The organism is Marivita sp. S6314 (assembly GCF_023015985.1).
Lineage (GTDB): Bacteria > Pseudomonadota > Alphaproteobacteria > Rhodobacterales > Rhodobacteraceae > Marivita.
Window position 1 is genome coordinate 1 of sequence record NZ_JALKAO010000005.1, and the last position, 56,595, is coordinate 56,595.

A 56,595-nucleotide genomic window follows, 5' to 3' on the forward strand; every position below is an offset into this window, starting at 1 on the left:
CTGATCGCAACAACCGCCCTCGTTCTCACCGGCTTTGCCGCCTCGGCCGCCGTCGACACGTCCGAATTCGACACCTACGCCCCCGGCGTTGACGTCTCGACCCTCAGCGACGCCGAAGTGAACACCATCCTGTCGGTGATCCATTCCGGTGACAGCGAAGGCGAAAAACGCGCCGTGATCCAAGCGCTCGTCAAGTGAGCCACCGCCGGGCCATGACGCCCGCACACCACATCCCGCGACAGGCCAAACCCTAAAGACCTGTCGCGGACGATGATCAGGCCGCCCAAAAGGGCGGCCTTCAATGTGTCTAATGGGCGGTTTCGCCGGTCAATTCGACGGTGAAGAACCAGTCTTCATCGGTATCGCGGTCCAGCACCTCGTCCGGGACCACCTCTGGGCCAGACAGAAACACGTTGGACCCAAAGTGACTGTGCAGACGCGACAGCTTTTCCAGACGCGCGCCCGTCAGCTCTGCAAAGAAATTCGCGTATGTCTCGGTGGCGCGCAGCGCGTCGATCTTGGCCCGGTGCGCCGCAACCGCCGCATGGTGCGCCTGTGCAATCTCGGGGTCCGCCATCAGACGCGCCAGTTCTTCGCGCATCATCGGCAGCCGCGTCTGGATCGACAGCTCTTCTTCGGCGTTGTTGTTCATGCGGAACCAGTAGGCAAGCCCCTGATCCCGATCCACATGGTTCACCCGCCCGCGATCCCGCTTGACCAGGAAACTCTCGGCAGAGCGCACCGCGTAGTGGTTCAACTGCACCAGATCATAGCCGTACGTGTCCGTCGTCGACCGCCAGCCATTGCGATACATTTCGCGCGGAAGCGGCTGACCAGAGCCGTTGACCCAGTTGATCTCTTCCCACAATTGAGGGTTCAGGCCCTTGGGCCGGTGTACGCCCAGTTTTTTGAAAAGCCCAATGTTCTGAAACAGCGTCTTGAAGCCCCAGGCCTGATGCGGCTTGCGGGCAAATTCTGGGGCGCAGCGCAGGAATTGTTCTGTGATGGGCTGGTCGATGTAATCATGCACATCGCCATTTCCGAACAACCGCCAGGTCATCGCGATCATGTTGGCGTCCGGCACGGCGGCAAACAAAGCATCCAGCGTGCCATCGCCCACCTTGATGTTCACGAACTCGTCCACGTCGATACACGTCACCCAAGCGGCATCCTTGATCACGGGTTCGTCCTCTGACGCCTGCAACGCGGCGTGCTGCGGTTTCAGGCCAGTCTCGCGGAACGGGTTTTCGCGGTGCTGCACGATCCCCTTGCGTTCGAGCATCTGCAACATCGTATCCGTGCCATCGGTGCAATCGTTGGTATAGACGATGATGTCGTCAAACCCGATCGCGCGGTGATAGGCGAGCCATTCAAGGATGAACGGACCTTCGTTTTTCATCGTGGTGACAATCGCCCTGCGGCCTTTGCCCTTGGGCAGCGTATCAGGCTCCAACTCAGGCATTCTGACGGGTTTGTGGCCCCAATGCCCCTCGGCCATCTCTAACAATGGCGGATGTTCGATCAGCGACGTTTTCGGCACAATCTTTGAGATCGACGGCGTCGGATGGCGCAGCGCCATGTGGCGGTAGAACAGCTGCGTGCGCGTCCGGTCCGGGGCCGCATTGCCGATCCGGATCAGCCGCCAGATCGCCGCCTCGGGCGCTTTGGCAGGCGCAATGCACCACCGCTGGCGGCCGCCTTTGGCGTCGAACTGCACGCAGATATGGTCGGCAAACAGCGTCGGTTGGCCTTTGCGCACGCGCCACGGGTAGCAATGCCGCCCGATCAGGGCGATCACCCCACCGTCGGCCGCAACGGCACTGTCAAAGATGTTGGGGCTGTCCAGCGGCACAAGGTCATGCACATCAAGGTTCGCCACCGCGCGGGCATCGGACAAGAACCGCGTGCGCAGGATTTCATACAACGACATCGCACCAAGCGGGGCGTCCCATGGGGACGGCGCAGGGATCTCCATCCGGTCCTTGCCGGGGGCTTCGGGCACCGTGAAGGGGTGCGCCTCGGACGGGGTGTCGGGCTTGCCCAAGGGCAGGTCGCTCGACAGGATCACAACGGTCAGATCATCCGGCAGCGTGGCCATCGCCGTGTCGAGGTGATGCACAAACGCGGAATCGGTCTTGGGTTGCGCGCGGTCCAGTATGACGGCGCATTGCAGGGCCTGCGTTTCAACATGGTGGCGCAGCCATGTGGCAACGGTGTCGGCATCTTCGCCATTGCGCACCGCTGCAAGGGTGTTTTTACCCTCGAACACCGCAAGATCGGCTTGGGCCGGAACAATCTCAGTATCCCTGCCATCCACCGAAACGGTCACGTCGTCTTGCGCGGGCAGGTCATACGTGACGCACGCGGCGCCACCGACGCTGATCTGATGATGTGGCTCTGCCCCGCCCGACACGGAAAAATTCGTAAGATCACTGTCCGCATCAAAAAACAGGGTAACCCGTCGCTGCCCGTCACGCGTGGTTTCGACCGCGTCCAGAACTGTCACAGCACCAAGGCTGTGTCCCACCATGCGTCGTTCGATCAATCGAGCCATTCAGCATCCTGCTACACTAGCGAAACGTGGCACACGTGGTTGTTTTGTGAGGCCCGGCACAAGCGAAAAGCTACGGGAAACCGTGTTGTCTTGTCACCCGGTCACACGCCGGGCGATCCCAAAAATGGCAAATGAGTCACAGGCCCTTGGCCCGCCTGCGCCGAAACGGGAATAACATTTACCCGGTTCGCCACCTGTCATGTATCATCGCCAAAAGTGGCGCAAAGACGCCAAGCAGCAAGAGAGCAGGCCATGGCACTACCCGATACACTGGCGGCGCGGTTGATCGAAACCGTGAAGGAAAACGATCTGTCCGGCAAGATCGCGATGCTTGGGCGGCAACGTTGGGTCGGCAAACGTCGCAAGCGTTCGGCAGCTTTGTTCGAAAGCGTTCTGGCCGAACACCTGCCCGGCGTGACAGAAGACGAACTGGCCAATCCCGACGACGAGTATTCGGAAACCTTTTTCAAGAAGATCGGGTTTTCCTCAGTGGATTCGATCGACGTGTCCGATTTTGAAAACGCCAGCATTGTTCAGGATTTGGCCGGCAAGCTGCCTCGCAAACTCGAACGCAAGTTTGACGTGATCTATGACGGCGGCACCTGCGAACACATTTTCGATCTACCGACGGCCTATCGCAACATCCACAAGATGCTCAAACCCAGTGGGGTGCTGATCGGGCATTCCCCCTGCAACAACTGGATCAACCATTCGTTTTACCAGATCAATCAAGAGATGGTTTTCGGGTTCTGGGAAAAAACCATGGGGTACGAGGTGCTGCACTGTTCGCTGCAGCCGCTGATGCCGATGTACGCGCACAAGGTTGTCACCACGACCAACCCCAATGAAACCGGCAAACGCCCGCGTTTGTCCGGCGATCTGCCCGGTGGCGGGATCATCCTGAACTACGCTGTACGCAAACCCAAACGCGCAACGAAATCAGGCGACAAGGTGTATCAGACCGATTACCAAAACCGATGGGAAATCGCCGCGCAGTAAGAGATCACAGCGCGGCTTTTAATCCTTCCACCAGCTCGTCCATATCCGGGTCCATCTTGAGCGATGCCGCCTTGCGTTTGTGCCAGTCCACAGCGCGGGCGTGCAGGTCTTTCAACACCGGATCGGCCTTTAATTCGCGCGCGAGTTTGCTTGCCTTGGTTTTGTAGCGATCAATCGATGTGTCTTTCTCATCGTTGAGATTGAATCGCTCCCAATACTCCATCCCCAACACATGATGCGAATGGTTGGCCCGGCCGCGCGCGCGTTTGACAAGGAAGCTGTCCATTGACCGCAGCGCGTAATGGTTGACCTGCGCATGGGTAAACAAGGGTGGATTGTCGGTGCGCTGGCCGTTCACGATATACTCTGCACCACCCGGAAGCACGCGGAGCGTGTCACCAACATGATCTTCCAGCGAAACCGGCGCGTGCAGGCCCATGCGCTGGAACTTGTGTTGGTTGGTGTACAAAGACTTGACGAACTTTCCGGTGTCAGGACGGTCTTTCGCATCCCACTCAAGCTCGCCCATCTTGAATTGCTGGGTCACCGGTTTGTCGGCGAATTTCTCGATCCCGTCCGGTCCGAAGACGCGCCAGGGCACCGAGATGACATCGGCAGTGTCACCAGACCCTGCCACAAGATCCTGCACCGACCCGTCACCCATATGGATGTTCAGGTATTCATCCACGTCACAGACAAACACCCATTTGGCATCCATCACGATGTCATAACGGCGGCTGGCCTGGCGCAACGCGCTGCGGTGTATCCCGGCGCGACGCACGATGGTGTTGTGCTGTGTGACCAACCCCATCTCTTGCAGACGCAACAGGATATCCACCGTCGTGTCGGTGCAATCATTGGTGCAGACAAGGATGTGGTCGAACCCAAGGGTTTTGTAATGCGCGACCCAATCAAGGATATAGGGCCCCTCATTCTTCATGGTCGAGACAACCGTGTAGGTGTCTTTGCTCATTTGTGCCTCGAGTCAGCGGTTCATTGATCGACCGCCATTGTTTCTGCTGTGGAAAAAGTACCGCACAGCCCCGGCCTGGCGCAAGCGACATGGCCCTGCCGCCACGGATCGGGGAAAAACTGACGCAAAAGTCACGCAGGCTACCCAAACGGTATTTCATTTCGTAGGCTTTGGGTAATCGACGCAACCCACAAAGAAGTTGCGCGCAATTGAGGACATGCAGATGCCACGCACCCGCGAGGTTGGAACGCTTTGGATCGGGGGACCGCTGTCCTGGATGGAACAGCTGTGCCTGAAGTCCTTTGTGGACAAAGGCCAAAAGATCACCCTGTTCAGTTATGAAGACATCCCCAACGTGCCGGACGGTGTGATCCGGCGCGACGGGCGCGAGATCATAGATACCGACGATTTCATCAAGTACGAACAAAAGAACAGTTTTGCCCTGTTTGCCGACTGGTTCCGCCTGCACATGATCCATCAGAACCCCAGCATGATCTGGATCGATACCGACGTCTATTGTTTCCGTCCCATGGACTATGACAGCGACTACGTGTTCGGATACGAACTGCCCGGTGAACACCGTGTGAACAACGCGGTGCTGGGCCTGCCTGCGGACAGTCCTGCGCTAAAGCAGATGCTGGACTTCACGTCCGACCGGTTTTCCATCGCGCCGTTTTTGCCCAAGAAACGGAAAGAAGAGATGCGCAAGAAGGCGGAGCGCGGCAAGCCGGTGCATATCACCGAACAGCCGTGGGGCGTGTGGGGGCCGATGATGATCACCCATTACGTCCACGCGTTGGATCTGGAAGAGCATGTGCAACCGCTCAACGCCTTTTATCCGATCACTTTCCGCGAACGGTTCAAGTTCATGCGCCGGGCCGAACTGGCCGAAGGGCTGATCACCGACGAGACAACCGCGCTGCACCTTTGGGCATCGAACAAGCGGCAGTTGGGCAATCTGCACAACGGGTTGCCGCCCAAGGGGTCCTATCTGGAAAAGCTGGTGCAGCAACATGGCATCACCCCCGCGCTGGCTCCGATCAAGGGACGGGGCAAGCAAACCTTTGACGGCGCGCTGATTGATGAGCTTGATTTGAACGAGGTGTCGACCGTCGCTGACCTGACAGGCCAAGCGCGCAGCTTTGTTCTGGCGCTCTACCACAAGTTCGACTGCGACATTCACCTGGTGAACACCAACCGCCGCGCGAAGTTCAAAGACGAGGACATGCCGTGGCTTGCGGACTACATCACCTTCCTGACCGACAACGAGGTCGATCCTGATCGCATCAAGGTGATCCGTTCTGAAAAGGATCTGCGGCCTGTTGATGTGCTCTGCAATCTGAACGGCTTTGGCGATCAGTGGAAAACCCCTTTCCTAGAGATGTTTTTGCAGCGCTGCGTGCATTCCGACACCCGCGTGTTCATGGACGTGCGGCGCGGGTCAGGCGCGTTTCCGTTCCTCAAGGCGTATGGGTCAAACGTGCAGCTTTCGACGCACGAGGACGACGAAAAGCCTGTCACGCGCATTCGGGTCACACCCAATCCGCCCGAACCCGTTGCCGACGACACATGGGACGACATCGCAACACAGTTGGCAGGCAAAGACGGCTGGTATCGGCCCGGCACCAATGGCCATAGCTTCTTGTTTGTACCGCGTGATCCAGACACGCTGGTCGTGACGTTCGACAACCTCGACATCGCCATGACGAAACGCGAGGACCGCCGCCCGTGGGGGTATTCGTTCATCAAGGATCAGGGTTGGTCGATGCTGGGGGTGCTGGCGGGTGGCTGGACCTGGTATCGCGAAGAGTGGGTGTACGATCAGTTCGATGATCTCAAGACGTCAGGCTTCTTCGAACAGTTCAAACGCGTCGTCTTTTACGGTGCGTCGATGGGCGGCTATGCGGCCTGCGCGTTCTCTCCTGCCGCGCCGGGATGTGATGTGGTGGCGATCTCGCCCCAGTCTACGGTGGACAAGAAGGTCGTGCCTTGGGAAACGCGCTACAAGGTGGTCTGGGACCGTAAATTCACCGGCAAATACGGCGATGCGGCCAAGGTCAGCAAGGCGGCGAACCGGGTGTCGATCCTGTTTGATCCGTATGAGCCGCTGGACGCGCAACATGCTGCACGGTTCACCAACAAGAACGTGCAGCATCTGCGCGCGCCGCTCTTGGGGCATCGTCTGGGCAGTTCGCTGAACCAGATGGGCATCCTCAGCCCGATCATCCTTGGTGCACTGAACGGCACGCTGACCAGCGACGCGTATTACCAGATGCTTCGCCAACGCCGCAGCTTTCCGCGCTATCAGCGTGAGCTGTTCAAGCGCGCGGTGGATAAGGGCCACACCGATCTGGCCAAGTCTTTGGGCGCCTATATTCTGGAACAAAACCCCAACCGCGCGGTGCGTTTGGGGTTGAAAGAGCTGGGTTAAAGCCGCTTACCGCGCCTTGCGCAGACGCGTCCAACCCGGTGTCCTGTCCGGACCGTCGATTGCGAACCCGGCCTTTTGCAACACGCGGAACGACGCCGCGTTTCCGTCTTTGACCCGCGCGATCAAAGACGACAGGTTCGGATCATCCGCAAGACACCGCCGCGCGAAAGACGACACCACGGCGCTTGCGATGCCCTGTCCCCAATGGTCACGACCGATCCAGTAGCTGATTTCGGCCGTACGTGACTCGGTGTCGTCACCGTCGAAGGCCACCCTGATCTGACCAACGGGTACGCCCTGATTGAGCACCGCAAACACACGGTGATGGTTGCTGTTATTGGAAAGGTCGATCAGCGCTTCGGCCATATCAAGGGTCAGCGGATCGGGGTAGGGTTCGGGCAGCGCCTCCCACAGCTTTGGGTCATCCAAAAGCGCGACGTAGCGTGGGGCATCTGACAGCGCCCAGTTGCGTAAGCGCAGGTCAAGCGACCCGGGAACGCTGTCCGGCGAAGCAGGGGCGAGATCATCAATGACATCCAAGGGCACCCACCCGCCCTGCAGCGGATCAAAACCCTTCGGAATATCCTGTTCTTTGCAGAAACGCAGGCCTTGGTGACACAGTATCCCATCGGACCGTAAGCGGTTGGAAGCCACCATGGCATCGAGTGGCAGAGCATGCGTTGTGTGATCAAGCATTTGTGTCATGTCATCCCCATTATGTCGAAAAATGGGGTGGGGAATTTAAGATGCAATATGTATGTATCTTAAATTTTGAGAGACAAACTGTTTCTTGATTGCGAACAATGGCGCTTTTTCTTTCCGGACAATCACCCGATCAGGACGTGCAGGCCGGCGTTGCGATTTTGGCGATGGCAGAGGCATCAAACGTGGCGTCAACGCGCATCGCAGCCAGCGTTGCGGCGACGGTGCTACCGCTCATCTCTGATCCGTTCACGGTGATTTCCTGCGCGCCCATCGTGTCGTCCACATCAATGGTAAACGCGATCTCTGCACCCCCCGGCAGGTTTGCGATGTTCAGATCAAGCGTCTTCTGACCGTCTAGGACATCCGGCCTGCCGTTCAGAAAATCGGCCCCCTTGGTCACCTCAAGCGGTTGGAACACTTCGACACCCGCACCAGCGCTTGTCACGTCAAAGATCAACTGACCGGCACTCGGCGTCATGTCGATGGACAGGGTCATTGGCCCCGTCGCACATCCAGAGTTGTTCACAATGCGAAACGTGTCCTTTGGCGCGCCATCGCGGAACGACACGTGCAGGTCGGCAAGGCTGGCCGTGGCTGTGCCAAGTGTCAGCAGTGCGGCGGCGACACAGGTTCGTGTCATGGTGAATTCCTTTCAGGGTCACCACGCGACATAGCTTGCACACTCGGTCTGCCAAACGAAAAGGCCAGCCCTGCACGTGTCAGGACTGGCCATCGCCGCGTTTTCAGACGCGTGATCTTACGCGATTTTTTCCTGTGGCGGACGCTGGGCTTCCGCATCTTCTGCCACCGGGTCCGGTGAGGCATCCTGAACCGGGTCGGGATCAATGATCTCGACATTGTCGGCGACGGGCGGTTCATCGGACTTGTCCTCAATCGCGCCTACGATCAATGGCAGCATCTCGGCTCCGGCAGGCAGGACTGTGTCGCTTTGCGGCGGGGTGGTCCAGGACAGCGTGTCGAACGCTTCGCAATTGGAGCAGATCGGCGTCCATTCGCCGTGGATCGTTTTACACTTGTCGCACACCCATTGCGGGCCGCGCGGTGCGGTCAGGGCGCGGGCCAACCAGCCGCGCACGACCGCGTCGGACGCGCCTTCGCCCCGTTCGATCGCAGCCGCGATGGCAAGGACCCGTGTGTCCGGTTCGTTCTCGGCCAGATTGCCCAGCGACCGGCGCGCTTCGGGGAAATCTTCTGCGGCCAGGTTCAGTTCCGCCAGCAGCAGCTTGGTTTCACGATGATCCGGGTTGATAGCCGTGAGTTGCTTGAACCGCTTGAGACGCTCAACCGCGCTTTCGTTTGGTTCAATCTCGGCGAACGCCGCTGCCAGATCAGGATGCGGTTGCGCCTGCCAGGCTTTCTTGAGAATGCGGACCGCGTATTTCTTGCGGCCTTGCCCGATATGACTGCGCGCGGCCATGGCTGCGGCCGGGATCAGGTCGGGCGAAGATTTGTTGGCCGCAATCGCCGCTTCCTGAGCCTCAATCGTCTTGCCATCGTCCAGAACGTCCTTGGCTTCGGACAGCGCCAGAACCGCGTGCCGGCGTTTGTGGACGTCGCGGGGCAATGACCCGTGCTTGAGCTTGGCGTTCAGGGTCTTGCGGGCCCCGGTCCAGTCTGCGCATTGCGCCTGAAGACGCAGCAACGTGTCCTGGACCTCTTCGTGCTTGGGCTTGATCGCAAAGGCCCGTTCCGCCAGTTTAAGCGCGGTATTGGTGTCACCAGCGTTCAGCTTTTGCTTCATCAGACCACGCACCCCGACAAAGCGGGTCGCATCGTTCTGAACAAGGCGCTTGTACACCTCTTCGGCTTTTTTCTGATCGCCCGTCATTTCAGCCGCCTGCGCGGTGATCAGATCGGTCAATTCGGGTTTGTGCAGGTACTTTTCCGCCTTGGTCGCCTTGGCCATGGCCAGACGCCCCTCACCGGAGGCCAGCGCCATCAATCCTTCGCTGAGCGCCTGGAACCCTTTGCGTTCGCGGTTGCGGTCGAAATAGCGCGAAATCGCCGTTTCATCGCCATTGATAAACCTCAGCGTTGCGATAAGCAGCGCAAACAGCTTGAAGAACACCCAGACCGCGCACACCGCGACAAGCGCGGCAATGACCGACTGAAGCGGTCCCAGTGTGAATTCAACGCCACCGGCGGTGACCTGAATGCCACCACTGCTTTCCATCAGATAGCCCGCGCCCAAGGTCAGGGCCGCGACGATGACGACAAACAGAACGATCTTGAAAAGAGACCAAAGCATCAGACGCCCCCCTAGTTACTGAAGAAGCTGCTGGACAAGTGTATCCGCAGCCGTTTTCGCCTCAAGGCGTGTTTGTGCGCTGGACTGCCAATCGGCAATCGCGCTTTGAGCAGCTTCGGGCAGCGCCGAAACCTCGGTCAATGCGGTGGACAGATCACCCGCGCGCACTGCCGCTTCGGCACGCGACAGAACCGCATCCGGATCGTCGCCTTCCCGTGGCGCAACGGACCGTGCCCCAAGCTGGTTGGCAAAGAACGTGGCGACCCGGTTTGTCCCTTCAGCGCTTTCCGTTTCAACGCTGCGCGCCGCGGCCAAGGCAGCGCGGGCGGCCTCGGGGAATCCTTCGATCAGCCCGGATTGCGTGGCGATGCCTGTTTCGGCATTGGCACTCAACACCTCTGGCACCTCGACCCCGTTTGCGGACAACACGCCCAGCGCCTCGTTAAAGCCGGACCCCGTTTCCAGCGCTGTTGTCAGATCGGCCAAGGCGGCGCGTGACGCAGCGAGTTGTGCCTTTTCTTCGGCGTTGCCTTCGGCCTGCATAGCCTCTTCCGCCATCTGGGCCACTTCGGCGCGCTGCGCTTCGACCTCGGCCTGAAGGTCTGCAAGAGCCCGTTCATAGGCCGCGATGGCTTCGGGCGACACCGCCTGTTCCATCGGCTGACGCTCCAGCGCGTCCACGCGATCTGCCAAGCCGTCAAGCCGGGACGCGATATCGGTCGCGGTGGCTTGAACCGACGCGATCTGTTCTTCGACCGGGCCAAAATCGACCGTGGGGATCTCCACCGCTTCCAATGCGCCAACGCGGTCTGCGATGCCGGACAATGTTTCAGCCTGCGCCGCCTGCGCGTCGCGCATTTCGGTTTCAAACCCGTCATCTGCCGACTGGAAGGGCCAGACATTTTGGGACACGTAGGCCGCTACCCCGTAGCCCAGTGCGGCCGCAACCACACCGCCGACAAGCATGGACCCAAACCCGCCTTTGCGTTCAATGGTGGTCTCACGGATGACCTGAGGTGGCACCACCGCATCATCGGGCACGGTTGTCAGATCGGGGTCCTCGTGCACCGGATCGACCGTCTCTGCCTCCACGATCAGTTTTTCCGCCTCTTCCTCGGTCAGGTGATCGACGGCGATGTCGGTTTCGGCGGACACGCTGTCATCCGACAGATGTGTTTCGAGCGAAGTGTCATCCCCGTCTGCATTCAGCGTGTCATCCGCTGGCTCGGCGGATTCAATCGGATCGTCAGAGCTGACGGTGTCTTCGCCGGTGTCGGACGCCACGGTGTCCGCATCCGCGTCGGTGGAGGCCTCGGGCGGGTCGGTGACATCCTCTGCAGAGGCGTCAACCGGATCGGTTTCCGCTGTGTCCGACGAAGCCGCGTCTTCTGCGATGGCGTCTGTCACGTCCGAAGCGTCAACCTTGGACTCAGTCTCGTTCTTGGGGGATTTATCCGTACTTCTGCGTTTCGCCACCGCTTATTCCTTCGAATCTGTCTAGTTCACAAGACACGACTGTCAACTATACCTTACAACCGCTGCTTTGATCGCTCAAGCGTAACGGTTTCCGTGATCATTTGTTCCACCAAGCGCACCATGTCCTTGCGGCCCGGTGCGTCGGCTATCCGTGTTTGCCACTGCCCCCCTTGCGGCAACGCGTCTGCGACCGCTGGGCTGATTGCTGCAAACCACATCGCGCCCAATCCCTCCGATTCGCTTTTCAACTGGCGCGCTGTTCTGGGCGAGAATACCGGCGCAATGGTGGGTCTGTCTTGCGACAAAGCTTCCTTTGTCGTTAAGGAGAATTTTTCGAGTCTTTGTTCATATAGAACCGCCTCAAATGTTTTCACGCCCGCGTCGGTCAACCGCTGTGCCAGGGGGCTGATGGCAATTTCGCCGCGCAGATGCATCAGGGGTCCGTCGAACCTCTCTTCCACGATCAGCCCAAACACGCTGTCTGCCGTGCCTGCGGCCACCCGGACGGAAAATCCAAGCCCCCGCGCGGCCTTGGCGGTTTCCTCGCCGACGGCGATCACCGGAATGTCCAGGATCGGCCCTTTCAGCGATTCGTAGGCCAGAACCGCATTGGCAGAGGTGAAGATCAGGCCCGTCATACCCGCCAGATCGGGTAGTGGCCCGGTGACATGGATCGACAACAGCGGGTTGATCACCACGTCCACGGACGCTCGCGCACGCTCTGACAACGCATCCCGAAACGCCTGAGACGACGCCGTTGGGCGCGTCAGAAGTAAGAGAGGGCGCGTGTCAGCCATACCGTCCCGGTTGTTGTGAGCAGCACCCAAGGGTGGTAACTGCTCAACCCCATGGGTGCAACGAGAAGTCTGATGAACCAGAGCCTTACTGTTCTTGGACTGGAAAGCAGTTGTGACGACACGGCAGCCGCCGTCGTGCGCAACGGTTCCATCCTGTCTTCGATTGTTGCCGACCAAACCGCGCTGCACGCGGCGTTTGGCGGCGTGGTGCCGGAAATCGCGGCGCGGGCCCATGCTGAAAAGCTGGACCATTGCGTCGAACAGGCGCTGGACACCGCAGGCGTCACGCTGGCCGAAATCGACGCGATTGCTGTCACGGCAGGGCCCGGTCTGATTGGCGGTGTGCTGTCCGGGGTGATGATGGCCAAGGGGCTGAGTGCCGCCACAGGCAAACCCCTGATCGGCGTCAATCATCTGGCGGGGCATGCCCTGACACCCCGCCTGACCGATGGGTTGGCTTATCCCTACCTGATCCTTCTGGTGTCCGGCGGGCATTGTCAGTTCCTCAAGGTGGATGGGCCAACATCGTTCAAACGGCTGGGCAGCACGATTGACGACGCGCCGGGCGAAGCGTTTGACAAGACCGCGCGCCTGCTGGGGTTGCCGCAGCCGGGCGGGCCATCGGTTGAACAGCACGCAACAGACGGCGATGAGACGCGGTTTGCCTTTCCGCGCCCGCTTTTGGACCGGCCGGGATGCGATTTGTCTTTTTCCGGCCTGAAGACGGCGTTGCTGCGCCAGCGCGATGCCCTGATTGCGGATCAGGGCGGGCTGCATGCGCAAGACATCAACGACCTGTGCGCGGGCTTTCAGGCCGCTGTGCGCGATGTTCTGACCGAAAAATCCCGCCGCGCGCTGGATGCGGCACCGGACATCACCGGCTTTGCCGTTGCAGGTGGGGTGGCCGCGAATACGTCGCTACGACACGCGCTGGAAGCGCTGTCGCAGGCGCGCGATATCCCCTTTGTTGCGCCGCCGCTCGCCTTGTGTACGGACAATGCCGCGATGATCGCGCATGCCGGGGCCGAACGATTTGCCATGGACGGGGCGGATGACCTGTCCCTGTCGGCGCGCCCGCGCTGGCCGCTGGACCAAAGCGCACCCGCCGCGCTGGGCAGCGGAAAGAAAGGGGCAAAAGCATGATCGGCGTCATGGGAGCCGGGGCCTTTGGCACGGCATTGGCCATTGCGTTGGCCCAGAACGGCGTGCCCGTCAGGCTTTGGGCGCGATCCGAAGAGCACGCAACGGCCATGGCGCAGCACAGACGCAACAGTCGGTATTTGCCGGATGCCGCGTTTCCGACGCAGCTGACCGTAACCGCCGATTACAACGCGCTTTTGGACAGCGAGGCGCTTTTGATCGCCGTTCCGTTGCAGCATCTCAGACCTGCGATCGCGGACATGACATTGGCTGATGTGCCTCTGGTGGCCTGCTGTAAGGGAATTGAGCTGACCACCGGGCTTGGCCCGACAGGCGTTCTGTCTGAAACCGTGCCCAACGCCAAGACAGCGATCCTGACAGGACCCAGCTTTGCGGCAGACATTGCCATCGGGCGGCCCACCGCCCTGACGCTGGCCTGCGAAGACCGGTCCGTTGGCGCCGCATTGCAGGACCTTCTGACGACACCAACGCTGCGGCTTTACCGCACCACTGACACGGTTGGCGCGGAACTGGGCGGGGCGTTGAAGAACGTGATCGCCATTGCCTCGGGCGCGGTGATCGGCGCCGGGCTGGGTGACAGCGCGCGCGCCGCGACCCTGACACGGGGATTCGCCGAAATGCAACGCATCGGGGCGGCCTTCGGGGCACAGCCCGAAACGATGATGGGTCTGTCCGGACTAGGCGATCTGACGCTGACCTGTACGTCGGACCTGTCCCGCAATTACCGGCTGGGTCTGTCGCTGGGCAGTGGCGAACGGTTTGACCCCACGATCACCGTTGAAGGGGCCGCGACGGCGCGCGCGATGGTTGACCTTGCCCGCCAGCGCGGGCTGGAGGTGCCAATCACGGAAATGGTCACGCATCTTCTTGACGGATCGATCTCAATCGCTGACGCCATTCACACACTCATGACACGCCCATTGAAGGAAGAATAAATGCTCATTGCTCTGATTGCCCGCGACAAGGCTGGTGCGCTTGAGGTTCGCAAAGCAAACCGGGACGCGCATCTTGCCTATCTGGATGCCACCGGTGTTGTGGAACAAGCCGGACCGCTTTTGGATGAGGCTGACCAGATGATCGGCTCTCTGATCGTGCTGGATGTCAAAGACCTCGCTGCGGCACGGGATTGGGCCGACAACGACCCCTATGCCAAGGCGGAGCTGTTCCAGAGCGTTGACCTGATCCCGTGGAAACGGGTCATTCAGCGATGAAATACTGGCTGTTCAAATCCGAGCCCTCGACCTGGTCCTGGGATAGGCAGGTTGCTAAGGGCGACGCGGGTGAAGAATGGGATGGCGTGCGCAATTATCAGGCGCGCAATTTCATGCGCGAGATGTCCGTAGGCGACCGGGGCTTTTTCTATCATTCGCAGAAAGAGAAATCGGTGGTCGGCATTGTCGAGGTGATTGCCGAGGCGCATCCCGACAGCACAACCGATGATGAGCGCTGGGAGTGCGTTGATATCAAGGCGGTCGAGCCGGTGAAAACGCCCGTGTCATTGGACCAGATCAAGGCGGATGAGCGTTTGGCCGACATGGTGCTTGTGAACAATTCCCGCCTGTCCGTGCAGCCTGTCACAGAGGACGAGTGGCGGATTGTCTGTGATCTCGCTGGCTTGACGGGTTAGCGCCTTAGCCGTCAAGCTGTCCCTCAAGGTGGCGATGATACGGCCACCCGCCACCAGCGAGGGAACACTATGTCTGTCTTATCCGTAATTGTGGCCGGTCTGGCCGCCTGGGCGTTCGGCGCCGTCTGGTACAGCGTTTTCGCCAAACCGTGGGTCGCGGCGTCGGGGGTTGCGACCGATGACACCGGCAAACCGGCCAACCAGAAAGACCCGTTGCCCTATATCCTGAGCATCATTTCCGCGATTTTGGTTGCGGGTATGATGCGGCACACGTTCAACCTGTCTGGCATTGATACGCTGGGCAAAGGCCTGATCTCGGGTCTTGGCATCGGTGCGTTTCTTGCCGCGCCCTGGTTGCTGACCTGTTATGCGTTTGCCGGCCGGCCCCGGCAGTTGATGCTGATTGATGCAGGCTATGCAACCTTTGGCAGCGCCGTGATCGGTGCGGTTCTGATGCTGCTCTAAAAAAAATACGGAGGGCCCGGCCCGCGCCGAAACCCTCCGTCCCCGCGCTCCCAAGTCACCACGCGCGTCAACTGATATGGTTTCGGTCTTCCTGACCGGTGGTGATTAGCTACCTCAAAACACAGGTTTGGCCAAACACGAAGTGGCCTGCATTTTTCTCAAATCATCTGGACAGCAGGATGTCCGCTGATGGCCCCACGCAGGCGGACGGCCATAAAAAAGGCGCCCAGTCTGGACGCCCCTTCGACAGTTTTGGCAGGTCGGTTCAGCCGTAGACCGACTCTTTGCCGAAATGCTTGGTCAGCATGTAGTAGACGACGGCGCGGTACTTGTTGCGTTCGGATTTGCCATAGGTTTCGATCACCGAATTGATCGCGTCCATCAGTTCCGGGCCATCGGCCAGACCCAGCTTCTTGATCAGGAAATTGTTCTTAACCGTTTCCAGTTCGGACGGTTGCGAGCCCGCAACGGTCGAGGCGTCGGCGTTGTAGATCGCCGGACCGCAGCCAATTGTGACCTTGGTCAACAAATCCATGTCCGGCGACATCCCGCACTTGTTCTTCAGATCATCCGCATATTGCGCGATCAAGTCGTCTCTCTTACCCATCTCAGGCTCCCTATGAAAATCGTCGTATCCCGGAGGATCGGCCCCCCAATGCAGGGGGAAGGTGGCAAAAACACTTGGCTCGGGCAACGAAAAATCACGTTTTGCGTTCCGTCGGCGCGTTTTCCCCCTAGAGTGGGCGGGAAAGCCACGGGACAGTTGGCTTGGAATTGCAACACGGGAGAGACAGATGGGTCTTTGGAGTTTCATGAAATCAGCAGGTCGCAAACTGACGGGTCAGGACGATCTGCCAACAGCGGCCATACTTGAAAAAGAGGTCGCGGATCTGGGTCTCGACACCAAGGGAGCCGAGATCAAGGTCGAGGGCGACAAGGTGGTCGTGACCGGCGGCGACATGAGCCAGGAAGAGCGCGAGAAGGTTATTCTTGCGGTTGGCAATGTCGAAGGCGTGGCCGAGGTCGAGGCGGACACATCCGGCGACCCGGTGTTCCACACGGTCGAAAAAGGCGACACGCTTTGGGCGATTGCCGAAAAGACGCTGGGCAACGGATCAAAGTACACCGCGATCTTTGAAGCCAACCGCCCGATGCTGTCGGATCCCGACAAGATCTACCCGGGCCAGACCTTGCGGATTCCGCAAGAGGCGTAGGTCTGACATTTGGATACCCGGGCCGATGTCCGGGTATCTGCATATTGTTCAGGGCTTAGCCGGTAAACGCGTTGTCCAGAACACCGACAAGTTGCATCACGAACTCACCTGACTCTGGATCCATCGCGTCCATATAATGCTCGTTGATTGCAGCAACCACGGCGTTCATGCTGCTCTGTGAGCCGTCGAAAAGCGCCATGACGCTGGCGGCGTCTTGGACATCGGACAGGCCTTTGTGAACGGCGTAAAGCGCGCCGATATCGACCTTGGTCTCCAAGTACTGCTGGTCTGCCAATTGCTGCGCGGTGAACTCGTAGCCGAAATCCTGTTTCGGGCTTGCATGCACACCTTCGAGGACCTGCAGGATAAACTGGTCCCGCGACACGGCGTTGGTGTCGAGCGCATTGACCCAGAACTCCAGCCCCTCTTGATCCGGCGCGCGCCCCAGAACGTTGTTATAGATCGCGGTCGCAAACTCGATATTTGTGGTGTCCGCCTGATACATGTCCTGCGTTTCAACCTGATTAGCAAACAGCGACGCAACACTTTCAAAGGATGCGCCTTCTGCAACTGCGGACCCCCAGAAACCCAATCCGATCGCGTCCGGGGCCCGGTTGAAATAGGCGATGTACATCTCGATCAGGGATTCAAGCTCTGCGCGCTCCAGCTCGGTATGACCGGCGAACACATCCAGATTGACCGGGCCATCAAACGGCGCGACTTCGGTCCCAAAATCGATCAATTCGATCGTGTCGAGAATAATGGTGCCTAGCCCGTCTTCCCGTCGATCCGAAACAGATACGGAATCGGCACTAAGAATCAGCGAATAATTTGACTGATCGCCCTCAAAATGGACCGTATCGGTTTCACCGAACCCGCTGATGCTTCTCAGACCAACGGCGGCGGTAAATGTGTCATCGTCTGTTGTGCCAAGCAGCCTTGATGCATCACCTGCGTCTGTGTCCGGCAATACGATGGGATCAGGCAGTGCAGCTTCAACCGCTGGCTTGGGGTTGCTTGTCAGCGACTTGTCCGTGCCACGCAGGTCCGTATAGGCAAATACGACGCTGATCTTGGCCCCAAGGACATCTTCGGTAACGTCATAGACCTGACCGGTCGCTCCGACGATTTCCTCGCCATCGCGAAGCCACTGGAACGACACGGACGCGGGGTCGATCCCGTTTTCATCGGTCACGGCATTGGGTCGCGCGGTCAGGCTTTCACCCACCACGGCATCCCCAAGGATGACCAGGTCATTATAGGGTTGAACGTCATCCGGAACCGTGACGCCAACTGCGGCAACCGGATCTTCCGGGTAACTGGTGACGACTTCTTCGGTGCCCTGGAAATCCGTATACGTGAAACGCACGCTGATCTGCGCAGCGACATCGGCTTCGGACACCAGATATTCAGCTTGAACCGCACCGGGAATTTCGACGCCATCTCTCAACCACTGATATGTCGCGCTGGCGAAATCAATGCCGTCAGCATCACTGATGCTGTTCGGGCGCGCGATGAGGGTTTCCCCCACATAGGGTTCGCCCAGAATGGTCATGGGGCCTTTGGGCTTATTGTTGCTGACTTCGACAGATGTCATTTAGCGTCTTCTTACGGGATCAGGGTAGTTTTGAATGACCGGGGCTGTATCACGATCAACGTCTCCTGCAACTCATTCGACAGGGATTTCAGCAAGAAACAGCCGATAACCCGCGTAGGGTCATCGGCTGTGTCTGTACCGCATCATTTTGCGGAGACCCGCGCGTCGTATCGGTTAGTACCGGTAGTGTTCCGGCTTGAACGGACCTTCGGGTTTGACGCCGATGTAGGACGCCTGGTCCGGGGACAGTTCGGTCAGTTTCACACCGATCCGGCCAAGATGCAGACGGGCGACTTTTTCATCGAGGTGTTTGGGCAGGATGTAGACCTGATTGTCGTAGTTCTCGCCGTTCTTCCACAGTTCGATCTGGGCCAGCACCTGATTGGTGAAGGACGCGGACATCACGAAAGACGGGTGACCTGTGGCGTTGCCAAGGTTCAGGAGGCGACCTTCGGACAAGAGGATCAGACGATTGCCGTTTGGCATCTCGATCATGTCCACCTGTTCCTTGATGTTGGTCCATTTGTGGTTCTTGAGGCTGGCCACTTGGATTTCGTTGTCGAAGTGGCCGATATTGCCGACGATGGCCATGTCCTTCATCTCGCGCATGTGTTCGATGCGGATGACGTCCTTGTTGCCTGTCGTGGTGATGAAGATGTCGGCGGTGTCGACCACATCTTCGAGGAGGACAACTTCGAACCCGTCCATCGCGGCCTGCAGCGCACAGATGGGGTCGGCTTCGGTGACTTTCACGCGCGCGCCTGCGCCTGCGAGGGAGGCGGCAGAGCCTTTGCCCACGTCGCCATAGCCGCAGACGACAGCGACCTTGCCCGCCATCATCGTGTCGGTGGCGCGGCGGATGCCGTCGACCAGCGATTCCTTGCAGCCGTATTTGTTGTCGAACTTCGACTTGGTGACGGAGTCGTTCACGTTAATCGCCGGGAAGGGCAGTTGGCCGTCGCGCATCAGTTGGTAGAGGCGGTTCACGCCGGTGGTGGTTTCCTCGGACACGCCTTTGATCGCGTCGCGGGTTTTGGTGAACCAGCCGGGGGAGGCTGCCATGCGCTTTGCGATCTGTTTCTTGATCACCTCTTCTTCCTCGGATTGCGGGACGGGGATGATGTCTTCGCCCGCTTCGGCGCGTGCGCCCAAGAGCACGTAAAGGGTCGCATCGCCTCCATCGTCGAGGATCATGTTCGCGCCGTCTGGGAACATGAAGGATTTGTCGAGGTAGTCCCAATGCTCTTCCAGCGTTTGGCCTTTGATCGCAAAGACCGGCACGCCCGCTTCGGCAATCGCGGCCGCCGCGTGGTCTTGCGTTGAGAAGATGTTACAGGACGCCCAGCGCACATCGGCGCCCAAGGCTGTCAGCGTTTCGATCAGAACCGCTGTCTGGATCGTCATGTGCAGCGAGCCCACGATGCGCGCGCCGGTCAGTGGCTTGCTGTCGCCGTATTCATCGCGCAGCGCCATCAGGCCCGGCATTTCGGTTTCGGCAATGTCGAGTTCCTTGCGGCCAAACCCGGCCAGTGCGATGTCTTTGACGATGTAATCCTTGGCCATGTCCGGCGCTCCTGAATGTCGTGCTGTGTTGCGCGTGCAGGTAGCACGCGACCCGGCAACCGGCAATGCGTTGTGGTTTACAAGCATGGGACTGCGGACTACCCACGTCGAAAAGAGGCTCCATATGGCAAAACCCACCAGAGCATGGCAACGGATGCTGTCCGGTCGCAGGCTGGACCTGCTGGATCCAACCCCGGTCGATATCGAGATCGAAGACATCGCCCATGGGTTGGCCTTTGTCGCGCGCTGGAACGGGCAGACCTTTGGGGATTACCCGTATTCGGTGGCCGAGCATTCCTTGCTGGTTGAAACCCTGTTTTCGCGCCTGTGCCCCAATGCAACCGCCGCCGAAAAGCTGACCGCGCTGCTGCATGATGCGCCGGAATACGTGATTGGCGACATGATTTCCCCGGTGAAATCAGCCGTGGGCCCGGGATACGGCGCGTTGGATGATCGGTTGACAGCGGCCATTCATATCCGGTTTGGCCTGCCCGCGGTGACGCCGACGAAGTTGAAAAAGCAGATCAAAAAGGCTGACCGGATCAGCGCCTGGATGGAAGCCACGCAAATCGCCGGGTTCACTCGGGCCGAAGCGGACAAGTTTTTCGGCGCGCCCGATCTTGATCTGATTGCAGACTTGTCGATTGTTTTGCGCGCACCAGTGCAAGTGCGTCGGGACTACACGGCCAGACACGCCGATCTGCTGGAGCGCATGGTGTGATCACAATTCGACGCGCTGGCGATCTTGATGCACGGCAGATGGCAGACCTGCTGAATGCGATCATCGAAAAGGGCGGTACAACCGCACATACCAATCCGTTGACCGGGCGCACCATTCTGGACTGGATGCGGCGCGACCCGGATCGGTCCGCGTGGCACGTTGCCGAAGACGAAACAGGGCACATCCTAGGGTTTCAGTTTGTCGAACCCCATTGTGACTTGCCGCCGGAGGCCTGTGATATCGCCAGTTTCGTGCGACTGGGGCAGACGGGCCTTGGCGTCGGATCGAAACTTTTTGACGCCTCAAGGGCCGCCGCCAAAGACCTTGGCTATCTCTGGATCAACGCCACGATCCGGGCGGATAACTGTGGCGGGCTGGCCTATTACCAAAGCCGTGGCTTCGAGGACTACGCACATCATCCCAAGCAACGTTTGGGCAACGGGGAATTGGTCGACAAGGTCAGCAAACGGTATGATCTGAGGTAGCTATGTTGCCAGGAACACTAGTCAGCAAACAACTCGAGATAGCTTGAGTACGAGAAGACCCGATCTCGCTTACGACCAGTGATTTCAGTAAGAATATCAAGTGCACACATCCTATCAACGATCGTTGATGCGCCTTGAACGGTCGTCCCAGTGATCTTTGCCGCGCCCTCAACGTCGATAAAAGGCTTATTGAACAGATGTTCGTGAAGACGAAGAGCGTTACCAGCTCCTTTTGGCGCCGCATCAATCAGTGATTGCCGGTGGTTTTCACGCAAAGCCGAGACAGCGCGCAGTGTTTCGGTCGCCTCATTCGATACAGTGGCAACAGCCAGCAGGAAGAACTCCAACCATCCTTCCCAGTCGTCATCATCGCGCGTTGCTTGAAGACGGCGATAGTATTCATCACGGTTCTGTTTGAAGAAATGTGACAGATAAAGCACCGGCTTGGTTAGGATCTGGCGTTCGCACAACATGAAAGTAATCAGCAATCGGCCCAATCTTCCATTACCATCAAGAAATGGGTGCAAGGTCTCGAATTGCGCGTGCGCTATGCCCACCTTCATCAAGAAGGGAAGGTCATCTTCCGCGCGGATGTAGTCTTCAAGATTTCCAAGATAACGTGTTAACTCGTGTGATGGTGGCGGGACATAGGAAGCATTCTCCAGACTTACACCCGATGGGCCTATCCAATTTTGGGTGGTCCGGAATGCGCCCGGCGTTCGCTCCTGTCCCCGCACATCCCGCATGAGTATTTCATGCAGTTCACGTAGTAAGCGAAGCGATAAAGGCAGTGTTTCAAGCCGCTCCAGTCCGTGGTGAAAAGCACGCACGTAGTTTAGTGTTTCTCCAACATCATCCGGACGATCTGGGTTCTTGATGTCAGCTTCAGCTTGCAATACGTCGTTCAGAGACGCCTGTGTTCCTTCGATCTGCGACGACAGCGTCGCCTCTTTTCGCAGATACATCATGATAAACAGGTCAGCATTGAAGAGTGCGTCGATTGCCCCATCAAGCCTGCCTAATGCGCGATCTGCTTTGGATAGGGTATTATCTAAGCGGTTTGATCGGACGATACCCGCAAGAGGCAGGGTTTGCGGCATGTAAGCTTTGTAGCCTGTGGTCTGACGCACATAGCGACCTGGAACGCGTTTGTTTCCCATAATCAAACCAACTTAATCATGACTTCACTGCCTGCTGCGTTATTAAGCCAATCGTTTAATAATGCGGTAGGCGGCGCAAGGCTATCCTAGTTGTATTGATTAGCGAGGGGAGCGTTTCGCCAGAATGCGCTGCAATGTGCGGCGGTGCATGTTCAGGCGGCGCGCGGTTTCTGACACGTTGCGATCACAAAGCTCGTACACGCGCTGAATATGCTCCCAGCGGACGCGATCCGCGCTCATCGGGTTCTCTGGCGGCGGCGGGAGATCGTCGCCTTTGGCCAAAAGCGCATTTGTGATATCGGTCGCGTCCGCCGGTTTGGACAGGTAATCCGTGGCACCGATTTTCACAGCGGCGACGGCTGTTGCGATGGCGCCGTAGCCGGTCAGAACCACCACCCGGCTGTCCGGGCGTTTCTCGCGGATCACTTCGACCACGTCGAGCCCGTTGCCATCCTCCAGACGCAGATCAACAACGGCATATGCAGGCGGCCGGGCCGTGGCGATGGCAGAGCCTGCTGTCACGGATGGCGCGGTCTCGACTTCGAATCCCCGTTTCTCCATGGCTTTGGCCAGACGGCGCAGAAAGGGTTCGTCGTCATCAACGAGAAGGAGACTTTTATCTTCGCCCAAATCTTCCACTGTCCGCTCGCTCACCGTGGGATCCTCCCGTTCCGCTTGAATTAACGCCCACTATTACTGGCGAAAATGACAACATCAACGACCAAATGATGTGCGCTCAAGACAGGTTCAGGAAGCAGGAGGTCCGGTCAGCAACATCTTCGGGGCTCAAATCGCGGCGGAAGAACTCCACGAATCCGGCATCGGGCAGCACCAGATAGCTGAAGGTTGAGTGATCAACGAGATAGTATTCGTCATCGCCGGGCTGGCGCCGATAATAGGTGCGATAGGCCTGGCTGGCCGCCCTGACCTGCTCTTCCGACCCGGTGAGGCCGATCATGTCTTCATGCAGGTTGGCGGCGAAATCGCCGACGACTTCGGGCGTGTCCCGCGCAGGATCGACCGAGATAAACACCGGGGTTACATCGAACCCGCGCTCTTTGAGAACATCCACGGCTTCGGCATTGCGGGCGGTGTCCAGCGGACAGACATCGGGGCAGAACGTGTAGCCGAAATAGACAAGCGACGGCTTTGTGATCACGTCTTTGTCCGTCACGGTTTCCCCCGCCGCGTTTACCAGCGTAAACGGGCCACCGATCGTGTCGGACCCGCCCGCAACCTGCGTTGACCGGCAGGACGCGTATTTGTCACCATCCGTGGAGGCCGGTGTCGTCGCGTACCAGATCCCGCCAATCAGCGCAGAGATCACCACCACTGCCGAAACTGCTGCCAAACGTATCATGTTGCCGTCTCCGTCAGGTTGAAAACAAAAGCGCTTCTCATCAGAGGCACCATGCTTATGCTTCTGCCCAATCGAGGTAAGGATTTTCCGACCCGAGACAAGCGGCGAAAGGGCGCAGATGACGCAATCCGAATTCGGGATCTTCCAGGAACGCCAACGCGGAAGCTTCATTCGCCTCAGAACCATGATCTGGCTGCGATGGTTCGCGATTGTCGGGCAATTGACCGCCATCACGCTGGCGCAGCGCTTGTACAATCTGCAGCTGGAACTGGGTCTGTGTTACCTTGCCATCGGGGTGTCCATCGTCGGCAACCTGATCGCGATCTTTGTCTTTCCGGAAAACAAGCGCCTGAACGAAGCTGAAAACTTTCTCATGGTGCTGTTCGACCTCTTGCAGTTGTGTTTCCTGCTGTACCTGACAGGCGGGCTTCATAACCCGTTCACCATACTCATTCTTGGTCCGGTGATCGTGTCGGCCACGATCATGACATTGAGGTCGACGGTGATCATCGGGGCAACGGCCCTGATGCTGGTGTCATTGATGGTGTTTTTCCATCTGCCATTGCGCACCGAACAAGGGTTTATCCTGCGGATTGCCGACGTGTTTGTTTTTGGCCAATGGGTGGCGATCTCTATCGCTGTGATCTTCCTGTCGCTTTATGCACGCCAGACCACCGACGAAATGACGTCGATGGGCGATGCGGTGGTGGCCACGCAACTGGCGCTGAGCCGGACCGAGATGCTCAACAATATTGGGGGGGTGGTCGCGGCGGCGGCGCATGAGCTTGGAACACCTCTGGCGACGATCAAGCTGACCAGTGCGGAACTGATCGAGGATCTGGATGACCGGCCTGAACTGCAAGAGGACGCCCGGCTGATCCGCGAGCAGGCGGACCGCTGCCGCGATATCCTCAGGTCCATGGGGCGCGCAGGCAAAGAGGACCTGCATATCCGAACCGCCCCGTTGGTCGAAGTGATCCGGGAAGCCGCGGAACCACATCTGGACCGGGGCAAAGACGTTCTGATCGAAGGCGTCGCGGATCAGGACGGCGATGCCCAACCGCCCGCGGCTCTGCGACGGCCAGAGATCATTCACGGTCTCCGCAACCTGATCCAGAACGCCGTTGATTTTGCCCGGTCCACCGTTTGGGTCGAGGCCACATGGGACGACGACACGGTGTCGGTGCGGATCATGGATGACGGGCCGGGCTATCCAACGAACCTTCTGGGACGGATTGGTGATCCGTTTGTGCGCAACCGCCGCACCGAACGGGACCGCACAGCGCGGCCAGAATACGAAGGCATGGGGTTGGGGCTGTTTATCGCCAAGACGCTGCTGGAGCGATCGGGGGCGGAGCTAAGCTTTGCCAATGGCAACAACCGCACGCATAGCAAGCTAAAGCGCCGGGGCGCTGTTGTGGTGGTTGTCTGGCCGCGCGAGGCGATTTTCCCGCCATCCTTGCCTAAAGGCGAAGGGATCGGGGAAAACCAGCCCTTCGATTTGTGACCATCCATGCATTAACCTTAACGAAACGTTAAGCATCTCCCCGTTCAATGGGTCCGATAGATTCTGAACGGGCGTATTCATGGATATCTGTTATTTTGTGGGGGTTCTGTTTGGATTGGTCTGTGCCGGGAGTGTCGTGGTCCTCCTCGCCCGCAGGAAACCGGCCCCCGATACGGTGCCTGATCTGTCGCCCGAATACGAAATCGCATTGCTTTTCCGGGATGATCACCTGGTCGATGCCCATGACGTGATCTGGTCGATGCTGTCCGGTGAACCGGGTGCCCCGACCTGGGCGGATGTCCGTCAGGCGCTGCACAGCATTGTCCCGGCTTTTCCGGCCACCGCAACGTCGCCCCTTGGTGACCCCGGTCACTCCGGAATTGACGTGCGGGTCACGCATCTGGGCGCTGTGACACGGGTGTCGCTTGTGCCGCTTGTGCGTAAATCAGAAGACTGGTTTGCCGCGCGGCAGGATGATCTTGCGCTCGACTGCCTGCGCCCGGCGCTGGATCTTGCGCCCAGCGCGATCTGGGCGGTTGATGAACATGGCATGTTGCTTTGGGCAAATGCCATGTTTGACCGACTGGCAGAGGATCTGGGGGGCACACATGCGCTGGCAGAGACCGTTGCGACCCAGTGCAAATCACCCACGGCCTTGGGCACCAAGCGGATTACCTTGCGGCCCAAGACGGGACGCGACGAACACTGGTTTGATGTATCGACGCACGAGACCGACGCCGGCACTTTGTATTTCGCAACGGCCGTGGACGCCGTGGTGCAGGCCGAAGAGGCGCAGCGCAACTTTGTTCAGACGCTGTCCAAGACCTTTGCCAATCTCACCACGGGGCTGGCCATATTCAACCGGGATCGCCGGTTGGCCTTGTTCAACCCGGCTTTGATTGATTTGAGCGGCCTGTCTGCCGAGTTCCTGAGCGGTCGGCCCAACCTGTTCGAGTTTTTTGACAAGCTGCGTGAACACCAGATCATGCCGGAACCCAAGAATTATGACGATTGGCGCGAGCGCATGGCCAAGCTGGTGGCGGCGGCCAGTGACGACCGGTTTCGCGAAACCTGGAACCTGCCGGATGGTCAGACCTATGATGTCACGGGCCAACCTTATCCCGACGGGGCCATCGCTTTTTTGCTGAACGACATCACCGCAGAGGTTTCCCTGACCCGTGGATTCCGGAGCGAGCTGGAAACCATGCAATCCTTGATCGACGCGATGGATGACGCGGTCGCCGTATTCAACCAGCAGGGCATCCTGACGGTGTGCAATGCTGCCTACAAGACCGCGTGGAACGTTGATCCCGACACAAGTATTGCGGACGCCAACATTCTGGACGCCACGCAGGATTGGAAAACCGGGTTTCATCCGAACCCGGTCTGGCCGGAAATCCGGGATTTTGTCACACGCACGTCAGAGCGGGCCAGTTGGGACGCAGATCTGCGATCCCGGGATGGGCGCGACGTCACCTGTCGCATTGATCCCATTTGTTTCGGAGCAACGCTGATCCGCTTTTGTGTTGGCGCGAAATCTTCGGGTCACTCCGGCGACAGCGACCACCTTGAAATCGTTTCCGCCTGACGCGGCACTTCCAATCTTGCGACCAGCGGTGGGGCGCGTCATCATGCGCGCATGACAACCAACAGCGCGGCGTTTGCCTCACATTCTCCTGACGCCACTGCGCATCTGGCCGCCAAATTGGGGGCAGGTCTGTCGCCGGGGGATTGCCTACTTCTGTCCGGCGGCATCGGCGCTGGCAAAAGCCATTTTGCACGCGCGCTGATCCTGTCGCGTCTGGCCGAACCCGAAGATGTGCCGTCGCCAACGTTCACCATCGTCCAGACCTATGATTTGCCCGACTGCGAGCTGTGGCATGCCGATCTCTACCGCCTTGGCGACCCGGACCAGATCATCGAACTTGGCCTGCTGGACGCGGTGGACACTGCGATCACGCTGATCGAATGGCCCGACCGGTTGCAAGACCTGACGCCGCCCCATGCCCTTCATATTGCGATTGCCGATCCTGCACAGGACGACACCCGTGTGATCACGCTGTCATGGAGCGATGCAAAGTGGTCCGATGTTGTCGCAAGGGCTCTGTCATGACCGACATCAACCGTTTTTTGCGCGCCCACGGATGGGACGAGGCACACCAACAGCCTTTGGCCGGAGATGCATCTAGCCGACGGTATATTCGTCTCTGTTCCGGCGCAAAACGCGCGCTTTTGATGATTGACCCTCAAGACGACACCGCCCGATTTGCCGCGCCGTCGACGCATCTGGCATCTATCGGATTGTCGGCTCCGACGATCTACGCAAGGGAACCCGGTCTGATGCTGATCGAGGATTTCGGCGATGCGCAGTTTGCCAGAGTGATCACAGACGATCCGGGTCTGGAGCACGGCTTATACAAGGCGGCAACCGATGTTCTGTGCCATCTGGAACGCGCCGCGTTGCCTGCTGATATCCCGGTTGTGACACCCGACATCCTGGGCGACATGATCGAACCCGCCTTTACGCATTACCTGCCTGCACTGGGGCTGCCCGGTGATGGGGCATTTCCCAAGATCCGGGACTGTCTGACCGATCTTCTGGCCAAGCATTTACCCACGTCACAGGTCATGGTTTTGCGGGATCACCACGCCGAAAACATGATCTGGCTGCCAGAGCGGGACGGTGTCAGACGTGTGGGTCTCCTTGATTTTCAGGACGCGCTGATAGGTCCGCCGGTGTACGATCTTGTCTCGATGCTGCAGGACGCGCGGCGGGATGTGTCCGAGACCTGCCGCGACAATACACTTGCCTATTACCTGGACCAGACCGGTCAGAGCGCTGACCATGTCCTGCCCGCCTATCATCTGCTGGGCATCCAGCGAAACCTGCGCATCCTTGGGGTGTTCGCGCGCCTTGCAGCGGTGCGGGGAAAGCCCGGATATCTGGCGCTGATCCCCCGGGTGTGGGCCCATATCCAAACCAGTCTGGAGGCACCGGTGTCGGCACCGCTTCGCCCGCTTGTGCGGGACGTCTTCCCAGACCCGATACAAGACCGCCTGACGGCGATGAGGTCCACATGCCTGACGCCGTGATGCTGTTTGCCGCCGGGTTCGGCACCCGCATGAAAGCCCTGACGCAGGACCGACCAAAGCCTTTGATCGAGGTCGCGGGACAGCCGTTGATCGACCATGCGATGACCTTTGTTGACGCCATCGCGCCGCGTCGGATTGTGGTCAATGCGCATTACAGGGCGGCGCAGATCGTGGATCATTTCGCCAACAGCGCGGTGCATGTGGCGGTTGAAACACCCGATATTCTGGACACGGGCGGAGGGTTAAAGGCCGCCTTGCCGCTGTTGCAGTCAGACACGGTGTTCACCATGAACACGGACGCGGTGTGGGACGGCCCAAACCCGTTGCGCGTTTTGCAGGATGCATGGAATGACGACATGCAGGCCCTGCTGCTTTGTGTGCCAATGGCTCAGGTCACGGGGCGTATCGGCACCGGGGATATCGACATCCTTGAAACCGGTCAGGCGGTGTGGGGCACGGACACCGTCTATTCCGGGGTGCAGATAATTCGGACAGATAGCGTCTCTAACACACCGCAAGACGTGTTTTCGCTCAAGGCAATCTGGGAAGATCTTGTTCAGAAGAACGCCCTACACGCGGTCCGGTATCCGGGTAAATGGTGCGACGTGGGACATCCGGACGGGATCGCACTGGCCGAAGCCATGCTGGGGTATTCACGTGTTTGAACCAACCTCCTCTCCCCGTCTCTTTGCCCTGCCTCCGGGTGCGGATTTCGCCACGCAGCTGGTGCTTGGGTTAAAGCACCGGTTGCGCGAGGCCCCGCCCGAGGCGATGGCGCGGGTCGAACTGGTGCTGAACACGCGACGCATGCAGCGACGGGTGGAAGCGGTGTTCGACACGCTTGGTGCCGGGTTTCTGCCGCGCATTCGGCTGATCACCGATCTGGCCGATCCAATTGAGACCGCTCTATTGCCGAAACCCGTGCCCGCCCTGAGACGGCAGCTTGAACTGGCCGAACTGGTCAGCCGCCTGATTGACGCCGATCCCAGCCTAGCCCCGCGCGCCGCCATCTACGATCTGGCGCAAAGCCTTGGCGCGTTGCTTGACGAGATGCAGGCGGAAGGCGTGACCCCGGCGGATATTGCCGATCTGGATGTGACAGACCAGTCAGGCCATTGGGAACGCGCGCAGCGGTTTCTGGGTATCATCACGCAGTATTTCGACCCGAATTCCGACACGCCGGATGCGGCCACGATCAACCGCAGGGTTCTGGCCAACAAGCTGATGCGGTGGGCCGATGCGCCGCCCGATCACCCGGTGATTATCGCCGGATCCACCGGATCGCGCGGGTCGGCGTTTCAACTGATGTGTGCAGCGGCAACGCTTCCTCATGGCGCTGTGATCCTGCCGGGGTTTGATTTCGACACGCCCGTATCGGTGTGGTCCGTTCTGCGCGACAACGCCCGCAACACGGATGCGATGCAGGGCGAAGACCATCCGCAATTCCGCTTTGCACGGCTGATGGACCATCTTGGGGTCGCCGCAGATCAGGTGCAGGGCTGGACTGACGCGCCCGCACCGAACCCTGCGCGCAATGCGCTGGTGTCCCTGTCATTGCGACCGGCCCCTGTCACCGATCAATGGCTCATGGATGGGCCCGCCCTGCCCCCCTTGTCAGAGGCAATATCGTCTCTGACACTGCTTGAAGCGCCCTCTCCTAGGAACGAGGCACGCGCAATTGCGCTGCGTTTGAGACAAGCAGCAGAAGATGGAACAACCGCCGCGCTGATCACACCTGATCGCATGTTGACCCGCCGGGTCAGTGCCTTGCTGGACCGCTGGAACATCTTGCCGGATGACAGCGCGGGCACGCCTGCCCAACTGACCGCGCCGGGGCGGTTGCTTCGCCATATCGCACAATTGCGGGTCAAGGGACCAACCGCAGACGCATTGCTCACGTTGCTGAAACATCCCCTGTGCCATTCCGGTGCGGATCGAGGACAACACCTGTTATGGACCTCAGAGCTTGAACTGTTCATCCGCAAGACGGGCGTGCCCTATCCGGACTTGAAACAACTACAGGCGTGGAAGAAAGCGGATAAGGCCGCCGACTGGCTGGCCTGGATGGATGCCTGTCTGTTGCAGCCCGCCATCACAGCGACCCGGCCGCTGGGGGATCACATCACCGACCATATTGCACAGGCCGAACAGATCTGCGCCGGATCGACCAGCGACGACGCCTCCGAGCTTTGGGCCAAGGAGGCCGGCAAGGTCGCCCGGAAGGTTTTCGATGCGTTGATCGAAAATGCCGGGTTCGGCGGCATTCTGTCAGCGCGCGATTACGCCGATCTGATCGACGGGGTTCTGCGCGCCGAAGAGGTGCGCGACCGCGATGCGCCGCATCCGCATATCCTGATCTGGGGCACCATCGAAGCGCGGGTGATGGGAGCCGATCTGGTCATCCTGGGGGGGTTGAACGAACATTCCTGGCCGGATGCGCCCCCGGCCGATCCTTGGCTGAACCGGCGGATGCGACAGCAGGCCGGGCTTTTGTTGCCGGAGCGGCGGATCGGGTTGTCCGCACATGACTTCCAGCAAGCCATCGGCGCAAAGGAAGTCTGGCTCACCCGCGCGGAGCGGTCCGAGGACGCGGAAACTGTGCCGTCTCGCTGGCTGAACCGTCTGACCAATCTGATGCAGGGATTACCACAAACCGGTGGTCCAGAGGCGCTTAAAGAGATCCGGGCGCGCGGGAACCATTGGCTGCGATTGGGTCAGGCGCTTGAAACGCCAATCCTGTCGCAACCAGCGGTGCGCCCGTCCCCGGTGCCTCCGCTGATCGCGCGCCCCACCGAATTGTCGGTGACGAATATCGAAAAGCTGATCCGCGACCCGTATGCGATCTATGCGTCGAAAGTGCTGCGCCTGCGGCCATTGCATCCCATACAACACGCGCCAAACCCGATGCATCGCGGGACGATCCTTCACAAGGTGTTCGAGGATTTCGTCTCTGATACAGCGGAAAACGTCGATCTTGTCACAGAAAACCGGTTGATCCAGACCGCCACTGACATTCTTGAGGCCAACGTGCCTTGGCCGGCGGATCGCATTCAATGGCGTGTGCGGATTGAAAAGATCGCGCGGTGGTTTGTTGAAAACGAACGCGCACGGCGGGTCTTGGCCCGACCGGTGTTGTTCGAGAAAACAGGCGCGATCACGTTGGCCAAACCACCGTTCAAGATCACGGCCAAAGCCGACCGGATTGATCTGAATGACCGGGCCGAGGCGTTTGTCTATGACTACAAGACCGGCACCGCGCCAACCCGGGATCAGCAGATGGTGTTCGACGTGCAGCTTCTTGTGACCGCTGCGTTGATCTGTGAGGGCGGGTTCACCCAATTGTCCCCACGCAGCGTGGCGGACGCGCGGTACATTTCGCTTGGCGGAGAGGGCAAGGAAGTGCCTGCACCGTTGGACGAATGTCCACCCGACCGCACGCTGGCCATGCTGAACACTCTGATCGAGGCCTACCGCGACCCAGACACCGGGTACACGGCGCGCAACAAGATGCACAAGGATGTGTTCGGGTCGGATTATGACCAATTGTCCCGATACGGCGAATGGGATGCATCCAATCCCGCGCAGAAGGTGTTCCTGACATGATCCGCAACGACGCAACCGAGGCACAGGTCCGCGCGGCCGATCCCTCAGCCTCTACTTGGCTGGGCGCAAATGCCGGGTCAGGCAAAACGCGGGTTCTGACCGACCGTGTGGCGCGGTTGCTGCTGGGTGATGCGCGGCCTGAACACATTTTGTGTCTGACTTTCACCAACGCTGCGGCAAGCGAAATGCAGAACCGCCTGTTCAAGCGGCTGGGCGAATGGGCGATGCTGGATGACGTGTCTCTCACAAACCAGCTTTTAGAGCTGGGTGAGACGTCCGATCATCTGACACCCGACTTCCTGTCGCGCGCACGCACGTTGTTTGCCCGTGCGATTGAAACGCCCGGAGGCTTGCGCATTCAAACCATCCACGCGTTCTGTGCGTCGATCCTGCGACGGTTTCCCTTGGAGGCTGGTGTCAGCCCGCAATTCAAGGAAATTGACGACCGCGCGGCGCAGTTGTTGCGGGAACAGATTCTGGATGAGATGGCACAGGGGCCGGACGCAGACCTGATCGCCGACATCGCGCGGATTGCGTCGAACAATCCCTTGCAAGAGCTGGCAGATGCCATCGTCGGGCACCGCGACGGCTTTGCCCCCCCTTTGGAGCGGTCCGAGTTGGCAGAGCGCTACGGGCTTGCACCAGATGCGTCGGCGGATGCCGTGCTGAGCAGCGTTTTTCTGGGGGGTGAAATCGACCTTTTGGCAGAGTTTGTGCCACATTTGCTTGCCAGTGGCGTGATGGATCAAAAACTGGGACGTGCTTTCCAGAGCATCACCGCGCCTGATCTGCAGGCCCTGAAAACCCTTGAATCAGTCTTGTTGAAAGCCGATGGCGTTGCGAAAATCGGGTCTGTTCCGACGAAAAAGCTGCGCGAGGAGGTGTTGGCCCCCTTGATGACCCGGCTGGAAGACCTCATCGGGCGGGTTGAATCCGCACGCGAAACACGGCTGGCGCTGGAAGCGGTTGCGCGTGACGCAACACTGCATCGCTTTGCGGACGCATTCCTGCGCCACTATGAAGAAACAAAGCAGGCCAGAGGATGGTTGGATTTCGACGATCTGATCACCCGGACCCGCCTGCTGTTGACCGACAGCCGACAGGCGGAATGGGTGCTGTACCGTCTGGACGGCGGCATCGACCATATTCTTGTGGACGAGGCACAGGACACAAGCCCGGCGCAATGGGACGTGATCAATCGTCTGGCGCAAGAGTTTACGTCCGGCGAAGGGGCCCGAACGGACGTGTTGCGCACGCTGTTTGTGGTCGGGGACAAGAAACAGTCGATCTATTCGTTCCAGGGGGCGGACCCACAGGAATTTGACCATATGCGTCAGGCTTTCCGCGACCAGATGCAGCGGACAAACGCCCCCTTGCAGGACGGGCAGCTGAGCTATTCGTTCCGGTCGTCGGTGCCGATCCTGCGATTGGTGGACGCGCTGTTTCAGGGACGCGACGAAGCGGGGTTTCTGCCGGATCAGACCCACATTTCGTTTCACGATACGCTGCCGGGGCGCGTGGATCTGTGGCCATTGCTTGAACCTGCCAAAACCGAAGACGATGACCTGCCCTGGGACAGTCCGGTGGACCGGGTCAGCCCAACGCATCACAACGTCATTCTGGCCGAGCGCGTGGCCGGGTTCATTGATCGCACGCTGAAGGATGGCACAACATTGCCCGTTGGCACGACAGATGCGGGGGACGTTGAGGCGCGGCAGGTGCATGCCGGAGATTTTCTGATCCTTGTGCGCAGTCGGGGGGCATTGTTTCACGAGATTTTGCGGGCCTGCAAGGCGCGCGGTCTGCCGATTGCGGGCGCGGATAAGCTCAAGATCATGGCCGAACTGGCGGTCAAGGACCTGCGCGCGTTGCTGGCGTTTCTTGCAACACCCGAAGACAGCCTGTCCCTCGCCTCTGCCTTGCGCTCACCGCTGTTTGGACTTGACGAACAGGCGATTTTCGATCTCGCCCATCGCCGTAAATCCCCGCACCTTTGGGAGGAGTTGCGCAGGAACAGAGACGCATATCCCGCAGTCATGGATGTTCTGGACGACCTGCGCCGACAGCTTGATTTCCTGCGCCCCTATGATCTGTTGGAGCGGATTTTGATCCGTCACCAAGGGAGACAGAAACTGATCGGGCGACTGGGCGAAGAGGCCGAGGACGGCATCGATGCGCTGCTCAATCAGGCGCTGGCTTATGAACAGACGGATATCCCCAGCCTCACCGGGTTTCTGCACTGGATGGAAACCGACGACATCGAGATCAAGCGCACCGTCGACAGCGCGGGCGCACGCATCCGGGTGATGACGATCCATGGTGCAAAGGGGCTGGAAGCTCCGATTGTGATCTTGCCGGACACGCATAAAAAGCCATCCCAGTCGAGCAAGGAAACCTTTGTCATGGCGGACGGCCACGCCCATTGGCGCGGGTCGGACAAAACCCGCGCGGCCTATCAGCGGAACGCCCTGGAGCGCGCGCGGCAGGCGGAAGAGGAAGAAAAGGATCGTCTGCTCTATGTCGCACTGACGCGGGCCGAGCGGTGGTTGGTGATCGCTGGCGCAGGCGCGCCGGACAAAAGCGAACAAAGCTGGCATGACAGGATCCGCGCCACGTTGGACACGGTTGGGGCCATAGACGCCGTCTTTCCGTTTGCGGACGACGGACCAAAAGCCGGGAAACGGTTGGAGCATATGGCGTGGCCCGACGCGCAGGATACGCCAGTTGGTGCGCAGACCCCTGAGACGGTCGCCTTGCCCCACCTTTTCACCGAACCCGCACCGTCGCAGCCCCCCGCAACCGAGGTCCTGAGCCCCTCTGATCTTGGTGGCGCAAAGGCCCTGCCGGGCGCAGATGGCGATCTAAGTGATGTCGCGATGGAGCGCGGGACAGTGATCCATCTGTTGCTTGAAACCCTGCCCGCGGTTCCCGCCGCGCAGCGTGCAGATATCGCGGATCGGCTTGTTGGGGACCATCCGCTGAAAGACACGCTGATTGCAGAGGCGCTGGTTGTTTTGTCCGCGCCGGATCTGGCAGGGTTCTTTCACCCTGACACGCTCGCCGAAGTTCCGGTCACAGCAACGCTCAAGACGCTTGGCAACAAGACGCTGCACGGGATCATTGACCGGCTGATCATCACGCCGGAGCAGGTGATCGCGGTTGATTTCAAGACCAACCGTACCGTCCCGGATACCGAGGCCCAGACGCCAGAGGGGCTGTTGCGCCAAATGGGGGCCTACCGAGAGATGTTGGCACAGATTTACCCGGATCGTCGTATCGAAACCGGTATTCTTTGGACCCGGACCGCAACCTATATGCCGTTGTCCCAAGACCTGACAACACAAGCTCTCGTGAGAGCACACCACCTTGACGCTGTGTCTCTGGGTACCTAGGTTCTGCCCCTGACCCAATCATGCGCCAAAGCCGCAAGGAGATTCCCCATGTCCACCGTTGCTGTCACCGATGACACATTCGATGCCGAAGTCAAAAATTCCAGCGTTCCAGTAGTTGTAGACTTCTGGGCCGAATGGTGTGGCCCCTGCAAACAGATCGGGCCCGCTTTGGAAGAGCTCGCGGCCGAATACGGCGACGCGGTCAAGATTGCCAAGGTCGATGTGGACAGCAACCCGAACTCTGCTGCCGCCATGGGTGTGCGCGGTATTCCGTCGCTGTTCATCTTCAAGGACGGTCAGGTTGTATCCAACAAAACCGGTGCTGCGCCGAAGGCCGCTCTGAAGGGCTGGATCGACGAAAGCATCTGATCCTGAATGGATTTCTGGCGAATGCCCGGCCTGATCCGCCGGGCGTTTTGCGTTGCAGGGCTTGTGTGACCCAACGGTTCGGCCCATATCGACAGCAGCAGAACAAAGGACTTGGCATGGCTGACACAGAGTTTCCCGGCTGGCACGGCACCACGATCATCGGCGTCCGCAAAGGCGGCAAGGTTGTGATTGCGGGGGATGGCCAGGTCAGTCTCGGCCAGACGGTGATCAAAGGCACAGCCCGCAAGGTGCGCCGTATTTCGCCCGGCGGATATGATGTCGTAGCCGGGTTTGCCGGATCCACGGCGGACGCGTTTACTTTGCTGGAGCGGCTTGAGACCAAGCTTGAGGCCACCCCCGGTCAATTGCAGCGTGCGAGCGTTGAGTTGGCAAAGGACTGGCGCACGGACAAGTACCTCCAAAAACTCGAAGCGATGCTGATCGTGTCGGACGGGACGGACCTGTACGTGATTACCGGCGCAGGTGATGTGCTTGAGCCCGAACATGACGTCACCGCGATTGGCTCTGGCGGGAATTATGCGCTGGCGGCCGGTCGCGCCCTTATGGGCACAGACAAGGATGCCGAAGAGGTCGCGCGCGAAGCGATGGCGATTGCGGCGGACATCTGTGTTTACACCAATGGCAACCTGACGGTTGAGACGATCAGCGCCTAATCCTTGATCTGCGCGTTCATATAGGCGCGCAGAACCGCGTTCATGCGGGTTTGATAACCCTTGCCGCCCTCTTTGAAGAACGCCAGCACATCGCGGTCCACCCGAAGCGAAATCGCCGCTTTGGAGCGTGGAAGCTTGTCGAGTGAAAACTCACCTGCCTGAAACGTGACAGCGCTGTCCCAATCCCATTCGACATCATCAAATTCGGGATCATAGGCAGGTTCAATGCCCTGCTCGTCTTCACGACGCAAACGGTCCCAATCGGTCTGGCCTTTCATCTTGCGCGCGTCTTCAAGAGTTATGCGCGTGATATTGTTTTCTTTCATTTCGCCTTGCCCTTCGAGCAGTAATGAGCCGGATACGTTCCGCCCTTCGAGTGAAGATCACAGCCACTTCGCGGCGATCCACCATACAGATCCCAACCCAACGCGGCTCTTCTCTGGGGGAGGACAAGATAACCATCCTATCGTCAAACAACTTCACCAGATCCAGAAAATCGAACCCGTGTTTGGCCAGTACCAACTGACGTTTGGTTTCGTCCCATTCAAACTCCATGCCATCGGTCATGCAAAGAAATGGTTAACCGTCGGTCAACGCATTTGTATATACAGTTTTGTATATACATACGTCAACCCCTTCAAACTTCTGTCGCGAATGCGTATCTCGGGTGAAACGCCCGAAAGGACCACCATGACCGACCTCACCCCCCGCGAAATCGTGTCCGAACTGGACCGCTTTATCATCGGCCAGAAAGACGCCAAGCGCGCTGTTGCCGTGGCGCTGCGCAACCGGTGGCGGCGCAAGCAATTGAGCGATGACCTGCGCGACGAGGTGTATCCCAAGAACATCCTGATGATTGGGCCGACTGGTGTGGGCAAAACCGAAATCAGCAGACGGCTTGCGAAGCTGGCTAAGGCTCCGTTCCTCAAGGTCGAGGCCACGAAGTTCACTGAGGTCGGTTATGTCGGACGGGATGTAGAACAGATCATCCGCGATCTTGTGGATGCCGCGATTGCCATGACCCGCGACCACATGCGCGAAGACGTGAAGGCGCGGGCGCATGAAGCTGCCGAAGAACGCGTGATCGAAGCGATTGCGGGCGAAGGCGCGCGCGATGCAACGCGTGAGATGTTTCGCAAGAAACTCAAGGACGGTCTGCTGGACGATACAGTGATCGAACTGGAGTTACAGGACACATCCAGCCCCTTTCCAATGATGGACATCCCCGGCCAACCCGGCATGGGCGGTGGAGCTGGCATGATGAACCTGGGCGACCTGTTCGGCAAAGCCTTCTCGGGCCGGACCACGCGCAAGCGGATGACGGTCGCTGAAAGCTATGAGACCCTGATCGCGGAAGAGGCCGACAAGCTGCTCGACGACGAACAGGTCAAGGCGCAGGCGCTTGAGGCGGTGGAACAGAATGGCATTGTCTTCCTGGATGAGATCGACAAGGTCGCGGCACGGCAGGAAACCCGTGGCGGTGACGTGAGCCGCGAAGGTGTGCAACGCGATTTGTTGCCGCTGATCGAGGGCACGACTGTCAGCACCAAACATGGGCCTGTGAAGACCGACCATATCCTGTTCATTGCCTCTGGCGCGTTCCACATTGCGAAGCCGTCGGACCTGCTGCCGGAACTGCAAGGTCGCCTGCCTATTCGCGTCAACCTGCGGGCGCTGACGGAAGAGGATTTCGTGCGCATTCTGACGGAAACAGACAACGCGTTGACGCTGCAATACACCGCACTGATGGCCACCGAAGAGGTCACCGTCACCTTTACCGAAGACGGGATTGCCGCGCTTGCCAAGATCGCGGCGGATGTGAACCAGTCCGTGGAAAACATCGGCGCGCGCAGGCTCTATACCGTGATGGAACGGGTGTTCGAGGACCTGAGCTTTGATGCGCCGGACCAGCCGGGAACATCGGTGAATGTGGATGCCGCTTTTGTCGAAACGCATCTGGGTGAGCTGACAAGGTCGAGCGATCTGAGCCGATACGTGCTCTGATCTTCCTCTTGCTAAAAATACCTCCGCCGGAGGCATCCGACGCTTCCAAGCATCGCGGCGGATCGTTAGGTTAGCGCCAACATATCCAAGAGGTGCCCCATGAAACGGTCCCGCATCAATGAGATTCTGCGCGAAGGCGACGCGTTTATCCGGTCTTTTGGCTACACGATGCCGCCGTTTGCGTATCTGTCGCCCGAAGCGCTGAAGGCCAGCGATCATTCAGAGATCAAGACCCGTCGCATGGGGTGGGACATCACCGATTACGGGGCCGAAAATTTCGATGACATGGGTCTGTTCCTGTTCACCACCCGCAACGGGTTGAACAGCGATTTGGGCAAGACAAGCGCGATGCTTTATGCCGAAAAGATCATGATCTCGCGCGACAAGCAGTTAAGCCCGATGCACCGGCATGACCTTAAGGTCGAAGACATCATCAACCGGGGCGGCGGGACGCTGGTGATTGAGCTGTTCATGGCGGATGCGGATGGCGGGATCGACCGGGATACCGAGGTGTCGGTGATGGTGGATGGCGTGGTTCGCAAGCTGCCCGCTGGTGGGCACTTGAAGTTGGATCCCGGTGAGTCCGTGACGCTGTTCCCGAACAACTGGCATGCGTTCTGGGGTGAAGGCGGGGACGTGCTGATCGGTGAAGTGTCGACGGTGAACGACGATCTGACGGACAATATCTTTGAACAGCCCATCGGGCGGTTTTCCAATATCGAAGAAGATGAGGCGCCGCTGCATTTGCTGGTGTCGGATTACGACACGCATCTGTAAGTCGGACACACCCTTTCGAATTTCCAAACGAAAACGCCCCGTCGCATGACGGGGCGTTTCGGTTTCGGTTGAACCTGATGGTTTACGCGAACCACCAGCGTTCAATAAAGCGCGAGCTGTCCATCTGGAACACGTTGCCGACCGTGCCCGAATTGGTGAGCTTGTTGGAATGCGCATCCACGAAGTTGGCGTACATCGGAATGACCGTGCCACCTTCTTTGGAGAGCAGCATCTGCATTTCGCCATACTGTTCGCGACGCTTGTCGCTGTCGAGTTCGGCGCGCGCCGTGAGAAGCAGTTCCTGGAAGCGGGCGTTTTCCCAATTCGTGTCGTTCCACGGCACACCGGATTCGTAGGCGGTTGAGAACATCCAGTCCTCGGTCGCACGACCCGACCAGTAGCACGCACACCATGGCTTTTTCAGCCAGACGTTGGACCAGTAGCCGTCATCCGGTTCCTGCACCACGTTGATGTTGATGCCTGCAGCCTTGGCCGACGCCTGATACAGCTGTGCGGCATCCACGGCGCCCGGGAAGGCGGCATTGGCGGCGGACAGATCGACGGACAAACCGTCAAGCCCGGCTTCCTTGATCAAGGACGCGGCCTTGTCCGGGTCGTAGGAGTTCTGCTCCAGATCGGCGGCGTAATACTGGTTCGCCGGACCGATCGGGTGGTCGTTCGCAACGGCACCATGACCCAACAGGATCTTGTCGACCAGTTCCTGCCGGTTGATCGCGTGCTTGAGCGCCTGGCGGACCTTGAGGTTCGAGAACGGATCAAGGTTGGTCAGCATCGGGAAGGTGAAGTGCTGGTTGCCGGTCACTTCGAAGATGTTGATCATCGGATTGGCGCGCATGAGCGGCTCGGTCTTGAAATCGACCCGGTTCACCGCATCGACCTGACCCGTCATCAGCGCGTTCATCCGTGCAGAGGAATCGTTGATCGCGATCATCTCGACACTGTCGAACCAACCGTATTCGCCATCCTTGTAGTGGCTGTCCACACGGCTCAGCAGGATGCGGACACCGGGGTCGAAGCTTTCGACTTTGTACATGCCCGTACCGATGCCCTGTGCGATGGCTTCCTCGGTCTGACCGGCGGGGAAGATGCAGAGGTGGTAATCGGACAGCAGGAACGGGAAGTCCGCGTTGCCCGCCTTGAGCGTGAACGTGACCTCGTGGTCGTTGACCTTGGTCATCTCCGAGATGTTATCGACAATCGGCTTGGCCGCTGATTTTGCGCCTTCTGCCGTGTGCATCTGCAACGATGACAGAACGTCATCCGCGCCGAACGCCTTGCCGTTGTGGAAGGTGACGCCCTGGCGCAGTTTGAACGTCCAGGTGACCGCATCTGCCGACGCTTCCCAGCTTTCGGCCAGTTCGCCCACCAGTTCGCCGTTTGCGGCAACCTGTGTCAGGCAGTCAAAAACCGCACCGTGGCCAGCCATGATCATGAAGCTGTCGGAATGTGTCCGGCTGTCCCAGCTGTCGGAGGTGTTTGCACCGGCAAGGCCAAGGCGCAATGTGCCGCCGCGCTGCTGCGCGCGCACCGGCAGGCCGCTGGCCGCCAGTACACCGGCTGCTGCGCCGGTCTTAAGTAGTCCACGTCGTGAAATACGGGTCATTTTTTTCTCCCTGTGAGTGTGAGCGGTCTTTGCCGCCTGGCAGTCCTTTCGGACCGATTCTCATGACATCTTATCAACTGCTGCGTCGCCGATGTTATCAACTCCACGTTCATTGAGCAGATTTGTGAGCCAATCCGGGTCCATTTCGGGAACCGAGCTGAGCAAGAGGTCCGTATAGGGGTGATGTGGCGGCACGAACATGTCGTGCTTTGGCCCCTGTTCGACAACTTTTCCTTCTTTCATCACCACAACCTCGTCCGCGATCGCTTTTACCGTCGCAAGATCGTGGGTGATAAACATGTAACTAAGCTTGAGACTGTCCTGAAGCCGCGCCAGCAGCTTGAGAATGCCTTCGGCCACCAATTGGTCCAGCGCGCTTGTCACCTCGTCACAGATGATGAACTTGGGCTCGGCCGCAAGCGCGCGCGCGATTCCGATCCGCTGTTTCTGACCGCCGGACAGCTCTGATGGCAGGCGGTCGATATATTGCGAGGCTGGCAGTTCAATCTCTTCAAGCAGCTCTTCCACCCGCCTGCGTTTGGCCTTGCCGGTCAGCCCCATGTAGAACTGCACCGGACGCCCGATGATGTCACCGATCTTGGTGCGCGGGTTCAGCGCGGTATCCGCCATCTGGTAGATCATCTGCGCCTGTCGCAGCTGGTCCTTGTTGCGCTTTTTGTAATTGGCAGGCAGCGATTGCCCATCGAACTGGATCACGCCCTCGGTCGGTGGCAACAGACCGGTGATACAGCGCGCCGTTGTCGATTTACCGGACCCGGATTCGCCCACCACCGCCACGGTGCGTCCTTCGTGGATGTCAAAGCTGACATCATGCAGAACGCGCACCTTTCCGTAGGCTGCAGATACGTTCTGAACCGACACAACCGGCGTTGCGCTAGTGTGAACCGCAGGTTTTTGCGGCCGTTCAAAGGCGCGCACGGCCCACAGGCTTTTGGTATAGTCCTCTTTCGGTGCGGACAGCATGGTACGGGTGTCGGCCTCTTCGACCTCGTCCCCCTTCAGCAGGACTTTGATCTTGTCCGCCATCTGCGCCACCACGGCGAGATCATGCGTGATGTAGATCGCGGCGGTGTCGAACTGTTCCACGATGTCGCGGATTGATGCCAGAACCTCGATCTGGGTGGTCACGTCCAGCGCGGTGGTCGGTTCATCAAAGATGATCAGGTCAGGCCGACAGGCCATCGCCATCGCCGTCATGGCGCGCTGAAGCTGACCACCGGACACCTGATGCGGATAGCGGAACCCGATCTCTTCGGGATTGGGCAGACGCAACCGGCGGTATAGCTCGATCCCGTCTTCGGCGCTTTCTGCCTTGCTCATCACGCCATGCTGCACCGGGCCTTCGGTGTGTTGGTCAATCAGCTTGTGCGCCGGGTTGAAACTGGCCGCTGCGGATTGGGCAACATAGGCGATCCGCTTGCCCAGCAAACTGCGTTTCTGCGCGGCAGAGGCGGACAAGAGGTCAATCCCGTCGAATTTGACCGACCCGCCGGAAATACGCACGCCGTCGCGGGTGAAACCCATCGCGGCCAAGCCAAGCGTGGATTTCCCCGCACCGGATTCCCCGATCAGGCCAAGCACCTCTCCCTTTTTCAGTTCAAGGCTGATGCCCTTGATGATGGGGGACCAGGTCTCATCGCTGCGACCGTCAATGTAGATATCGTTGATTTCGACCAGCAGGCTCATTCTTTCAGCCCCGAGCTTTTGTGCAGCATCCAGTCGACCACGAAGTTCACGCCAACCGTCAGCAACGCGATGGCTCCCGCCGCCAGCAAAGGCAGCGCTGCCGTCAAAGGAGAGAATGCGGCAAAGTTGATGAATTGCGAACTGTCACGCACCATGGTGCCCCAATCTGCCAAAGGTGGCTGAATACCGACACCCAGGAAGCTGAGCGAGGCAATTGTCAGGAACACAAAGCAGAAGCGCAGACCAAATTCGGCCAGCAAGGGCGCGGTGGCATTGGGCAGGATTTCCTTGAAGATCAGGTACCCCAGACCTTCCCCACGCAGCTTGGCCGCTTCGATGTAGTCCATCACCACGATGTTCAGGCCCACCGCCCGCGCAAGGCGAAACACCCGTGTGCTGTCGATCACCGCGATGATCACGATCATGTAGACCGTCAGCAACCACCGTTCGGACCCGGCCCAGGCGCTTGCGATGGTCATCAGCAACAGGGCAAAGATCAACGACGGGATCGCCATCAGAACGTCAACAGCCCGGCTGAGCACCTGATCAAGCCACCCCTGCAAAGTGGCGGCCAGGAACCCCAGTGTCCCGCCAAGGAAAAACGCCAGGCAGGTTGTGACAAACGCGATCCCAACGGTGTTCTGTGCGCCATAGATCAATCGGCTGAGCAGATCGCGCCCAATCTGGTCGGTGCCCAAGGGATGCATCGGGTCGCCCCCGGTCGCCTCGTTCCCGCCCGGCAGGACGTTCACGCGTGCAAAGATTTCCTCTTGCCCGAACGGCGCAAGCCACGCCGCGAAGATCGCCGTGATGGCGTAAATCAGTATGATCAGAACGCCAAAACTGGCCGTAAGCGGCATCTGGCGAAACAGCTTCTTGCTGCCAGCCGTTCCGAGATTGCGCCCCAGCAGGCGGAACAGATAAGCCGCCAACGCTGACATCAGGAAGAACTGAACCGCCCAGCGGAAGAAAACAACGCCCGCATTGGGCACACCCGCGTCGGTGACCGTGGGCTGGAAGAAGTACCAGATCGAAAACAGCAGCAACGCCGCGCCAAGCACGTAACCAAACGCGACGGCAAACGGCATGTCCCGGAACACAGGCGCGTTGCCCGTCGCCTGTTGTCCGGCAAAGCGCAGAACCCAGCCGCCCCCGGCAATCGCCACCAAAAGCAGGATCAACGTCACAATCGTGCTCATTTCGGATGCCTCAGGCGTGGGTTGGACAAGATCGACAGAATGTCCGCCAACAGGTTCAGCAAGATATACGCAGCGGCGAAGATCAAACAGCAGGCCTGTACCACCGGGATGTCGCGGATCTTGACGCTATCGACAAACAACTGCCCGATGCCGGGATAGACAAACACCACTTCAACCACGACCACACCGGTGATCAGGTAGGCAAGGTTCAGGGCAATCACGTTGATGATCGGGGCCAGCGCGTTGGGCAGCGCGTGCTTCACGATCACCCGCATCGGTGACATGCCTTTGAGACGCGCCATCTCGATATAGGGAGACGCCAGCAGGTTGATGATTGCCGCCCGCGTCATGCGCATCATGTGCGCGGTCACAACCAATGTCAGCGTCAGCGCTGGCAGCAGCGTCTTTTCAAGCCGCTCTCCAAAGGACATGCCGTCAAAGATGTTCGACAAAGACGGCAGCATCGGGTTCAGCACCGCGAGAAACAGGATCAACACATAGGCCAGAAAGAACTCGGGCGAAGAGATTGACGTCAAGGTCGTGACATTCGTGGCGCGATCAAACACCGAATTCCGGTAGAGCGCGGCCAGAATGCCCAGCGTGATCGAAAACGGCACCGCGATGCAGGCCGTCACGGCGGCAAGGAACATCGTGTTGGCGAACCGCGGCGCGATCTGCTGGGCCACGGTGGTGCTGACGCCGGTATCGGCCCCGGCAAAACTTGCAAAATTGGCCTGCGCGAAGGAATTGCCAAGATCGCCTTGAATGGCATTGCCCAGCCATTGAAAGTACCGCGTGATCGGGGGTTGATCGAGGCCCAGATCCTTGCGGATCGCCTCAACTGCTTCGGGTGTCGCGCCCTGTCCCAGAATGGCCTGCGCGAAATCGCCGGGAAGCATGTTCACAGCGGTGAAGATCACAACCGACACGACAAAAAGCGTCAGTAGGCCAAGCGCAAGGCGCTGGAGAATAATGCTGATTACAGACTGCACCTGGTGGCTTGTTCTTTTTTTCCCTGTCACTGCATACGTTATCAATCGCGTGGCACGTGTAAACAGCTAATAAGGAAGACCTTTTAAGCCTCTGAAATCGTGTCCATAATTCGGACAAGTTCAGCACTGATGCCCGGTTCGGACAACGCATGCCCGGCATTGCGGACCATCCGAAGATCACAATCTGGCCATGCCCGCGCCAATTCCCAGGCCCGCACAGGGGGGCAGATCATGTCGTATCGGCCCTGGACGATCGCTCCGGGAATGCCCCTGAGCCGGTCCATGTTCTTGAGGATCCAGCCGTCTTCTTCGAGAAACCCGTTGTTGATAAAGTAGTGGTTTTCCAGCCGCGCAAAGGCACGCGCGTAGTCTCCGGGGGATTCCCCGCCGGACCCGCTTGAATAGACCGAGGCCAACGCGTTTTCCCAGGCCGACCATGCCCGGGCGTAGCGCGTTTCGGTCCGCAAATCGCCACAGAACAGACGCCGGTGATACGCCGCGATCAGGTCATCGCGCTCGTCCTCGGGAATGATGTCAACGAACCGCGCCCAGGTTTCCGGCCAGAACTGCCCAGCGCCACCCCCGTAGAACCAGTCGAGCTCTGCCTTGGTCATCGTGAACACGCCACGCAGCACGAGATGGCGCACCCGGTCGGGATGCGTGATGCCATAGATCAACGCCAGAGTGGCACCCCAGCTTCCCCCGAACACGATGAAGTCGTCGATGTTCAGCGTTTCGCGGATCAGTTCGATATCGCGCACCAGATCCCAGGTCGTGTTGTTGGCCACGCTGGCATGCGGCCGCGACCGGCCACAGCCGCGCTGATCAAAGAGCACAACGCGGAACACCTTGGGATCAAAATACCGCCGCATCGACGGGCTGCACCCGCCCCCCGGGCCGCCATGCAGCACAATCACAGGAATCCCGTTTTCCGCGCCGCATTGTTCAACATACACGGTGTGGCCATCGCCGACCGACAACATACGCTGATCATAGGGATCGACCGGAGGATAGAGATACTGCACTGCGCGCTTTTGGCTCGGGAATTTGTCCATACGCAATCTATATTGTCCCAAGAGCGAAAAAGACCATGGGGAAACGTCGCATGTCCGGTGTCACAACTGTTGATCCGTCAGAAATTGCCAAGTTTGAGGCGATGGCCGCAGAATGGTGGGATCCAAACGGCAAGTTCAAGCCGCTGCATATGCTGAACCCCTGTCGTCTTGATTACATCACATCGCAGATTGCGGAAGAGTTTGATCGCGATCTGGACACGACGATGCCGTTTGCCGGGCTGCGCATCCTTGATATCGGCTGCGGCGGTGGGCTTTTGTGCGAACCGATGGCGCGACTTGGCGCAACCGTGGTTGGCGTGGACGCCGCAGAGCGCAACATCCCGGTTGCCCGCACCCATGCCGAACAGTCGGGGCTAGAGATTGATTATCGCCACACCACGGCCGAGGCGATGGCGGACGCGGGCGAACAATTCGATGCTGTTCTGAACATGGAAGTGGTCGAACACGTGGCCGATCCACTGGCCTATCTGACGGCGTGTCAGCAGCTTTTGAAACCCGGCGGCCTGCACATCTGTTCCACCATCAACCGCAATTCCAAAAGCTTTGCGATGGCAATTGTTGGGGCGGAATACGTGATGCGCTGGTTGCCGAAAGGCACGCATGAATGGAACAAGTTCATCACCCCGGATGAGCTTTTCGATCTGATGCGACAGGCCGGGCTCGATCCGGTGGATCGCAAGGGATTCCAGTTCAACCCGATCACATGGAAATGGCGGTTGTCGGATCGCGATCTGAGCGTGAACTACGTCACCGCAGCGCTGAAACCCCGGTAAACCGCAGCGGTTTGTGCGGGATCAATCGGAGCTGTTGCTTTCCAGCTTGACCCGCAATTCCCGCAGCACCGGAATGGCCGCGCGCACTTTGGTGTCACCCAGTTCATTGACCATCTCGGTGATCAGCGGCGTGATTGCCGCAATCGCTGCGTCCCGCGCCGACAGGCCTGCCGGGCTGATGGACACCTGTTTGCGCCGGGCGTCGTCCCAATCGGGGCGAATATGCACGTACCCGGCGGCTTCCAGTTTGCCCAATGTGTTTGTCATGGCCCCCCGGGTCACGTGAAAGGACTTGGCCAATTGTGCCGGAGTTCGCTCTGATCCACCCCTGGCCAATTGATTTAAAACGGAAAAATGCGAGATTTCCATCTTGTTGGGCAGCACACGGGTCAGCCGGTTCCGCAAAAGCTGATCTGCGGTAAGCAATTCGCTGAAAAGCGAGATAGCAAGAGGACTGCTGTCATTCATGACGGGCCAGAGAAGTCTCTATCATGCTGTAAAGACGGAACTTTCTGCCTCGCTTTTGCCACGTTGGCCAAGTCTACGTCAACAAGATGCACGCCAAATCGCTGCCCTGCGTCAATCAGCACCTCACCCCAGGGCGAAACTGCCATCGAATGCCCATGTGTAGTGCGGGATCGGCCGGTGGATGCCGGATGATGACCCATCTGCGCCGGGGCAAGCAGGTAACTGCCGGTTTCAATGGCGCGGGCGCGAAGCAAGGGCTCCCAATGCATTGGACCGGTGGCCGGCGAAAACGCGGCGGGCACAACTAGGATTTCGGCACCCGCATGAGCCAGCTTGCGGTACAGATAGGCAAACCGGACATCGTAGCAGATGCTCATCCCGATCACGCCAAAGGGCGTCGGCGCGATGACGGCTGTATCGCCGGGTTTGAACCCGGCCGATTCCTTGTAGGTTTCGGTTGCCGTGACCTGCACATCGAACATGTGCAATTTGTCATATCTGGCGGCAATCGACCCGTCCGGCGCAATCAGGAACGACCGGTTCAAAAACCGTTCTTCCGGCGGGTCCGCTTTCAACGCAAGAGATCCGATCAAAAGCCAAACGCCCAACCGCGCCGCATCTTCGCGCAGACCCGCCAATGTCGGATCGTCCGCTTCAAGATGCAGAACGCCCTGCTGGTGCGACCGGCTGTTGCTGACACAATTGGTCACTTCCGGCGTCAGGATCAACCCCGCCCCTTCTGACGCCGCGCTGCGCACGAGTTCAGAAGTGACCCGCAGGTTGGTGTGCGGGTCATCTGAGGACGTCAGTTGAAGCAGCGCGGCCCGCATCCGCCCTAGGCCGCCAGCAAAGCGTCAAGCTTGCCCGCCCGTTCAAGCGCATAGAGGTCATCACATCCTCCGACATGCGTTTCTCCGATAAAGATCTGCGGCACCGAGGTTTTGCCATTTGCCCGCTGGATCATTTCGGGTTTGCGCTTGGGATTGGTCAGCACGTTGATTTCGGTGAACGTCACACCTTTCTGGTTCAGCAAGCGCTTGGCCGCGTGGCAAAAACCGCAAAGCGGCGACGTGTAGATTTCGATGTTTTGCATGGTATATCCCTTTGCGTGATTGTCCGGGATTTAGGCAGCCTTTGCAACGCGTGCCAGAACCATGACACAAATCTCTCGGCTCTGTGCAGTGTGACAGGCAAGCGCACATGCCGCGAGCGTCGCACCAGAGGTCATCACGTCATCAATCAGAAGGACTGGTCGGTTTTTCAGGTGCTGCGCACCGCGCGGGGTGTGTGTGATGGCGTCTGCCACTTCGGCAAAACGCGCGGCGCGGGATTTGCCGTCAAGCGATGCCGTGCGTCTGTGGCGGCGCAATGCGTCGGGACAGAATTGAAGATCGAGTTTCCGCGCCAGCGCCTGTGCCAAAAGCGCGGATTGATTGTAGCGCCGTTTGAGCAACCGCGTGAGGTGCAACGGCACAGGCACCACAACCGTGTCCGAAGCCAAAGGTTGGGGCACCGACCCTACCATCCAATCCGCGGCGGTGTCGACAATGTCGTGCCGATCCCCGTGTTTCAACGCCAGCACAAGCTTGCGGGCAACCCCGTCATAGCGCAGCGGCGCACGGCCCCAGATCCAGGGCCGCCCGATCGCCATGCAGTCATCGCACTGCACCCGGTCTTCAGAGACGCCCGGCAACGGCACGCCGCACAGGTCACAGACCAGGCCCGTGACAAACGGTGTCTCGGCGAAACACGCAGCACAAAGGCCGTGTTCCTGGTCGACCAACCCACCGCATGCAAGGCATTGGGGCGGGTAGATCATGCGCAGTGCGGTTTGCAATCCGGCCTGCAGCATCCTATTTGCCGCTCATGTCCGACACTCCTCAACTGACCGATCGCACAGCGCTGACCTTGCACCGCGCCCGCGCCGCGAAGGACCCGGCCCTGTTTCTGCACGAAGAAGCGCTGGCTGATGTGGAGGATCGCCTCTCACTGGTTAACAAAACCTTTCACGCGCCTGCGGTTGTGACGCCCTTTCCCGACGTCTGGACCCAGAGCTTTCCAAACGCACACTGTGTTGCGGATAATGATGTGCTTGATCTGGTCGAAGGGCAGCACGATCTGGTGATCCACGCGCTGTCACTGCATTGGGCCAACGATCCGGTGGGTCAGCTGATTCAGTGCCGACGCGCGCTGCAGCCAGACGGGCTTTTACTGGTGGTCGCATTTGGCGGGCAGACCCTTCACGAATTGCGCGCGGCGCTTGGGCAAGCCGAGATCGAAGTCACTGGCGGCCTGTCCCCACGTGTTGTCCCGATGGGAGAAATCCGCGATCTGGGTGCGTTGCTTCAGCGTGCCGGACTGGCGTTGCCGGTGGCCGACAGCGCGGTCCTGACAACCACATACGAAACGCCGCTGCACCTGATGCGGGATTTGCGCGCAATGGGTGAAAGCAACGCACTTGCCGGCCGCGTGCGTCACGCCACGCGGCGCGATGTCTTGATGCGCGCCGTTGCGCACTATACCGCTGCATATGGCACAGAGGACGGGCGCATCCCGGCCACCTTTGAGTTGATCACGCTCACTGGCTGGGCCCCCGACGCATCGCAACCGCAACCGCTGCGGCCGGGATCGGCGGCACAGCGGTTGGCCGATGCATTGAATACGGTTGAAACACCGCTGAAAGATTGACCTGACAGGGATAGAGGTTAGTTAGCTCGTCAGATGACTTGAGGACTGAGGCTCTATGTTGGACGCCACCAAAACCGCGCAACGCCCGACCCATTCACCGACCGAGCATCCAAAGGTGCCCGCCGCCCGTGTGGGTGTCCTTTTGGCCAACCTGGGAACGCCGGATGATTATTCATACTGGCCCATGCGCCGGTACCTGAACGAATTCCTGTCAGACCGCCGTGTCATCGACTACAGCCCGTGGCTCTGGCAGCCGCTTTTGCAGCTGATCATCCTGACGAAACGTCCGTTCAGTTCAGGCGAAGCGTACAAGTCGATCTGGAACGAGGAACAGGGCGAAAGCCCGTTGATGACGATCACCAAGGATCAGACCGCCAAAGTCACCGAAGCGATGAAGAACCGCTACGGCGATCAGGTGGTGGTTGATTTCTGCATGCGCTATGGCAATCCATCGACCAAATCCAAAGTCCGCGAGATGGTCGAGGCCGGGTGCCGCAAGATCCTCTTTTTCCCGCTGTACCCGCATTATGCCGGGGCCACGTCAGCCACTGCAAATGACCAGTTCTTCCGCGCGCTGATGGATGAAAAGTGGCAGCCAACGGTACGCACCGTGGACCCCTATTTCGAACATCCGCTCTATATCGAGGCCTTGGCACAGTCGATCGAGACGGCCTATGCCAAGCTGGACAAGCGCCCCGATATCCTTGTGTGCTCTTATCACGGAGTGCCGAAACGGTACCTGATGGAAGGCGATCCCTATCACTGCCAGTGTCAGAAAACGACGCGTTTGCTGAAGGAACGTCTGGGGTGGGACGATTCGGAGATCGTGACCACGTTCCAATCCAAGTTTGGACCGGAAGAGTGGTTGAAGCCTTACACGGTGGAAGAAGTGGCGCGGCTGGCCGAAGAGGATGGCAAGAAAAACATCGCCGTCTGCGCGCCCGCGTTTTCAGCCGACTGCATCGAAACGCTGGAAGAGATCAACGAAGAGATCAAAGAAAGCTTTGAAGAGGCCGGCGGTGAGCATTTCACCTACATTCCGTGTCTCAACGACGATCCTGCGCATATCAAAGCGTTGTCGGCGGTTATCGAAGAAAACCTGAACGGGTGGTTGGACTGACGCAGACGGGCAAAAAGCGGAGTCCTCGATCTCTGCGCATCCCAAGTCAGACCGACCGAAATCGCTCAACACAACACATCAGTGGCAGACATGAAAAAAGGCGGTGCCAGAAGCACCGCCTTTTAACAATTCGATATCCAATTAAGGATTAGTCAGCAGCTGCAGCAGCCAGCAGGGCGATAACGACCAGCGGGATGATGAGACCTGCGGAAGAGGAGCTTGCTGCTGCTTCTTCAACAACAACGACTGGCTCCATCATGACTTCGCCTTTTGCGTGGCCTTTTGCCATTGCTGTCGATGCAGCAGCAGCCAGGGCAGCGGCGAGAACGAGTTTCTTCATATTAACCTCCAGATATTAGCATGTCGGTCTACCAATAGGCATGACACGACAGGCACCCAAGACTTACCTCGTAGGGCTTTGTAAGCAGCTTATGCGGGTAAATGCAAACCTATCTTATCACTCGACTTTCCAGCCTTGTGGCCATGTCGTCAAATAAGCAACACCTGTGTTCCCACCTTCGCCAGTTCGTAAAGCTCTTCGATGTGCTCGTTATAAAGACCGATACATCCGTTCGATGAACGGCGTCCGATTTTCCGCGTATCGTGGGTCCCGTGGATACGATAATACGTCCAGCTAAGGTGCAAAGCCCGTGTGCCAAGCGGATTGTCGGGCCCCGGCGCCACGTAATCCGGCCAGTCCGGATTGCGGATTTTCATCGACGGCGTGGGACGCCAATCGGGGGCTGGATCCTTGAGAACGATCTCGGTGCGGCCGCGACGCGTCAGATCTTCGGTCAGCGGCACGGAAGACGGGTACAACCGGTAATCGCCGCTTTCCATCCAGTAATGAAGCGCGCGCGAATCGATATCCACAAGGATCGCCCCGCCTTTCAGATCACTGAAATACGGACGCCAGTCGAGCGTGCGGAAACTTGAGATATTGCGGCGCACAACCTGCGACAAATCGCGCTCCATCTCGACAGTTGCAGCGCTGTTGACGTCCTGCGCGACGGCTGGCGTCGCAAGTGCGGCAGCCGAACCGGCGAGGAACGCGCGGCGATTTACGGAAAAACGCGGAGTTTTAGCCATGTCAGTGGTCCCCTTTATGAGCTAGATGGGATCGTCAAACTTGCTCCTCGTATATGACCGGAATGCCTCACCCGCAATTCAAAGGAATGTCAGACCGGCAAATCTCGGCTTTGTGTGTTTGATCCCACCCACCTCTGGGGCTAAGCGAGAAGGCAACCAAGGATTAGGTGGCTGATCATGAAGCGTTCGACATTTTTGCTAGGGGCAGCGGCTTTGGCTCTGACGGCGTGCGGTGGAACCCCCGCAACGCCAACGCTTGGCCCCGATGGCAAGCCCTTGCCACGCCTGTACCGGATACGCTCAGGCGACGCCGGGCGTATTCAATTCCGAATGCTCGATGCGCTGAACGCCCTGCGTCAGGCCTCTGGTGCGCCCGCGCTGGAACTGAACGCGCGTTTGAACGCTGCCGCCGCAACCCATGCGCGCGACATGAGCGTTCAGAATCGCCCGTGGCATTTCGGCTCTGACGGATCTTCCCCGATCATCCGCATTCAGCGCGCCGGTTATACCGGGCGCCTTGTCGGAGAAGCGATTTCGGAAACCTACGAGACCGAGCTGGAAACGCTGGGTGCGTGGATGGAAGCGCCGAACACCCGGACGGTCCTGCTTGATCCAACCGCACGCGACATGGGCTTTTCCTGGCATCAGGAAGCCAATGGCAAGATCTGGTGGAACCTGATTGTCGGTGCGCCGGGCGAATCCGGGTTTATCCCGATCAACGTCCCGACCTGATCCCGTCTTCTGGTGGTGTGATGATTCAACCCCGCATCAGGGGTTGATCGTGATTGGCGTGCCGTTTTTGACCATCGAATAAATCTCGCGCATTTCCCGGTTGGTCACGGCGATACAGCCCCAAGTCCAGTCCTGACCGCGGTTGCGGTATTTCCACGGGCGTCCGTGGATAAAGATGTCACCGCCGGGTGATTTTCCCATCGCTGCAGCCGCTTCGATATCGCGCGGGCGGGGATAGTCGATGCCGATGGACAGATAGAAGCTGCTGTTGGGATTGCGGCGGTCGATCAGGTATTCGCCTTCGGGCGTGCGCCCGTCGCCTTCGATCTGCTTGTGACCTTCGGGCGCAAAGCCAAGCCCGATGTCATAGGATTTGAGCACCGCGTTATGGTGCAAGAGGTACATCTTGCGTTCACCCTTCTGCACCACGACACGGGTGACCTCGGGTCCATTGTAGGTTGGGAACTTGCCGCAGGCGGTCAGCCCAAGAAGTAGCGCCAGAAGACACAGAATACGAAACATGAAGACACACTGCCCGATTTATTTTGCCGGTTGTTTTGTTAGCGACTGTACACGAATTTGAACGGAACGGGAAAAACGAAAACGTGATATCAGCGCTCGTTCAGTCTTTTTTCGATGGCCTCAAGCCGGTGCAGCACTTCATCGCGATAGGCGTCGGTTTTTTCGTTTGATTCCTCCGCATGGGCGTCCTGCATCGAGTTCACGATCAGACCGACCAACAGGTTCACAACGGCAAAGGTCGTGACCATGATGAACGGCACAAAGAACGCCCAGGCATAGGGGTACACCTCCATCACGGGGCGCACGATTCCCATAGACCAGGATTCCAGCGTCATAATCTGGAACAGGGAATAGCCGGAACTGCCAAGATCGCCGAACCATTGCGGGAAGGCGTCCCCGAACAGCTTGGTCGCCATCACCGCCCCGATGTAAAAGATCAGCGCCATCAGCAGAAACACGCTGCCCATACCTGGAAGCGCGGTAATAAACCCTTCAACCACCCGGCGCAGGCGCGGCGTTGCCGAGACGACGCGCAACACCCGCAGGATGCGCAACGCGCGCAGGACCGAGAACCCCTGTGTGGCCGGGACAAGCGCGATCCCGACAATCACAAAATCAAACAGGTTCCAGCCATTGCGGAAGAACCGCCAGCCATGGGCAAACAGCTTCAGCGCAATCTCGACCACGAAAACCGCCAGACACACCGTATCGAGCATCACGATCAGTGACCCCGCCGCAGCCATCGCGGCCTCGGAGGTTTCAAGCCCCAGAAGAACAGCGTTGAACAGGATGACCCCAATGATGAAATTGGTCACCCACGTCTGTTCCAGAAACGCTGCCACCTTCGCGCGCATTCGCCTGCCCCTTTTTTAGTTGTTGCGACGCAGCAGCGCCACCAACTCCACATGGGTGGACCATCGGAACTGGTCAACCACCCGCACCCATTCAAGATCATAGCCCGCACGCAACAAAGTGGCAGTATCCCGCGCAAAGGTGGCCGGATTGCACGACACATGCGCGATCCGCGATACGGTGCTCTTGGCCAACTCCGCCACCTGCGCCGCAGCCCCCGCCCGTGGTGGATCAATGACAGCGGCATCGAATTTGTTCAGTTCTTCTGCGATCAGAGGATTGCGGAACAGGTCACGGGCTTCATGCGTGATCCGCTTCAGCCCCTTGGCGTTGCGCCATGCCTGATCCAGCGCATTGGTCATGTCGCGGTCGCCTTCAACGGCATGGACCGGGGCATGTTCCGCCATCGGCAATGCAAAGGTTCCGCATCCCGCAAACAGGTCGACGACCGATTTGGGCTGTGTCAGAGCCTGTTTGACCGCTTCGATCAGCGCCGTTTCGCCTTCCTTGGTGGCTTGCAGAAACGCTCCGGGCGGGGGTGTGACCTCGGCTGCACCAATCCGCAGAACCGGCGCGCGGCGCTGCAGCGCGATCTCTCCGTTCCAGGAAATGCGCGCGAGATCATGCGTGCGGGCCAGCTCTGCCAGTGCCTGGTGCAGATCAAGATCCATGTCCTTGCCGCCGGTCACAGCAACATCAAGCCCAAGGTCGGATCCCGTCAGCATCACCGACACTTCGCCTTTGCGCGACGCGCCCAGCGCACCCAGCGTTTCCACCATGGGAAGCGCTGCCGTCAGATCGGGATGCAACAGCTGGCAATTGGGCACCGGGATGATCGTATCCGACGCCTTCATGTGAAACCCGGCCATCGCGCCTTTCTTGGTGCGGCGCACGGAAAAGGACGCTCTTCGGCGTGACAATGCGGGCGACGTGATCGGATCGTTCAGATCAATCGCAATCCCCTGCGCCGCGAGCGCCTGCCGCACCACGTCTTTCTTCCAGTCCGACACAAACGCATCAGACGCGTGCTGAAGCTGACACCCGCCACAGGACCTGGCGTGGGAACACGGTGGTTTGACCCTGTTGTCCGATGGCGTCACGATCCGGATATCGCGCAGACGGTCCCCATCCAATGTCCCGGTCACGGTTTCGCCGGGCAAAGCGCCGGGCGCGTAAACGGGTCCGTTGGCAATGCCGTCGCCATGTTGGCCAAGTCGCTGAATAACGTAGTGTTCCATGTGCCGCGACATGACGGGAAATGCGCCCAAGGTCCAGATCAGACTTGGTGGGTCCGTCTACGCTGCACCAACAACGATCCCGCTTGGCAGATCACTCGGCCGCTTCCGAGCCGATAAACCCGCCGGACTGCCGATCCCAAAACCGTGCGTAGAGCCCGCGCTTGGCCAGCAACGCGTCATGTGTGCCGATTTCGGCGATACGGCCCTGATCCATGACAACGATGCGGTCCATGCTGGCAATGGTGCTCAGCCGATGCGCGATGGCAAGAACCGTCTTGCCTTCCATCACGCGTTCCAGCGCGGTCTGGATCTGCGCCTCGACTTCGGAATCCAATGCGCTGGTCGCCTCGTCCAGAATTAGGATCGGCGCATCCTTGAGAATGGCGCGCGCAAGGGCAATCCGCTGACGTTGACCGCCAGAAAGTTTCACACCGCGTTCCCCAAGATGGGCGTGGTAGCCTGTGCGCCCGCGATGGTCTTCAAGCTCTTTGATAAAGTCATGCGCTTCGGCCTTGCGCGCGGCCTCGGCCACTTCGGCCTCTGTGGCCTCGGGCCTGCCGTAGCGGATGTTGTCCAGCGCAGAGCGGTTGAACATTGCCGTTTCCTGCGTGACCATCCCGATCTGGCGGCGCAGGCTTTCCTGCGACACCGACGCGATGTCCTGCCCATCAATCGAAATCATGCCTTTTTCGGTGTCATAGAGACGCAAGAGCAGCGACACGAGCGTTGATTTCCCCGCCCCCGACGCGCCGACAATGGCAAGCTTCTCACCGGGGTGGATGGTCAGGGAAAGATCCTCAACACCCCCGGTTTCGCGGCCATAGGCAAAGCTCACACGGTCAAGATGCACCTGGCCGTCGGTCACACGCAGCTGCCGGGCATCGTCATCATCGGTCAATGTGTGGTCCGGGGTCAGCGTGCGCATCCCGTCTTCGACCTCACCCACGTTGGCGTAAAGGCTCATCAGCGTGAAACTGACCCAGCCGGTCATCTGCGCCAGACGCAGGCTGATCGCGCCTGTCGCCGCGATATCGCCTGCCGAGATCAATCCAAGCGACCAATACCAAAGCGCACCGCCGATAAGCAGCACCGGCAGGATGCCCGCCAACGCCATCAACCAGAACCGGAACGAGACAGACACGCGACTGAAGGCAAGAAACTTTTCGCGGTAATCCCCCATCGCGTTCAGCGCGGCGCTGTCTTCGAACCCCTGTTGCCCAAAAAGCTTAACCGTTTTGATGTTGGTCACGGTGTCCACCACCTGCCCCGTCACCATCGCACGAGACGCCGCACGCGATTTGGACCGGATGCGAATGCGCGGCATGAAGAACCGGATCAGATAGATATAGGCGATCATCCAGACCAGAAGGCCCAGCGCGATCCGCCAGTCGACCGTTCCCAAGAGCAGCACCGCCCCGATCACCGACGCCAATGCAAAGAGAACGGTATGGACAACTTCGGTCACCACATCGTTCAGCGCGCGTGCGGTTTGCATTTCTTTCTGCGCAATCCGGCCGGCAAAATCATCATCAAAGAACG

The 56,595-nt window shown here is 59.1% G+C and carries 56 protein-coding genes and 1 pseudogene (1 of these 57 only partly in view); 26 read left to right on the forward strand and 31 right to left on the reverse strand.

All coding sequences use genetic code 11. The annotated features are described in order from the left end of the window. Positions 1–198: hypothetical protein (locus tag MWU54_RS14195; protein ID WP_247084990.1), on the forward strand; the 198-nt coding region annotated here is incomplete at its 5' end. A gap of 109 nt (positions 199–307) precedes the next feature. Here MWU54_RS14195 and MWU54_RS14200 read toward each other — a convergent pair. Continuing rightward, on the reverse strand, positions 308–2,554 hold the full coding sequence (locus tag MWU54_RS14200; RefSeq protein WP_247084992.1) for a glycosyltransferase family 2 protein: 2,247 nt from the start codon (positions 2,552–2,554) through the stop codon (positions 308–310). A 252-nt stretch (positions 2,555–2,806) separates the two neighbouring features. Between MWU54_RS14200 and MWU54_RS14205 the strand changes: the two genes are divergently transcribed. Beyond that, positions 2,807–3,553: a class I SAM-dependent methyltransferase gene (locus tag MWU54_RS14205; RefSeq protein WP_247084994.1), complete on the forward strand. Its 747-nt coding sequence runs from the start codon at positions 2,807–2,809 to the stop codon at positions 3,551–3,553. 4 nt (positions 3,554–3,557) lie between these two features. Here MWU54_RS14205 and MWU54_RS14210 read toward each other — a convergent pair whose 3' ends face one another. After that, complete coding sequence (locus MWU54_RS14210) at positions 3,558–4,526, reverse strand: glycosyltransferase family 2 protein (protein WP_247084996.1); 969 nt, start codon at positions 4,524–4,526, stop codon at positions 3,558–3,560. Positions 4,527–4,749: 223 nt separating this feature from the next. On the opposite strand from MWU54_RS14210, the gene MWU54_RS14215 reads away from it, so the two are divergent. Further along, a complete protein-coding gene (locus MWU54_RS14215) occupies positions 4,750–6,957 on the forward strand; it encodes a hypothetical protein (protein WP_247084998.1) in 2,208 nt (735 codons plus the stop codon). 6 nt (positions 6,958–6,963) lie between these two features. On the opposite strand, the gene MWU54_RS14220 is transcribed toward MWU54_RS14215, so the two are convergent. From MWU54_RS14220 to MWU54_RS14240, 5 genes are all read right to left on the reverse strand, one after another. Further along, positions 6,964–7,662, reverse strand: a complete 699-nt coding sequence (locus tag MWU54_RS14220; RefSeq protein WP_247085000.1) for a GNAT family N-acetyltransferase — start codon at positions 7,660–7,662, stop codon at positions 6,964–6,966. A 130-nt stretch (positions 7,663–7,792) separates the two neighbouring features. Beyond that, positions 7,793–8,302 (reverse strand): hypothetical protein, encoded by a 510-nt coding sequence (locus tag MWU54_RS14225; RefSeq protein WP_247085002.1) that lies wholly within the window; start codon positions 8,300–8,302, stop codon positions 7,793–7,795. A gap of 117 nt (positions 8,303–8,419) precedes the next feature. Continuing rightward, the gene (locus MWU54_RS14230) at positions 8,420–9,931 is read right to left on the reverse strand and encodes a heme biosynthesis HemY N-terminal domain-containing protein (RefSeq protein WP_247085004.1); all 1,512 of its coding nucleotides are present in this window, start codon (positions 9,929–9,931) and stop codon (positions 8,420–8,422) included. Between the two features lie 15 nt (positions 9,932–9,946). Continuing rightward, on the reverse strand, positions 9,947–11,338 hold the full coding sequence (locus MWU54_RS18845) for a mitofilin family membrane protein (RefSeq protein ID WP_247085006.1): 1,392 nt from the start codon (positions 11,336–11,338) through the stop codon (positions 9,947–9,949). Positions 11,339–11,460: 122 nt separating this feature from the next. Further along, entirely contained in the window at positions 11,461–12,204 is a 744-nt protein-coding gene (locus MWU54_RS14240) for a uroporphyrinogen-III synthase (protein ID WP_247085008.1), read from the reverse strand. Positions 12,205–12,276: 72 nt separating this feature from the next. On the opposite strand from MWU54_RS14240, the gene tsaD reads away from it, so the two are divergent. The 5 genes from tsaD to MWU54_RS14265 all read left to right on the forward strand — a co-directional run bounded on the left by tsaD (position 12,277) and on the right by MWU54_RS14265 (position 15,457). Continuing rightward, complete coding sequence (gene tsaD / locus MWU54_RS14245; protein WP_247085010.1) at positions 12,277–13,347, forward strand: tRNA (adenosine(37)-N6)-threonylcarbamoyltransferase complex transferase subunit TsaD; 1,071 nt, start codon at positions 12,277–12,279, stop codon at positions 13,345–13,347. Beyond that, positions 13,344–14,300, forward strand: coding sequence for an NAD(P)H-dependent glycerol-3-phosphate dehydrogenase (locus MWU54_RS14250; RefSeq protein ID WP_247085012.1), 957 nt, complete (start codon positions 13,344–13,346; stop codon positions 14,298–14,300). Before tsaD ends, MWU54_RS14250 begins: the two co-directional genes overlap by 4 nt. Continuing rightward, positions 14,301–14,576, forward strand: coding sequence for a YciI family protein (locus tag MWU54_RS14255; RefSeq protein WP_247085014.1), 276 nt, complete (start codon positions 14,301–14,303; stop codon positions 14,574–14,576). Continuing rightward, the gene (locus tag MWU54_RS14260) at positions 14,573–14,992 is read left to right on the forward strand and encodes an EVE domain-containing protein (RefSeq protein WP_247085016.1); all 420 of its coding nucleotides are present in this window, start codon (positions 14,573–14,575) and stop codon (positions 14,990–14,992) included. The genes MWU54_RS14255 and MWU54_RS14260 overlap by 4 nt, the downstream gene beginning before the upstream one ends. A 69-nt stretch (positions 14,993–15,061) precedes the next feature. Further along, the gene (locus tag MWU54_RS14265) at positions 15,062–15,457 is read left to right on the forward strand and encodes a DUF1761 domain-containing protein (protein WP_247085018.1); all 396 of its coding nucleotides are present in this window, start codon (positions 15,062–15,064) and stop codon (positions 15,455–15,457) included. Between the two features lie 265 nt (positions 15,458–15,722). On the opposite strand, the gene MWU54_RS14270 is transcribed toward MWU54_RS14265, so the two are convergent. Next, the gene (locus tag MWU54_RS14270) at positions 15,723–16,064 is read right to left on the reverse strand and encodes a DUF2853 family protein (protein WP_247085020.1); all 342 of its coding nucleotides are present in this window, start codon (positions 16,062–16,064) and stop codon (positions 15,723–15,725) included. Positions 16,065–16,251: 187 nt separating this feature from the next. Here MWU54_RS14270 and lysM point away from each other — a divergent pair, with 187 nt between their 5' ends. After that, positions 16,252–16,671 (forward strand): peptidoglycan-binding protein LysM, encoded by a 420-nt coding sequence (gene lysM / locus MWU54_RS14275; RefSeq protein WP_247085022.1) that lies wholly within the window; start codon positions 16,252–16,254, stop codon positions 16,669–16,671. 55 nt (positions 16,672–16,726) lie between these two features. Here the strand turns inward: lysM and MWU54_RS14280 are convergent, their stop codons facing one another. Next, a complete protein-coding gene (locus tag MWU54_RS14280) occupies positions 16,727–18,268 on the reverse strand; it encodes a DUF4214 domain-containing protein (protein WP_247085024.1) in 1,542 nt (513 codons plus the stop codon). 174 nt (positions 18,269–18,442) lie between these two features. Beyond that, complete coding sequence (gene ahcY / locus MWU54_RS14285; RefSeq protein WP_247085026.1) at positions 18,443–19,831, reverse strand: adenosylhomocysteinase; 1,389 nt, start codon at positions 19,829–19,831, stop codon at positions 18,443–18,445. Between the two features lie 124 nt (positions 19,832–19,955). Between ahcY and MWU54_RS14290 the strand changes: the two genes are divergently transcribed. Both MWU54_RS14290 and MWU54_RS14295 read left to right on the forward strand, forming a co-directional pair. Next, on the forward strand, positions 19,956–20,552 hold the full coding sequence (locus MWU54_RS14290) for an HD family hydrolase (protein ID WP_247085028.1): 597 nt from the start codon (positions 19,956–19,958) through the stop codon (positions 20,550–20,552). After that, the gene (locus MWU54_RS14295) at positions 20,549–21,037 is read left to right on the forward strand and encodes a GNAT family N-acetyltransferase (RefSeq protein ID WP_247085030.1); all 489 of its coding nucleotides are present in this window, start codon (positions 20,549–20,551) and stop codon (positions 21,035–21,037) included. Before MWU54_RS14290 ends, MWU54_RS14295 begins: the two co-directional genes overlap by 4 nt. Positions 21,038–21,054: 17 nt before the next feature. On the opposite strand, the gene MWU54_RS14300 is transcribed toward MWU54_RS14295, so the two are convergent. The 3 genes from MWU54_RS14300 to MWU54_RS14310 all read right to left on the reverse strand — a co-directional run bounded on the left by MWU54_RS14300 (position 21,055) and on the right by MWU54_RS14310 (position 23,557). Further along, complete coding sequence (locus MWU54_RS14300; protein WP_247085032.1) at positions 21,055–22,167, reverse strand: Fic family protein; 1,113 nt, start codon at positions 22,165–22,167, stop codon at positions 21,055–21,057. A gap of 129 nt (positions 22,168–22,296) precedes the next feature. After that, the gene (locus MWU54_RS14305; protein WP_247085034.1) at positions 22,297–22,851 is read right to left on the reverse strand and encodes an ActR/PrrA/RegA family redox response regulator transcription factor; all 555 of its coding nucleotides are present in this window, start codon (positions 22,849–22,851) and stop codon (positions 22,297–22,299) included. Positions 22,852–22,933: 82 nt separating this feature from the next. Continuing rightward, positions 22,934–23,557, reverse strand: a complete 624-nt coding sequence (locus MWU54_RS14310) for an SCO family protein (protein ID WP_247085036.1) — start codon at positions 23,555–23,557, stop codon at positions 22,934–22,936. Between the two features lie 118 nt (positions 23,558–23,675). On the opposite strand from MWU54_RS14310, the gene MWU54_RS14315 reads away from it, so the two are divergent. The 9 genes from MWU54_RS14315 (at position 23,676) to hslV (ending at position 36,195) form a co-directional block, all read left to right on the forward strand. Beyond that, entirely contained in the window at positions 23,676–25,064 is a 1,389-nt protein-coding gene (locus MWU54_RS14315) for a sensor histidine kinase RegB (RefSeq protein WP_247085038.1), read from the forward strand. Between the two features lie 79 nt (positions 25,065–25,143). Further along, positions 25,144–26,652: a PAS-domain containing protein gene (locus MWU54_RS14320; protein WP_247085040.1), complete on the forward strand. Its 1,509-nt coding sequence runs from the start codon at positions 25,144–25,146 to the stop codon at positions 26,650–26,652. Positions 26,653–26,703: 51 nt separating this feature from the next. Further along, the gene (tsaE, locus tag MWU54_RS14325; RefSeq protein WP_247085042.1) at positions 26,704–27,177 is read left to right on the forward strand and encodes a tRNA (adenosine(37)-N6)-threonylcarbamoyltransferase complex ATPase subunit type 1 TsaE; all 474 of its coding nucleotides are present in this window, start codon (positions 26,704–26,706) and stop codon (positions 27,175–27,177) included. Further along, positions 27,174–28,157, forward strand: a complete 984-nt coding sequence (locus MWU54_RS14330; RefSeq protein ID WP_247085044.1) for a phosphotransferase — start codon at positions 27,174–27,176, stop codon at positions 28,155–28,157. Before tsaE ends, MWU54_RS14330 begins: the two co-directional genes overlap by 4 nt. Next, positions 28,142–28,822, forward strand: a complete 681-nt coding sequence (locus MWU54_RS14335; RefSeq protein WP_247085046.1) for a nucleotidyltransferase family protein — start codon at positions 28,142–28,144, stop codon at positions 28,820–28,822. The genes MWU54_RS14330 and MWU54_RS14335 overlap by 16 nt, the downstream gene beginning before the upstream one ends. Beyond that, a complete protein-coding gene (gene addB / locus MWU54_RS14340) occupies positions 28,815–31,760 on the forward strand; it encodes a double-strand break repair protein AddB (RefSeq protein ID WP_247085048.1) in 2,946 nt (981 codons plus the stop codon). Before MWU54_RS14335 ends, addB begins: the two co-directional genes overlap by 8 nt. After that, complete coding sequence (gene addA, locus MWU54_RS14345) at positions 31,757–35,152, forward strand: double-strand break repair helicase AddA (protein WP_247085050.1); 3,396 nt, start codon at positions 31,757–31,759, stop codon at positions 35,150–35,152. Before addB ends, addA begins: the two co-directional genes overlap by 4 nt. 48 nt (positions 35,153–35,200) lie before the next feature. Beyond that, complete coding sequence (gene trxA, locus MWU54_RS14350) at positions 35,201–35,521, forward strand: thioredoxin (RefSeq protein ID WP_247085053.1); 321 nt, start codon at positions 35,201–35,203, stop codon at positions 35,519–35,521. Between the two features lie 116 nt (positions 35,522–35,637). Then, positions 35,638–36,195: an ATP-dependent protease subunit HslV gene (gene hslV / locus MWU54_RS14355; protein ID WP_247085055.1), complete on the forward strand. Its 558-nt coding sequence runs from the start codon at positions 35,638–35,640 to the stop codon at positions 36,193–36,195. Here hslV and MWU54_RS14360 read toward each other — a convergent pair. Both MWU54_RS14360 and MWU54_RS14365 read right to left on the reverse strand, forming a co-directional pair. Further along, the gene (locus MWU54_RS14360; RefSeq protein ID WP_247085058.1) at positions 36,192–36,521 is read right to left on the reverse strand and encodes a BrnA antitoxin family protein; all 330 of its coding nucleotides are present in this window, start codon (positions 36,519–36,521) and stop codon (positions 36,192–36,194) included. The genes hslV and MWU54_RS14360 overlap by 4 nt on opposite strands. Next, the gene (locus tag MWU54_RS14365) at positions 36,487–36,762 is read right to left on the reverse strand and encodes a BrnT family toxin (RefSeq protein ID WP_247085060.1); all 276 of its coding nucleotides are present in this window, start codon (positions 36,760–36,762) and stop codon (positions 36,487–36,489) included. Before MWU54_RS14365 ends, MWU54_RS14360 begins: the two co-directional genes overlap by 35 nt. 123 nt (positions 36,763–36,885) lie before the next feature. On the opposite strand from MWU54_RS14365, the gene hslU reads away from it, so the two are divergent. Together hslU and MWU54_RS14375 are read left to right on the forward strand one after the other, a co-directional pair. Beyond that, a complete protein-coding gene (gene hslU, locus MWU54_RS14370; protein ID WP_247085062.1) occupies positions 36,886–38,199 on the forward strand; it encodes an ATP-dependent protease ATPase subunit HslU in 1,314 nt (437 codons plus the stop codon). A gap of 99 nt (positions 38,200–38,298) precedes the next feature. After that, positions 38,299–38,976: a D-lyxose/D-mannose family sugar isomerase gene (locus tag MWU54_RS14375; RefSeq protein ID WP_247085063.1), complete on the forward strand. Its 678-nt coding sequence runs from the start codon at positions 38,299–38,301 to the stop codon at positions 38,974–38,976. Positions 38,977–39,058: 82 nt separating this feature from the next. Here MWU54_RS14375 and MWU54_RS14380 read toward each other — a convergent pair whose 3' ends face one another. The 6 genes and pseudogenes from MWU54_RS14380 to pip form a co-directional block, all read right to left on the reverse strand. Beyond that, complete coding sequence (locus MWU54_RS14380) at positions 39,059–40,531, reverse strand: ABC transporter substrate-binding protein (protein WP_348647659.1); 1,473 nt, start codon at positions 40,529–40,531, stop codon at positions 39,059–39,061. After that, a pseudogene (locus MWU54_RS18850) lies at positions 40,527–40,664 on the reverse strand (hypothetical protein); the annotation flags it as partial. The pseudogene MWU54_RS18850 and the gene MWU54_RS14380, both read right to left, overlap by 5 nt. Then, positions 40,661–42,307, reverse strand: a complete 1,647-nt coding sequence (locus MWU54_RS14385; RefSeq protein WP_247085067.1) for an ABC transporter ATP-binding protein — start codon at positions 42,305–42,307, stop codon at positions 40,661–40,663. The pseudogene MWU54_RS18850 and the gene MWU54_RS14385, both read right to left, overlap by 4 nt. Further along, the gene (locus tag MWU54_RS14390) at positions 42,304–43,506 is read right to left on the reverse strand and encodes an ABC transporter permease (RefSeq protein WP_247085069.1); all 1,203 of its coding nucleotides are present in this window, start codon (positions 43,504–43,506) and stop codon (positions 42,304–42,306) included. Before MWU54_RS14390 ends, MWU54_RS14385 begins: the two co-directional genes overlap by 4 nt. Next, a complete protein-coding gene (locus MWU54_RS14395) occupies positions 43,503–44,498 on the reverse strand; it encodes an ABC transporter permease (RefSeq protein ID WP_247085071.1) in 996 nt (331 codons plus the stop codon). Before MWU54_RS14395 ends, MWU54_RS14390 begins: the two co-directional genes overlap by 4 nt. Before the next feature lie 83 nt (positions 44,499–44,581). Further along, positions 44,582–45,553, reverse strand: a complete 972-nt coding sequence (gene pip / locus MWU54_RS14400; RefSeq protein ID WP_247085073.1) for a prolyl aminopeptidase — start codon at positions 45,551–45,553, stop codon at positions 44,582–44,584. Positions 45,554–45,603: 50 nt separating this feature from the next. Here pip and ubiG point away from each other — a divergent pair, with 50 nt between their 5' ends. Next, complete coding sequence (gene ubiG, locus MWU54_RS14405) at positions 45,604–46,347, forward strand: bifunctional 2-polyprenyl-6-hydroxyphenol methylase/3-demethylubiquinol 3-O-methyltransferase UbiG (protein WP_247085075.1); 744 nt, start codon at positions 45,604–45,606, stop codon at positions 46,345–46,347. A 21-nt stretch (positions 46,348–46,368) separates the two neighbouring features. Here ubiG and MWU54_RS14410 read toward each other — a convergent pair whose 3' ends face one another. Genes MWU54_RS14410 through MWU54_RS14425 form a run of 4 tightly spaced genes read right to left on the reverse strand, consistent with a single transcriptional unit; the run spans position 46,369 to position 48,634 of the window. Then, positions 46,369–46,815 carry a MarR family transcriptional regulator gene (locus MWU54_RS14410; RefSeq protein WP_247085077.1) on the reverse strand — a complete coding sequence of 149 codons (447 nt, stop codon included), beginning with the start codon at positions 46,813–46,815 and terminating at the stop codon, positions 46,369–46,371. After that, the gene (locus MWU54_RS14415) at positions 46,812–47,645 is read right to left on the reverse strand and encodes a carbon-nitrogen hydrolase family protein (protein WP_247085080.1); all 834 of its coding nucleotides are present in this window, start codon (positions 47,643–47,645) and stop codon (positions 46,812–46,814) included. Before MWU54_RS14415 ends, MWU54_RS14410 begins: the two co-directional genes overlap by 4 nt. 5 nt (positions 47,646–47,650) lie before the next feature. Beyond that, positions 47,651–47,908, reverse strand: coding sequence for a glutaredoxin 3 (gene grxC / locus MWU54_RS14420; RefSeq protein WP_247085082.1), 258 nt, complete (start codon positions 47,906–47,908; stop codon positions 47,651–47,653). Between the two features lie 30 nt (positions 47,909–47,938). Continuing rightward, entirely contained in the window at positions 47,939–48,634 is a 696-nt protein-coding gene (locus MWU54_RS14425; RefSeq protein ID WP_247085084.1) for a double zinc ribbon domain-containing protein, read from the reverse strand. Positions 48,635–48,681: 47 nt separating this feature from the next. Here MWU54_RS14425 and MWU54_RS14430 point away from each other — a divergent pair, with 47 nt between their 5' ends. After that, positions 48,682–49,503, forward strand: coding sequence for a methyltransferase domain-containing protein (locus MWU54_RS14430; RefSeq protein ID WP_247085086.1), 822 nt, complete (start codon positions 48,682–48,684; stop codon positions 49,501–49,503). A gap of 55 nt (positions 49,504–49,558) precedes the next feature. Further along, the gene (gene hemH, locus MWU54_RS14435) at positions 49,559–50,623 is read left to right on the forward strand and encodes a ferrochelatase (RefSeq protein WP_247085088.1); all 1,065 of its coding nucleotides are present in this window, start codon (positions 49,559–49,561) and stop codon (positions 50,621–50,623) included. Positions 50,624–50,771: 148 nt separating this feature from the next. Here hemH and MWU54_RS14440 read toward each other — a convergent pair whose 3' ends face one another. Continuing rightward, positions 50,772–50,963: a ferrochelatase gene (locus MWU54_RS14440; RefSeq protein WP_247085090.1), complete on the reverse strand. Its 192-nt coding sequence runs from the start codon at positions 50,961–50,963 to the stop codon at positions 50,772–50,774. A 149-nt stretch (positions 50,964–51,112) separates the two neighbouring features. Then, positions 51,113–51,712 carry a L,D-transpeptidase gene (locus MWU54_RS14445; protein WP_247085092.1) on the reverse strand — a complete coding sequence of 200 codons (600 nt, stop codon included), beginning with the start codon at positions 51,710–51,712 and terminating at the stop codon, positions 51,113–51,115. 177 nt (positions 51,713–51,889) lie between these two features. Between MWU54_RS14445 and MWU54_RS14450 the strand changes: the two genes are divergently transcribed. Beyond that, on the forward strand, positions 51,890–52,444 hold the full coding sequence (locus tag MWU54_RS14450; RefSeq protein ID WP_247085094.1) for a CAP domain-containing protein: 555 nt from the start codon (positions 51,890–51,892) through the stop codon (positions 52,442–52,444). 36 nt (positions 52,445–52,480) lie between these two features. On the opposite strand, the gene MWU54_RS14455 is transcribed toward MWU54_RS14450, so the two are convergent. From MWU54_RS14455 to MWU54_RS14470, 4 genes are all read right to left on the reverse strand, one after another. After that, complete coding sequence (locus tag MWU54_RS14455; RefSeq protein WP_247085096.1) at positions 52,481–52,966, reverse strand: L,D-transpeptidase family protein; 486 nt, start codon at positions 52,964–52,966, stop codon at positions 52,481–52,483. A gap of 89 nt (positions 52,967–53,055) precedes the next feature. Continuing rightward, the gene (locus MWU54_RS14460; protein ID WP_247085098.1) at positions 53,056–53,820 is read right to left on the reverse strand and encodes an ion transporter; all 765 of its coding nucleotides are present in this window, start codon (positions 53,818–53,820) and stop codon (positions 53,056–53,058) included. A gap of 15 nt (positions 53,821–53,835) precedes the next feature. Next, complete coding sequence (locus MWU54_RS14465; RefSeq protein ID WP_247085100.1) at positions 53,836–55,056, reverse strand: class I SAM-dependent RNA methyltransferase; 1,221 nt, start codon at positions 55,054–55,056, stop codon at positions 53,836–53,838. Between the two features lie 91 nt (positions 55,057–55,147). Beyond that, on the reverse strand, positions 55,148–56,595 hold the 3' portion of the coding sequence (locus MWU54_RS14470) for an ABC transporter ATP-binding protein (RefSeq protein ID WP_247085102.1). 379 nt of this gene lie beyond the right edge of the window; 1,448 of the gene's 1,827 nt are visible here — the last part of the coding sequence; its start codon lies beyond the right edge, outside the window — the gene reads right to left on this strand; it ends in the stop codon at positions 55,148–55,150.

What these genes read in the sequence shown, in the direction of transcription:
- MWU54_RS14200 (WP_247084992.1), bottom strand. Translation starts at nt 2,554, where the DNA reads ATGGCTCGATTGATCGAACGACGCATGGTGGGACACAGCCTTGGTGCT.
- MWU54_RS14205 (WP_247084994.1), top strand. Translation starts at nt 2,807, where the DNA reads ATGGCACTACCCGATACACTGGCGGCGCGGTTGATCGAAACCGTGAAG.
- MWU54_RS14210 (WP_247084996.1), bottom strand. Translation starts at nt 4,526, where the DNA reads ATGAGCAAAGACACCTACACGGTTGTCTCGACCATGAAGAATGAGGGG.
- MWU54_RS14215 (WP_247084998.1), top strand. Translation starts at nt 4,750, where the DNA reads ATGCCACGCACCCGCGAGGTTGGAACGCTTTGGATCGGGGGACCGCTG.
- MWU54_RS14220 (WP_247085000.1), bottom strand. Translation starts at nt 7,662, where the DNA reads ATGACACAAATGCTTGATCACACAACGCATGCTCTGCCACTCGATGCC.
- MWU54_RS14225 (WP_247085002.1), bottom strand. Translation starts at nt 8,302, where the DNA reads ATGACACGAACCTGTGTCGCCGCCGCACTGCTGACACTTGGCACAGCC.
- MWU54_RS14230 (WP_247085004.1), bottom strand. Translation starts at nt 9,931, where the DNA reads ATGCTTTGGTCTCTTTTCAAGATCGTTCTGTTTGTCGTCATCGTCGCG.
- MWU54_RS14240 (WP_247085008.1), bottom strand. Translation starts at nt 12,204, where the DNA reads ATGGCTGACACGCGCCCTCTCTTACTTCTGACGCGCCCAACGGCGTCG.
- tsaD (WP_247085010.1), top strand. Translation starts at nt 12,277, where the DNA reads ATGAACCAGAGCCTTACTGTTCTTGGACTGGAAAGCAGTTGTGACGAC.
- MWU54_RS14250 (WP_247085012.1), top strand. Translation starts at nt 13,344, where the DNA reads ATGATCGGCGTCATGGGAGCCGGGGCCTTTGGCACGGCATTGGCCATT.
- MWU54_RS14255 (WP_247085014.1), top strand. Translation starts at nt 14,301, where the DNA reads ATGCTCATTGCTCTGATTGCCCGCGACAAGGCTGGTGCGCTTGAGGTT.
- MWU54_RS14260 (WP_247085016.1), top strand. Translation starts at nt 14,573, where the DNA reads ATGAAATACTGGCTGTTCAAATCCGAGCCCTCGACCTGGTCCTGGGAT.
- MWU54_RS14265 (WP_247085018.1), top strand. Translation starts at nt 15,062, where the DNA reads ATGTCTGTCTTATCCGTAATTGTGGCCGGTCTGGCCGCCTGGGCGTTC.
- MWU54_RS14270 (WP_247085020.1), bottom strand. Translation starts at nt 16,064, where the DNA reads ATGGGTAAGAGAGACGACTTGATCGCGCAATATGCGGATGATCTGAAG.
- lysM (WP_247085022.1), top strand. Translation starts at nt 16,252, where the DNA reads ATGGGTCTTTGGAGTTTCATGAAATCAGCAGGTCGCAAACTGACGGGT.
- MWU54_RS14280 (WP_247085024.1), bottom strand. Translation starts at nt 18,268, where the DNA reads ATGACATCTGTCGAAGTCAGCAACAATAAGCCCAAAGGCCCCATGACC.
- ahcY (WP_247085026.1), bottom strand. Translation starts at nt 19,831, where the DNA reads ATGGCCAAGGATTACATCGTCAAAGACATCGCACTGGCCGGGTTTGGC.
- MWU54_RS14290 (WP_247085028.1), top strand. Translation starts at nt 19,956, where the DNA reads ATGGCAAAACCCACCAGAGCATGGCAACGGATGCTGTCCGGTCGCAGG.
- MWU54_RS14310 (WP_247085036.1), bottom strand. Translation starts at nt 23,557, where the DNA reads ATGATACGTTTGGCAGCAGTTTCGGCAGTGGTGGTGATCTCTGCGCTG.
- MWU54_RS14315 (WP_247085038.1), top strand. Translation starts at nt 23,676, where the DNA reads ATGACGCAATCCGAATTCGGGATCTTCCAGGAACGCCAACGCGGAAGC.
- MWU54_RS14320 (WP_247085040.1), top strand. Translation starts at nt 25,144, where the DNA reads ATGGATATCTGTTATTTTGTGGGGGTTCTGTTTGGATTGGTCTGTGCC.
- tsaE (WP_247085042.1), top strand. Translation starts at nt 26,704, where the DNA reads ATGACAACCAACAGCGCGGCGTTTGCCTCACATTCTCCTGACGCCACT.
- MWU54_RS14330 (WP_247085044.1), top strand. Translation starts at nt 27,174, where the DNA reads ATGACCGACATCAACCGTTTTTTGCGCGCCCACGGATGGGACGAGGCA.
- MWU54_RS14335 (WP_247085046.1), top strand. Translation starts at nt 28,142, where the DNA reads ATGCCTGACGCCGTGATGCTGTTTGCCGCCGGGTTCGGCACCCGCATG.
- addA (WP_247085050.1), top strand. Translation starts at nt 31,757, where the DNA reads ATGATCCGCAACGACGCAACCGAGGCACAGGTCCGCGCGGCCGATCCC.
- trxA (WP_247085053.1), top strand. Translation starts at nt 35,201, where the DNA reads ATGTCCACCGTTGCTGTCACCGATGACACATTCGATGCCGAAGTCAAA.
- hslV (WP_247085055.1), top strand. Translation starts at nt 35,638, where the DNA reads ATGGCTGACACAGAGTTTCCCGGCTGGCACGGCACCACGATCATCGGC.
- MWU54_RS14360 (WP_247085058.1), bottom strand. Translation starts at nt 36,521, where the DNA reads ATGAAAGAAAACAATATCACGCGCATAACTCTTGAAGACGCGCGCAAG.
- MWU54_RS14365 (WP_247085060.1), bottom strand. Translation starts at nt 36,762, where the DNA reads ATGACCGATGGCATGGAGTTTGAATGGGACGAAACCAAACGTCAGTTG.
- hslU (WP_247085062.1), top strand. Translation starts at nt 36,886, where the DNA reads ATGACCGACCTCACCCCCCGCGAAATCGTGTCCGAACTGGACCGCTTT.
- MWU54_RS14375 (WP_247085063.1), top strand. Translation starts at nt 38,299, where the DNA reads ATGAAACGGTCCCGCATCAATGAGATTCTGCGCGAAGGCGACGCGTTT.
- MWU54_RS14385 (WP_247085067.1), bottom strand. Translation starts at nt 42,307, where the DNA reads ATGAGCCTGCTGGTCGAAATCAACGATATCTACATTGACGGTCGCAGC.
- MWU54_RS14390 (WP_247085069.1), bottom strand. Translation starts at nt 43,506, where the DNA reads ATGAGCACGATTGTGACGTTGATCCTGCTTTTGGTGGCGATTGCCGGG.
- pip (WP_247085073.1), bottom strand. Translation starts at nt 45,553, where the DNA reads ATGGACAAATTCCCGAGCCAAAAGCGCGCAGTGCAGTATCTCTATCCT.
- ubiG (WP_247085075.1), top strand. Translation starts at nt 45,604, where the DNA reads ATGTCCGGTGTCACAACTGTTGATCCGTCAGAAATTGCCAAGTTTGAG.
- MWU54_RS14410 (WP_247085077.1), bottom strand. Translation starts at nt 46,815, where the DNA reads ATGAATGACAGCAGTCCTCTTGCTATCTCGCTTTTCAGCGAATTGCTT.
- MWU54_RS14415 (WP_247085080.1), bottom strand. Translation starts at nt 47,645, where the DNA reads ATGCGGGCCGCGCTGCTTCAACTGACGTCCTCAGATGACCCGCACACC.
- grxC (WP_247085082.1), bottom strand. Translation starts at nt 47,908, where the DNA reads ATGCAAAACATCGAAATCTACACGTCGCCGCTTTGCGGTTTTTGCCAC.
- MWU54_RS14425 (WP_247085084.1), bottom strand. Translation starts at nt 48,634, where the DNA reads ATGATCTACCCGCCCCAATGCCTTGCATGCGGTGGGTTGGTCGACCAG.
- MWU54_RS14430 (WP_247085086.1), top strand. Translation starts at nt 48,682, where the DNA reads ATGTCCGACACTCCTCAACTGACCGATCGCACAGCGCTGACCTTGCAC.
- hemH (WP_247085088.1), top strand. Translation starts at nt 49,559, where the DNA reads ATGTTGGACGCCACCAAAACCGCGCAACGCCCGACCCATTCACCGACC.
- MWU54_RS14440 (WP_247085090.1), bottom strand. Translation starts at nt 50,963, where the DNA reads ATGAAGAAACTCGTTCTCGCCGCTGCCCTGGCTGCTGCTGCATCGACA.
- MWU54_RS14445 (WP_247085092.1), bottom strand. Translation starts at nt 51,712, where the DNA reads ATGGCTAAAACTCCGCGTTTTTCCGTAAATCGCCGCGCGTTCCTCGCC.
- MWU54_RS14450 (WP_247085094.1), top strand. Translation starts at nt 51,890, where the DNA reads ATGAAGCGTTCGACATTTTTGCTAGGGGCAGCGGCTTTGGCTCTGACG.
- MWU54_RS14455 (WP_247085096.1), bottom strand. Translation starts at nt 52,966, where the DNA reads ATGTTTCGTATTCTGTGTCTTCTGGCGCTACTTCTTGGGCTGACCGCC.
- MWU54_RS14460 (WP_247085098.1), bottom strand. Translation starts at nt 53,820, where the DNA reads ATGCGCGCGAAGGTGGCAGCGTTTCTGGAACAGACGTGGGTGACCAAT.
- MWU54_RS14465 (WP_247085100.1), bottom strand. Translation starts at nt 55,056, where the DNA reads ATGGAACACTACGTTATTCAGCGACTTGGCCAACATGGCGACGGCATT.